42 protein-coding genes (2 of these 42 only partly in view) are annotated in these 57671 nt (G+C 69.2%); 21 read left to right on the top strand and 21 right to left on the bottom strand.

Annotation, left to right across the window (positions count from 1 at the left end; translation table 11 throughout):
* Positions 1-23 carry the beginning of a nuclear transport factor 2 family protein gene (locus ABZ345_RS06205; protein WP_359843517.1) on the bottom strand. It extends 418 nt beyond the left edge of the window, so 23 of the gene's 441 nt are visible here — the first part of the coding sequence; it begins with the start codon at positions 21-23; its stop codon lies off the left edge, out of view.
* A gap of 389 nt (positions 24-412) precedes the next feature.
* Between ABZ345_RS06205 and ABZ345_RS06200 the strand changes: the two genes are divergently transcribed.
* Positions 413-1669 carry an MFS transporter gene (locus ABZ345_RS06200; protein ID WP_359843515.1) on the top strand — a complete coding sequence of 419 codons (1257 nt, stop codon included), beginning with the start codon at positions 413-415 and terminating at the stop codon, positions 1667-1669.
* A 6-nt stretch (positions 1670-1675) separates the two neighbouring features.
* Here ABZ345_RS06200 and ABZ345_RS06195 read toward each other — a convergent pair whose 3' ends face one another.
* The gene (locus tag ABZ345_RS06195; protein ID WP_359843513.1) at positions 1676-2833 is read right to left on the bottom strand and encodes a mandelate racemase/muconate lactonizing enzyme family protein; all 1158 of its coding nucleotides are present in this window, start codon (positions 2831-2833) and stop codon (positions 1676-1678) included.
* A 74-nt stretch (positions 2834-2907) separates the two neighbouring features.
* On the opposite strand from ABZ345_RS06195, the gene ABZ345_RS06190 reads away from it, so the two are divergent.
* From ABZ345_RS06190 to ABZ345_RS06175, 4 genes are all read left to right on the top strand, one after another.
* Positions 2908-3651: an FCD domain-containing protein gene (locus ABZ345_RS06190; RefSeq protein ID WP_359843511.1), complete on the top strand. Its 744-nt coding sequence runs from the start codon at positions 2908-2910 to the stop codon at positions 3649-3651.
* Positions 3652-3827: 176 nt separating this feature from the next.
* The gene (locus ABZ345_RS06185; protein ID WP_359843509.1) at positions 3828-5210 is read left to right on the top strand and encodes an extracellular solute-binding protein; all 1383 of its coding nucleotides are present in this window, start codon (positions 3828-3830) and stop codon (positions 5208-5210) included.
* A complete protein-coding gene (locus ABZ345_RS06180; protein WP_359843507.1) occupies positions 5207-7216 on the top strand; it encodes an ABC transporter permease subunit in 2010 nt (669 codons plus the stop codon). The genes ABZ345_RS06185 and ABZ345_RS06180 overlap by 4 nt, the downstream gene beginning before the upstream one ends.
* Positions 7213-8484 (top strand): mandelate racemase/muconate lactonizing enzyme family protein, encoded by a 1272-nt coding sequence (locus tag ABZ345_RS06175; protein WP_359843506.1) that lies wholly within the window; start codon positions 7213-7215, stop codon positions 8482-8484. Before ABZ345_RS06180 ends, ABZ345_RS06175 begins: the two co-directional genes overlap by 4 nt.
* Here the strand turns inward: ABZ345_RS06175 and ABZ345_RS06170 are convergent, their stop codons facing one another.
* Positions 8485-9225: a ribonuclease activity regulator RraA gene (locus tag ABZ345_RS06170; protein ID WP_359843504.1), complete on the bottom strand. Its 741-nt coding sequence runs from the start codon at positions 9223-9225 to the stop codon at positions 8485-8487.
* A 175-nt stretch (positions 9226-9400) separates the two neighbouring features.
* Here ABZ345_RS06170 and ABZ345_RS06165 point away from each other — a divergent pair, with 175 nt between their 5' ends.
* A complete protein-coding gene (locus tag ABZ345_RS06165) occupies positions 9401-9652 on the top strand; it encodes a LuxR C-terminal-related transcriptional regulator (RefSeq protein WP_359843502.1) in 252 nt (83 codons plus the stop codon).
* A gap of 183 nt (positions 9653-9835) precedes the next feature.
* Positions 9836-10234, top strand: coding sequence for a hypothetical protein (locus ABZ345_RS06160; RefSeq protein ID WP_359843500.1), 399 nt, complete (start codon positions 9836-9838; stop codon positions 10232-10234).
* 73 nt (positions 10235-10307) lie between these two features.
* Here ABZ345_RS06160 and acpA read toward each other — a convergent pair whose 3' ends face one another.
* The 4 genes from acpA to ABZ345_RS06140 all read right to left on the bottom strand — a co-directional run bounded on the left by acpA (position 10308) and on the right by ABZ345_RS06140 (position 15703).
* Entirely contained in the window at positions 10308-11960 is a 1653-nt protein-coding gene (gene acpA / locus ABZ345_RS06155; RefSeq protein ID WP_359843498.1) for an acid phosphatase, read from the bottom strand.
* Positions 11961-12070: 110 nt separating this feature from the next.
* Positions 12071-14305, bottom strand: coding sequence for a tetratricopeptide repeat protein (locus ABZ345_RS06150; protein WP_359843496.1), 2235 nt, complete (start codon positions 14303-14305; stop codon positions 12071-12073).
* 187 nt (positions 14306-14492) lie between these two features.
* Positions 14493-15161 carry a response regulator transcription factor gene (locus tag ABZ345_RS06145; RefSeq protein ID WP_359843495.1) on the bottom strand — a complete coding sequence of 223 codons (669 nt, stop codon included), beginning with the start codon at positions 15159-15161 and terminating at the stop codon, positions 14493-14495.
* Positions 15158-15703, bottom strand: a complete 546-nt coding sequence (locus ABZ345_RS06140) for a hypothetical protein (RefSeq protein ID WP_359843493.1) — start codon at positions 15701-15703, stop codon at positions 15158-15160. The genes ABZ345_RS06145 and ABZ345_RS06140 overlap by 4 nt, the downstream gene beginning before the upstream one ends.
* A 2-nt stretch (positions 15704-15705) precedes the next feature.
* Between ABZ345_RS06140 and ABZ345_RS06135 the strand changes: the two genes are divergently transcribed.
* Positions 15706-16218, top strand: a complete 513-nt coding sequence (locus ABZ345_RS06135; protein ID WP_359843491.1) for a hypothetical protein — start codon at positions 15706-15708, stop codon at positions 16216-16218.
* A gap of 52 nt (positions 16219-16270) precedes the next feature.
* On the opposite strand, the gene ABZ345_RS06130 is transcribed toward ABZ345_RS06135, so the two are convergent.
* Genes ABZ345_RS06130 through ABZ345_RS06120 form a run of 3 tightly spaced genes read right to left on the bottom strand, consistent with a single transcriptional unit; the run spans position 16271 to position 20722 of the window.
* Positions 16271-17833, bottom strand: coding sequence for an alpha-L-arabinofuranosidase B (locus tag ABZ345_RS06130; RefSeq protein ID WP_359843489.1), 1563 nt, complete (start codon positions 17831-17833; stop codon positions 16271-16273).
* 22 nt (positions 17834-17855) lie between these two features.
* Positions 17856-19307, bottom strand: a complete 1452-nt coding sequence (locus ABZ345_RS06125; RefSeq protein ID WP_359843487.1) for a glycoside hydrolase family 43 protein — start codon at positions 19305-19307, stop codon at positions 17856-17858.
* A 17-nt stretch (positions 19308-19324) separates the two neighbouring features.
* Complete coding sequence (locus ABZ345_RS06120; RefSeq protein ID WP_359843485.1) at positions 19325-20722, bottom strand: family 43 glycosylhydrolase; 1398 nt, start codon at positions 20720-20722, stop codon at positions 19325-19327.
* Positions 20723-21599: 877 nt separating this feature from the next.
* Here ABZ345_RS06120 and ABZ345_RS06115 point away from each other — a divergent pair.
* The 9 genes from ABZ345_RS06115 (at position 21600) to ABZ345_RS06075 (ending at position 37846) form a co-directional block, all read left to right on the top strand.
* Entirely contained in the window at positions 21600-24332 is a 2733-nt protein-coding gene (locus tag ABZ345_RS06115) for a beta-L-arabinofuranosidase domain-containing protein (RefSeq protein ID WP_359843483.1), read from the top strand.
* Between the two features lie 376 nt (positions 24333-24708).
* A complete protein-coding gene (locus tag ABZ345_RS06110) occupies positions 24709-28065 on the top strand; it encodes a diguanylate cyclase (RefSeq protein ID WP_359843481.1) in 3357 nt (1118 codons plus the stop codon).
* Between the two features lie 247 nt (positions 28066-28312).
* Positions 28313-29857, top strand: coding sequence for an amino acid permease (locus tag ABZ345_RS06105; protein WP_359843479.1), 1545 nt, complete (start codon positions 28313-28315; stop codon positions 29855-29857).
* The gene (locus ABZ345_RS06100; RefSeq protein WP_359843477.1) at positions 29858-30676 is read left to right on the top strand and encodes an urea amidolyase associated protein UAAP1; all 819 of its coding nucleotides are present in this window, start codon (positions 29858-29860) and stop codon (positions 30674-30676) included.
* Positions 30673-31353 carry an urea amidolyase associated protein UAAP2 gene (locus ABZ345_RS06095; RefSeq protein ID WP_359843475.1) on the top strand — a complete coding sequence of 227 codons (681 nt, stop codon included), beginning with the start codon at positions 30673-30675 and terminating at the stop codon, positions 31351-31353. Before ABZ345_RS06100 ends, ABZ345_RS06095 begins: the two co-directional genes overlap by 4 nt.
* On the top strand, positions 31350-34949 hold the full coding sequence (uca, locus tag ABZ345_RS06090; RefSeq protein WP_359843473.1) for an urea carboxylase: 3600 nt from the start codon (positions 31350-31352) through the stop codon (positions 34947-34949). The genes ABZ345_RS06095 and uca overlap by 4 nt, the downstream gene beginning before the upstream one ends.
* The gene (gene atzF, locus ABZ345_RS06085) at positions 34946-36643 is read left to right on the top strand and encodes an allophanate hydrolase (protein ID WP_359843471.1); all 1698 of its coding nucleotides are present in this window, start codon (positions 34946-34948) and stop codon (positions 36641-36643) included. The genes uca and atzF overlap by 4 nt, the downstream gene beginning before the upstream one ends.
* Positions 36640-37314 carry a helix-turn-helix domain-containing protein gene (locus ABZ345_RS06080; RefSeq protein ID WP_359843469.1) on the top strand — a complete coding sequence of 225 codons (675 nt, stop codon included), beginning with the start codon at positions 36640-36642 and terminating at the stop codon, positions 37312-37314. The genes atzF and ABZ345_RS06080 overlap by 4 nt, the downstream gene beginning before the upstream one ends.
* A gap of 1 nt (position 37315) precedes the next feature.
* On the top strand, positions 37316-37846 hold the full coding sequence (locus ABZ345_RS06075; RefSeq protein ID WP_359843467.1) for a DinB family protein: 531 nt from the start codon (positions 37316-37318) through the stop codon (positions 37844-37846).
* 5 nt (positions 37847-37851) lie between these two features.
* Here the strand turns inward: ABZ345_RS06075 and ABZ345_RS06070 are convergent, their stop codons facing one another.
* From ABZ345_RS06070 to ABZ345_RS06060, 3 genes are read right to left on the bottom strand one after another with little or no spacing between them, the layout of a single operon-like run.
* Positions 37852-39234 (bottom strand): ferritin-like domain-containing protein, encoded by a 1383-nt coding sequence (locus tag ABZ345_RS06070; RefSeq protein ID WP_359843465.1) that lies wholly within the window; start codon positions 39232-39234, stop codon positions 37852-37854.
* Between the two features lie 41 nt (positions 39235-39275).
* Positions 39276-40688: an ATP-binding protein gene (locus tag ABZ345_RS06065; RefSeq protein WP_359843463.1), complete on the bottom strand. Its 1413-nt coding sequence runs from the start codon at positions 40686-40688 to the stop codon at positions 39276-39278.
* Positions 40688-42355: an FAD-dependent oxidoreductase gene (locus tag ABZ345_RS06060; RefSeq protein ID WP_359843461.1), complete on the bottom strand. Its 1668-nt coding sequence runs from the start codon at positions 42353-42355 to the stop codon at positions 40688-40690. Before ABZ345_RS06060 ends, ABZ345_RS06065 begins: the two co-directional genes overlap by 1 nt.
* 56 nt (positions 42356-42411) lie before the next feature.
* On the opposite strand from ABZ345_RS06060, the gene ABZ345_RS06055 reads away from it, so the two are divergent.
* Positions 42412-42675, top strand: a complete 264-nt coding sequence (locus ABZ345_RS06055; protein WP_359843459.1) for a UBP-type zinc finger domain-containing protein — start codon at positions 42412-42414, stop codon at positions 42673-42675.
* A 76-nt stretch (positions 42676-42751) separates the two neighbouring features.
* Here the strand turns inward: ABZ345_RS06055 and ABZ345_RS06050 are convergent, their stop codons facing one another.
* Positions 42752-43015, bottom strand: coding sequence for a hypothetical protein (locus tag ABZ345_RS06050; protein ID WP_359843457.1), 264 nt, complete (start codon positions 43013-43015; stop codon positions 42752-42754).
* 146 nt (positions 43016-43161) lie between these two features.
* On the opposite strand from ABZ345_RS06050, the gene ABZ345_RS06045 reads away from it, so the two are divergent.
* Positions 43162-44070, top strand: a complete 909-nt coding sequence (locus ABZ345_RS06045) for a helix-turn-helix domain-containing protein (protein WP_359843455.1) — start codon at positions 43162-43164, stop codon at positions 44068-44070.
* A 57-nt stretch (positions 44071-44127) separates the two neighbouring features.
* Positions 44128-44631, top strand: a complete 504-nt coding sequence (locus tag ABZ345_RS06040) for a hypothetical protein (RefSeq protein WP_359843453.1) — start codon at positions 44128-44130, stop codon at positions 44629-44631.
* A gap of 11 nt (positions 44632-44642) precedes the next feature.
* Here ABZ345_RS06040 and ABZ345_RS06035 read toward each other — a convergent pair whose 3' ends face one another.
* The 7 genes from ABZ345_RS06035 to ABZ345_RS06005 form a co-directional block, all read right to left on the bottom strand.
* The gene (locus ABZ345_RS06035; protein WP_359843451.1) at positions 44643-45488 is read right to left on the bottom strand and encodes a hypothetical protein; all 846 of its coding nucleotides are present in this window, start codon (positions 45486-45488) and stop codon (positions 44643-44645) included.
* A gap of 189 nt (positions 45489-45677) precedes the next feature.
* Positions 45678-48293, bottom strand: coding sequence for a SpoIIE family protein phosphatase (locus ABZ345_RS06030; RefSeq protein WP_359843449.1), 2616 nt, complete (start codon positions 48291-48293; stop codon positions 45678-45680).
* Between the two features lie 19 nt (positions 48294-48312).
* Positions 48313-50595: a SpoIIE family protein phosphatase gene (locus tag ABZ345_RS06025; protein ID WP_359843447.1), complete on the bottom strand. Its 2283-nt coding sequence runs from the start codon at positions 50593-50595 to the stop codon at positions 48313-48315.
* Positions 50592-55100 carry a HAMP domain-containing protein gene (locus ABZ345_RS06020; RefSeq protein ID WP_359843445.1) on the bottom strand — a complete coding sequence of 1503 codons (4509 nt, stop codon included), beginning with the start codon at positions 55098-55100 and terminating at the stop codon, positions 50592-50594. Before ABZ345_RS06020 ends, ABZ345_RS06025 begins: the two co-directional genes overlap by 4 nt.
* 105 nt (positions 55101-55205) lie before the next feature.
* Positions 55206-55985 (bottom strand): GAF and ANTAR domain-containing protein, encoded by a 780-nt coding sequence (locus ABZ345_RS06015; protein ID WP_359843443.1) that lies wholly within the window; start codon positions 55983-55985, stop codon positions 55206-55208.
* Between the two features lie 288 nt (positions 55986-56273).
* On the bottom strand, positions 56274-56561 hold the full coding sequence (locus tag ABZ345_RS06010) for a hypothetical protein (RefSeq protein ID WP_359843441.1): 288 nt from the start codon (positions 56559-56561) through the stop codon (positions 56274-56276).
* Between the two features lie 157 nt (positions 56562-56718).
* A complete protein-coding gene (locus ABZ345_RS06005; RefSeq protein WP_359843439.1) occupies positions 56719-57342 on the bottom strand; it encodes a TetR family transcriptional regulator C-terminal domain-containing protein in 624 nt (207 codons plus the stop codon).
* 101 nt (positions 57343-57443) lie between these two features.
* Here ABZ345_RS06005 and ABZ345_RS06000 point away from each other — a divergent pair, with 101 nt between their 5' ends.
* Positions 57444-57671 carry the start of an NADP-dependent oxidoreductase gene (locus ABZ345_RS06000; protein ID WP_359843437.1) on the top strand. Its footprint extends 690 nt past the window's final position, so 228 of the gene's 918 nt are visible here — the first part of the coding sequence; it begins with the start codon at positions 57444-57446; its stop codon lies off the right edge, out of view.

The following is a 57671-nucleotide window of genomic DNA, read 5'->3' as shown; positions in this document are numbered from 1 at the left end:
ACATCTGCCATGTTCGCCGTCATGCCGCTAACTTACAGGTCAGTAAGAAGTTTGCCAAACGAGTCGGCGGGACCCGGCCACGCGAATGTCGGAGGCCATCCGGCTGAAGTCCGCGGCGGGCGGCTAACCGAGTCGGGTACGGCGATGTGTGGGGGAGTGGTTGGAGCCTGCGGGCTCGTCGGGCTGGGGCGTCATCGTCGTCGGGCTGGTGCTCGTCGCCCAGGTGATCGGATGGATCTACGTCTTCGGGCCGCTGGCGTGAACGGAATCAGGTGATCAGTGGCTCCCGATGAGCACCCGGCTGGGCAGGCTCTCGATCGCGAACTGCAGGTCCTCGTGCGCGGGTACGGTTCGGCGGGGGATCCGTACTGGAGTCTTCTGTCGTGAAAGCCCTGCCGGAGGAATTCGCGAAGTGCCCACGAAGGCTGACGACGCCGAGGTGAGACTGGGCAGTCGCTTCCACAGGCTCTTCGGCGCCACGCTCGTGTCGTCCATCGGCACCGGCATGCACGCCGCCGCGTTGCCCCTGCTGGCCCTGCAGAGCACCAGCAGTCCGATGGCGTTGAGCTTCGTCGTCATGGCTGCCGAGATTCCCTGGGTGATGCTCTCGCTGCACGCCGGTGTCGTGGTGGACCGGCTGGACCGGCGGCAGGTGATGGTGTGCGCCGACCTGGCCCGGTTCGCCGTCCTGGTCGTTCTCGCGGTGCTGATCCTGACCCGGCGGACGAACCTGGTGTGGCTGGTGGTCGCGGCGTTCCTGCTGGGCATCGGCCAGGTCTTCTTCGACATCGCCGCCCAGTCGGCCATCCCGGACTTCGTGTCGCGGGATCCGCGGAAGCTGGCGACGGCGAACGGGCGGATCGTCGCGGCGGAGAGCAACGGTGAGGACTTCGTGGGGCCTCCGCTCGGCTCCGCCCTCTTCGGCGTGTGGAACTTCCTGCCGTTCGCCGGCAACGCTCTCTCGTTCGCCGCCAGCGGTCTGTTGATCTTCTCGACGCGGACGGACGCCAAGCTGAAGGAGACGTCCGACGCTCCGCGCCAGAGCGTGCGGAGCGACATCGTCGAAGGCGTTCGATGGTTGTTCGGGAACCGGACGCTACGGGCGCTGGCCGCGGTTTCCTGCCTCGGCAACGTCGCCGCCACCGCTCAATTCGCGATGCTCGCGCTGCTGGCCAAGGAGGTCCTCGACCTTCCGGACTTCGGGTTCGGCCTGCTGCTGACGGCCACCGCGGCCGGCGCGACGGCCGGGGGACTGGCCGCCGCGGCCGTCAGCAGGCGATTCGGCTCCGGCACGGTGATGCTCGTGGGCAAAGCCGGTGTGGGCGCCGCCATTCTGGTTCTGGGACTTGTCGCCGATCCCTGGGTCGCGGCCGCGATGATGATGGTGACCGGTGCGTTGATGACCGCGGAGAAGGTTGTTGTCAGCACGTTGCGTCAGCAGATCGTGCCCGACGAGCTCCTGGGACGGGTGCTCTCGTCGAGCCGGCTGGTGGTCATGGCCGGAGGACCGGTCGGAGCGGCGCTCGGCGGCATTCTCGCGAGCGTGTTCGCCGTCCGGGTTTCGTATGTCGTCGCTGGTGTCTTCCTCATCCTGGTGGCGTTGGTCTTCTCTCCCGTGCTGAACAACCGCGCCCTGGCGAGCGCCACGGACGAATCCCGCCCTTCCTGACCGCCACTACTCGAACACCCCGTATCCCGCGACCGCGTGTGCCCGGACCCCGTCCATGTCGAGCTCCACGCCGATGCCGGGAGTGTCGGGAAGCGTGATGTAGCCGTCCTTGACGATCGAACCGCTCCCGTCGGGGGCGTGGACGTAGCTGTCCCACACCGCGCGCTCCTCCAGGGCGTGCCATTCCTGCACGAAGAAGTTCGGGATCGCACCGCACTGATGCGACGTGGCCATCGTGCCCAGCGGCGTCGACACCAGGTGCGGCGCGAAGGGGATGTAGTGCATCTCCGCGAGGTTGGCGATCTTCTTGGCCTCGGCGAGACCACCGCACTTCGGCACGTCCGGCTCGATGACGTCCACGGCGCCGCGTTCGAGCAGCTCGCGGAATCCCCACCGCAGGTAGAGGTTCTCGCCCGCGCAGATCGGTGTGCGGGTCTGCTGGCGGACCCGCACCAGTGCGTCGATGTTCTCGGCCGGCAGCGGTTCCTCCAGCCACATCAGGTGGAACGGCTCGAGCTCCCACGAGATCCGGCACGCGCTCGGCACGTCGTAGCGGGCGTGCAGGTCGATGGCCAGGTCGACGTCGGGTCCGATCGCTTCGCGGACGGCGGCGACGCGCTCGACCATCGAGCGCAGCTCGGCGGCGTTGATCGTGTGGTTGAAGGCGTCGAACTTGGCGGGGTGGTGCAGGTTGTCGACGTCGAACTTGATGGCGGTGAAGCCCTCGGCGACCATGCGCTGGGCCCGGTCGACGCAGCCGGCGACCGAACCCGCCGGGTCGTCGCCGTCGCCGCAGTCGGCGTAGAGGCGGATCCGGTCGCGGAACTTCCCGCCGAGCAACCGGTACACGGGCTGGCCCGCGGCCTTGCCCGCGAGATCCCACAGTGCGAGCTCGATCCCGGACAGGGCGATCACGAACACCCCGCCCTGAGGGCCCGCGAAGACCTTGTTGCGCCGCAGCTTCTCCCAGCACCGCTCGACGTTGCGCGGGTCTTCGCCGATCAGGAGGGGGGTCAGGAATTCGATCATTCCGACGACGGCGCCCGCGCCGGCGTCGGGATTGGCCTCGCCGAACCCGCTGAGGCCCTCGTCGGTATCGATCCGGATCAGGGTGGCCTCACCGTGGTAGGCCACCACTGCCGTCGTGACGTTCACAATCCGCATTTGCTCTCCCGCCGATGGGACGTGCACACGAGACGGACTGTCGCTATCTCCAACTTGTCCTATAAGCTGATGACATGCAAAGGGGACAAGAGTCTCCGGACGCTGTCAAGGTCCGGACTCTTCCGGTTCAGGTGGCGGCACACCTGACGCGGCGCATCGTGAGTGGCGACATCGAGGACGGCCGGGCGCCGTCGGAGCTCGAGATCTCGCGCGAGTTCGGGGTGTCGCGCGTGGTGGCGCGGGAGACGCTCAAGATCCTCGCCTCGCTCGACATCGTCGACGTCGCGCAGGGCCGCCGCGTCACCGTGCGTCCCCGCGCCGAGTGGGACTACCTGAGTCCGTTGCTGATCGAGTGGCTGCCCGCGGAGATCGTCGGCGAGCTGCTGCAGGAGCTGCACCAGATGCGCGTGCTGCTCGAACCCGAACTCGCCGCGATGGCCGCGGCCAGCGTCACCGACGCGACGCTGGACCGGCTCCGGGACGAGGTCGGCCGCATGGCGGCGCTCGAGGCGGACCCCAACGCCTACCTCGAGGTCGACCACGAGTTCCACATGGAGATCTGCCGGGCGGCCGACAACCGCATCCTCGACCGGATCATGTACTCCGCCCGCTGGCTCGGCACGGCCAGCCGGCGGATCACCAACGAGGATTCGGACGCGTTGCGCAAGGCCACCGCCGACCACACGGAGATCTACGAAGCGCTCGTGGCGCGCGACCCGGACCGTGCTCGCGCGGCGATGCGCAAGCACCTGGCCAACAACTCCACTCTCCTCGCGGAGAAGGAGAAGCAGACCAAGCGGGCCACCCGGCGTCGCTAGTCGCACGGCACGACCGAGATCCGTTCTTCACCACTTGCACGACCCGGCAGCGCGGCCATCGCCTCGTTGTCCCGCCGGTTGCACCGTCGCCCCGTCGGTACGCGTCCGCTCTGCCGGACGCGAGAGGAGTGGTCATGGAAGAGAAATCGGACTTATCGAGGCGCACGTTCCTCGGGATGAGCGCCCTGGGCGTGCTGACTCTCGCCGGGTGCGGGGGCAGCAGTCCCACCGCTCCGCAGGTCGACGTCCAGGTACCCCAGGCACTCCTCGACCAGGCGGCCTCGCTCCGCGGCGGGTCGGTCGGGATGCTCTCGCAGAAGCTGTACTCGGAGACCGCCAACAAGGCGCTGGACAAATCGTTGCAGGCCTTCGCGCAGGCCACCGGCACCACCGTCCACAACGACCTGGTCTCCGGCGACGCGGGCGACATGGTCGCGAAGATGGACGCCGAGGTGAAGGCGGGCACCAGCCGCGACTTCGCCTTCGTGAGCGATCGGCGGTTCGTCGGCCAGCTGCACAACCTCGGCGCTCTCACCGACGTCACCGACGTGGTCGAGGAGATGCGCAAGCTCTACGGGGACCCCGCGACCGAGGCGAACAACTACTGCGTGTTCGACGGGCGCTGGTTCGCGATCCCGTACCACTTCATCGCGTCCGCGATGTACCTGCGCAAGGACTGGTACACGGAGAAGGGCCTCGCGCTCAAGCCCCACTACACGTGGGAAGAGTTGCGCGACAACGCGTTGGAGGTCTCCGACCCGGCGAAGAAGCGCTTCGGCTGGGGTCTCACGGTGAACCGCTCCGGCGACGCCAACGGCTTCATCACGAACGTCATCAACACCTACGGCGGGGCGATCGCGGACAACACCGGCACGAAGGTGGTGTTCAACTCGCCGGAGACCGTCGCCGCCGTCACGTTCATCGGTGACATCTACACGAACCCGAAGTACACGCCGATGCTGCCACCGGGGATCGGCAGCTGGACCGACTCGAGCAACAACGAGAACTGGCTGGCCCAGATCCTCGGGCTCACGCTCAACCAGTTCAGCGTCTACGCCGACTCGAAGACCAAGAACAACCCGGTCTACGCCAACACCCACCCGTTCAACGGTGCCACCGGACCGGCGATCGACAAGCCGCTCGCGTTCGGCGAGTCCAACTCGTTCGTCGTGTTCAAGGGAGCGAAGAACCCCGACCTCGCCAAGCTCGTCGCGAAGTTCATGGTCGGCGGGAGCGCACTGCTCGGTGTCGCGAAGGGAGCACCCTGCCTGGTCAACCCCTCGTGGGACAAGGTGTGGGACTCCGACCCGTACTACACCAGCGGTGACCCCGCGTTCCCCGCTCTGCGGGAGCAGACCCGCACGCCGCTCCCGGTCGCCACCAAGACCGGCTTCAAGTTCCCGCAGGCGCCGAGCCCCGGCGAGCAGGCCGCCACCGCCGCCTACGTGCTGACCGACATGATGCAGTCGGTCATCCAGGGCACCAAGCCCGCCGACGCCGTCGCCTCGACCCACGCCCGGATCGTCCAGGTCTTCGAGCAGCAGGGCTACAAGCAGTGACCGACCTGCGCACGCGGCCGGCGCCGGTCCGTCCGGCGCCGAGCAGGTCGCCCTCGCTCAGCACGTCCCAGCGGATGCTCGGGCGCGACTGGCGCCTCGCGGCGGTGTTCATCGGGCCGACCCTGGTGCTGGTCGCCGGCCTGATCCTGTTCCCGATCATCGACTCGGTCCTCACCAGTGCCACGGAACGCCACGGCGCGGAGACGGTCTTCGTCGGGCTGGACAACTACACCGCTCTCATCGGCGACGCCCTGTTCCACAAGGGTGTGCTCAACTCGTTCGTCTTCACCGCGTACGCCGAGATCTTCAAGGTGGTCCTCGGTCTCATCGCGGCGTTGATGCTGCACCACATGCGCCGCGGCCGGGCCATCATCGCCGGGGTGATCCTGCTGCCGTGGGTGGTGCCGACGGTCGTCACGGCCTTCACCTGGCGGTCGTTGTTCGACCCGATCTTCGGCAGTGTCAACGTCCTGCTCACCGACTCGGGGATCGGGCCTTTTCTCGCCGCGATCGGGCTCGTCGACCGGTGGCCCGCGGAGTGGCTGTCGGATCCCGCGCTCGCGATGCCCGCGGTCATCCTCGTCAACGTCTGGAAGGGCATCCCGTTCTTCACGGTGACGTTCCTCGCCGGGCTCAAGGCCATCGACGGCGGTCTCTACGAGGCGGCCATTGTGGACGGTGCGTCGCCGTGGCAGCGCTTCGTGCACATCACGTTGCCCGGCCTGCGCAACATCATGATCGTGACGGTGCTGCTGTCGTCGATCTGGACGTTCAACAACTTCGACCTGATCTGGCTGATGACCCAGGGCGGACCGGGGGACGCCACCGCCCCGTACGTGATGGTGGCCTACTCGAAGGCCATCCAGCAGCTGCAGCTGGGCGCGGGCGCCGCGGTCACGCTGGTCATGCTGCCGATCATCGGCGTTCTCGTCGTGATCCTCGTGCGGATGATGCGGCGCAGCGACCAGCCGGGCGCGAGCGACCTGGGGCGCAGGAGGCTGACTCCTGCCCAACGCGCGGCGCTGCCGTGGGTGATCGTCGCGGGCTCGGTCCTCGTGCTGGTCTGGTCGTCGCCGCACATCGTGTGGAAGGCCGCGCTCGTGCTGGGCGTGTTCGTGGTGCTCGCTGCGGCCGTCGGACGAGTCGTCTCCGTGCTCGCCGCGCGGGGCAACCGGCTGGCGGCTCGTCTGGTGGCCGGTACCGGCAGCGGGATCGCGCTGGTGGGGCTGCTGGGTTTCGTGCTCGCGCCGCTCTATTGGATGACGGTCACGGCGTTCAAGTCCGACGACCAGATCGTCGCGCGCACCGACGACCTCTGGCCGACCCCGTGGACCACCGAGCAGTTCACCAACCTGTTCACGGGCAGGGCGTTCGGCACCTGGTACGTCAACACGATCCTGGTGTCGGTGGCGTCCACCGCGATCGCCCTGGTCTGCGCGGCGCTGGCGGGCTATGCGCTGGCACGGCTGAAGTTCCGGGGTTCGGAGAGCTTCACGGTGACGATCCTGCTCACCTACGTGATGCCCGGCGCGCTGCTTTTCATCCCGCTGTACCAGATGATGAGCGGGATCGGGCTCAACGACTCGTTGTGGTCGCTCGTGCTCGCCTACCCGACGTTCACACTGCCGTTCGCGACGTGGCTGCTCGTCGGCTACTTCAAGTCGATCCCTGCCGATCTCGAGGAAGCCGCGCTGGTCGACGGCTGCACCCGGTTCGGAGCGTTCGTCCGGATCGTGCTGCCGCTGGCCAAACCGGGGCTGCTCGCGGTCGCGCTGTTCACGCTCACCAACGCGTGGAACGAGTTCCTGTTCGCCTTCGTGTTCATCACCAAGGACGACTACAAGACGCTGCCCGTCGGCATGCAGTCGATGATCTTCGGTGACGTCGTGCCGCAGGGACAGCTGGCCGCGGCCTCGCTGCTGATCAGCATCCCGGTCGTGATCATGTACGGGTTCGGGCAGCGGTTCCTGACCGAGGGCCTCACCGCGGGCGCCGTGAAGGGATGACCGGGCCGATCACCGAGGAGCACGTCGCGACGGCGTCCCGGCCGAGCAGCCTGCGCATCACCGACCTGCGGGTGGCCACTGTGGACGGTGTGCCGTTCCGCTCGTCGATCATCAGGATCGACACCAACCAGGGGCTGACCGGCTACGGGGAGGTGCGCGACCAGGCCAGCGCCACCTACGCGCTCATGCTCAAGAGCCGGCTCGTCGGTGAGAACCCCTGCAACGTCGACAAGATCTTCCGCAAGATCAAGCAGTTCGGGTTCCACGGACGTCAGGGCGGCGGGGTCTCCGGCGTCGAGATGGCGCTGATGGACCTGGCCGGCAAGGCGTACGGGGTGCCCGCGTACGCGCTGATCGGGGGCCGGTTCCGCGACGAGATCCGCTGCTACGCGGACACGCCGTCGCTGCCGGACCCGCACGCGATGGGCGCCCGTCTGCTGGAACGCAGACAGCGGGGATTCACGATGCTGAAGATGGACGTGGGCGTCGACCTGCTGTGGGACGTACCAGGGGCGCTGATCGCGCCGCCGGGTGCCCGCGCGGACCTGACGACCATGCATCCGTTCACCGGCATCCAGGTCACGGCAAAGGGTGCCGGCCATCTGGCGTCCTATGTGGACACCGTCCGCTCTGTCGTGGGCTACGACATCGCGCTCGCCGCGGACCACTTCGGTCACATCGCCCTCGACTCCTGCATCCGGATCGGCCGCGAGCTGGAGGAGTTCACCCTCGCGTGGATCGAGGACCTGATCCCGTGGCAGCTGACCGACCAGTGGCGCCAGCTCACCGAGGCCGTCGCCGTCCCGACGTGCACGGGCGAGGACATCTACCTGCTCGACGGCTTCCGGCCGCTGCTCGACGCCGGCGCCATCCGCGTCGTGCACCCCGACCCGGCGACGGCGGGCGGGATCGCGGAGACCAAACGACTTGGTGACTACGCGCAGGAGCGTGGGATCCCGATGGCGTTGCACCTGGCGGCGTCGCCGATCGCGACGATGGCGTGCGTGCACCTGGCCGCCGCCACCGAGAACTTCCTCGCACTCGAACACCACGCGGCCGAGGTGGAGTTCTGGAGCGACCTCGTCACCGGCCTGCCCCGCCCGTTGATCCGCGACGGCCACATCGCGGTGCCGGACACGCCAGGACTGGGGTTCGGCGACATCGACGAGGAGGTGCTGCGCAGCCACCTCGACCCGCGCGATCCGGTGTTCTTCGCCGAGACGACGCACTGGGACGCCGAGTCGAGCCACGACCGACTGTGGAGCTGATCAGGTCTTGTCCTGCTCAGCGCGCCACCGCTCGTACTCGGGCCGGGCCTCGTCCGACAACGGGTAGTACAGCCGCAGGTCGCCACCCTCGGCCAGCCGGATCCGGGAGAACTCCTCCCATTCCGCGTGTTCCTGAGCAGCCGCCAGCAGAGCGGGCGCGAGCTTGACCGGCACCACGACCGCCCCGTCGTCGTCGGCGACGACGATGTCACCCGGCTCGACGAGCGTGCCACCGCACGCCACCGGCACGTTGACGGCGGCGGGGACGATGCCGGTCTGGGCGTGGAAGTTCGGTGTGGCACCACGGATCCACAGCCCGAGGCCGAGCTTCTTGGCCTCGCCGATGTCACGTAGACACCCGTCGATCACCACGCCGGCGCCGCCGCGGCCCTTGAAGTAGGTCAGCATCATCTCGCCGAACACGCCGCTGCTCATGTCCCCGCGCGCGTCGACGACGATCATGTCGCCGGGCCGGGTGTGGTACATGACGTGCCGGTGCAGCTGCTTCTCCGGCTCGGCGTACTCGTCGACGGGGTAGAGGTCCTCCCGCTTCGGCAGGAACTGCAGCGTCAGCGCCGGGCCGGCCACCCGCACGCCGGGGGTCACCGAGACCGGACCGCTGATGAACGCGCTGCGGATGCCCATGCGGCTGAGCTCGGCGCTGGCCGTCGCGCTGCCGATGGCCGCGAGGGCCGCGCTGAGTTCCGCCGGCGGGCGAACGATGTCGTGCGTCTCGACCACGTCGGTAGCTCCCTCATGTCCGCGTTGACCGCAACTGCCGGAGTGTCGATGAGACTGCCTCTGAGCGTAGTCCGGCGAACAGGCGGTAGCCCGGCGTTTGGAAGTGGTAGACAGAGGTTGGACGCTGGCCCGGGTCGTACTGCCTGGGCCGCCGTGCAGACGGGGGGCTGCGGACATGCGTGCACAACTGGGAGAATCCATTGCGGCACTGAGCGAACGGGAAACCGAGGTGCTCGTGCTGATCGCGGGGGACAGGACGGACCGGGAAATCGCTCGAGAGCTCGGCATCGGTGAGCGGACGGTCCGGGCCCACGTCAGCCGCATCCTGCTCAAGCTGGGTGTCGCGTCGCGGGTCGGCGCGGCGGTCGTCGCCACCAGGGCGGATCTCACCCGCGGCGCCGACGGCCGGGATCGCCACGGGGGATGAGCACGGCCTTCTCACGCCACTGAGAAACTCCTGTCACCGAACATGTTCTGTGGCAACGGTTTCGGCCTGATGGTGGTCGGCGGAATCGCCACGGCGGCGACGCCAATGTCGCAAACTTCCTTGCACGGCAAGACTCTCTCCTACGGCCGGCGACTGGTCCGGCCGGACTGGGAGGTTTGCACAATGGCTGTCACTCGCGCGATTCGTTGCGCCGCCATCGGTTCCACCGTCGCGGCGGCGGGCGCCCTGCTCGTCGCCATGGCACCGGCCGCGTCGGCCGCACCCACGACGTCGAACGGCCCCATCACCACGATGGGCACCTGCGGACAGACGTTCTCCCCCAGCACCTCCGGGGCGAAGGCGTACTGGGAGGTGCAGTGCTCCGGTGGACGGGTGCGGATCAGCGGCTGGGTGGAGGACACGGACGCGGACGGGCAGTGCGCGAAGGTGAAAGCGATCTGGCCGAACGGCAACACCTACTTCAGCCCGGCGGCCTGCCCGAAGGGCAACCGGAAGTCGTTCACATCGCAGTACAACAGCGGCAACAGCGTGAGCGCCTACCTGTACGAGTACGACGTGTGACCGCAAGAGGCTGAAGACTTCGTCCGGCCCGACCGCTCTCGCGATCGGGCCGGATGACCGGATTCGCCTGAGTTCAGTGGAACGTGGTGAACAGGTCGCGGACCGCAGCGTCACGGGTGCCGAGCGGCGCGAGGTGGAAGCGGTGCTCGATCGTGGCCATGATCGACGTCGTGTCGTGCGGGGTGTGGTCCACGGAGAACCGTTGCGGCAACAGGGGAGAGATCACCAGCGCCGGGATGCGGGTGCCCGGCCCCCATCGGTCGCTGACGCCGCGGCGCGAGGGTGGCGGGACGTGGTCCCACTGGCCGCCGAACTCGTCGTAGGTCACCACGACGAGCGTGCGGTCCGCGTCCGGGCCTTCCTCGACGGCTTTGAGCAGGTCCACGAGGTGACGGCTGCCGGTGTCCTCGCTCGCGTAACCGGGGTGTTCGTTCTCCTCGCCGACCGGCTTGATCAGACTGACCGGCTTGAGGTGACCGGACTTGGCCGCGGCGATGAACTCGACCTCGTCACGCAGGTGCGCGGCGCGTGCGGCGGTGCCGGGGGCGTAGTTCGCGTAGTAGTTGAACGGCTGGTGGTGGTACTGGAACGTCGCATCAGGACAGTTCGGGTACACCGCGCCGGCTGCGGTGCGCGGGCTGGTGCAGGTGCCCGGTGTGGTGCCGTTCGTCCAGCCGGGACCGCCGACGTTGCCGTTCGCGTTGTCCCAGCCACCGGAGTACCAGGCCCAGTCGACCCGCGCCGACGACAGCCGATCGCCGATGGTCGGCGTCGTCTGCGGCGGCAGCTGCCGTGACGCCGCGGTGCCCGGAGCGAACGGCTGGTACGGCGGCTGGATCGTGTTGACCGCGTAGTCACCGCACGTCGTGCTCTTCGGCGGCGCGGTCACCCCGGCCGGGACGGCGCACGTGCCGTCGGAGTTCGCGGCCTGGGTGAGGGCACGGTCCGCGGTACCCGGTGTGGCGGGGTGCAGCGGTGAGGAGCCGGGGTAGCCGTCCGGCCCCACGACCGAGTGCAGGTCGTTCGCCGAACCGTCGCGTACGGCACCTGGCCAGGTCGGCGTGTTCGGCGTGATCAACCACTGGTGGTTGAGGAACGAGCCGCCGAACGCACCCTGGAAGAACCGGTCCGCGATCGCGTAGTTCGGGGCGTGCCTGCCGTGCAGGTACTCGTAGACCGGTAGGCCACGCGTGTCGTAGGTGCCCATGGTCAGGCCGACCGCGTCGCTGCCCGCCACGTAACGGTCCATCCTGCCGCCGTCGATCTGGTACTGCTCCTGGTAGTACCGGTGCACCAGGTCCCGGGTGCAGCCGCCGGGCAGACCCTGGCCCTTGGGCACGCCGTTGGGCAGGAACTGGCCGGGCGCGGGACAGGTCTTGTCCTCCGGCGCGATGTAGTCGTCGATCTGGAACGGCTTGTTCGCGAACGCCGAGCTGATCGTCGCCCCGGTGCAGGTCACGGGCAGCGGGGGCGAGGTGAGGTTGACGTCGTTCTGCGGCAGGCAGGGCAGTGGCGTGCCGTCCGGCGCGACCTGGCGCTTCGGATGGGCGGCGCGCAGCCCGTCCACCCGTTCCCAGCCGCCGAACAGGTTGTCGAAGCTGTGGTTCTCCTCGTAGATCACCACGATGTGGTCGATCCGATGGCTGTGGCTCGTCGCACTGGCGCCGAGCGTGCCGGCGAGCAGCACGGGCACCGCCATCCCGAGCACGACCGTTCGCGAGACCATGCCGCACCTCCTGCACCGTTGACCGGTGCAGCTTCACCCCGCTGTCTGACAGTGGCAACCCGACCTGTCCGAAATGGGAAGCCTTGGGTGCCGGGCGGGTTTGTCCGGACCTACTTCGCGGATTCGGCGGCTGGCGGTGGTTGGTCGCCGTCGTCACGCGGGTCGAGATCGTCGAGTTGCCGCTGCACCTGTGCGGCTTCGTCGTGGCGTCCCTGGTTCTGGTACAGGCGCAGGGCTTCCAGCCACACCGCGCGTGCCTGCTCGGTGTGGCCGAGGGCGAGGTGCGGATGGCCGAGGTTGTTGAGGGTGATGGCGACTTGGTAGTTGTTGCCGATGTCGCGGAACATGCCGAGGGCCTGCCGGTAGTGGTCGATGGCCTGGGCGTGATGGCCGGTGTGGTGCTCGATCCAGCCCAGGCTGTCCAGGGTGGCCGCCTCGAAGTCGGAGTTGTGGTGGCGCCTGTGGAAGATGAGCGCGGCCTGGCAGTGGGCGCGGGCGGTGCCGTAGTCGCCGAGGCGGGCGGCGTGCCAACTGGCCGCGCTGAGCGCCTCGGCTTCCCACACCGGGGCACCGAGGTCGCGGTAGAGGTGCATGGCGCGGGTGGCGTGGGCCAGGGCCCGCTGGTCGTCTCCCCTCCGCCCCCAGGCCAACGCGAGCACCTGGTGGATGTGGGCTTGTTGGAGGAGGTCGTGCTGGGAGTCGGCCAGGGCGAGCGACTGGTCCAGGTGCCCGGTCGCCTCCTCGTGGTGATCCAGGTCGGCGTGGGCGAGGCCGAGGAGTCGATGGGCGCAGATGTGCACGGTGGGGTCGGGCAGATGGACGGCGGCGTCCAGTGCGGCACGCCAAGCGGCGAGCCGGTCGTGGACATGTCCCCGCCGGGCACGGAAGCTGTCGAGCGTCCATGCCAGCTGCCACGTGGTGGAGTGCCAGGCCTGGGTGATGGCGCTGTGCTGGGCGGCGAGCAACGTGGGGTACTCGGTGTCGAACCAGGCCAGCGCCGTCGCTGCGTCCGATGGCAGCTGGGGGTGGGTGCCGGGGGCGGGCGGGTCGAGCCGGATGGAATCGCGGTGGGGACGCAGGAGGCGGTCGGCGGCATGCGCGGTGTGGGTGTAGAAGTCGAGCACCCGCCGCAGCGCCGCCTCCCGCACCTGCTTGTCCAGCTCGTGGGCGACGGCGGTGGCGTAAGCGCGGACCAGGTCGTGCATCCGCCAGCGGCCGTGGCCGTCGTGGTCGAGCAGGGACGCCTCCTCCAACCCGCCCAGCACCCGCCGGGCCCGTGCCAGGGGCAGAGCCGTGAGAGAGGCGGCGGCGGAGAGGCCGATGTCAGGGCCGGGGGCGATGCCGAGCAGCCCGAACACCTCCCGCTGTTCGGGCGTCAGCGCGCGCACCGACCAGGACAGGACTGCGGGCAGGCTCGCGGCCGGGTCGTCGTTGTCGAACACGTCCAGCCGGGTGGCCTCGTCGCGCAGTTCAGCCGCCAGGGCGGCCAGCGGCATGCGCGGTGCGCTGCAGGCGCGTCCAGCGACGATGGCCAGGGCCAGCGGGAACTTTCCGCAGTAGGCGAGCAGGTCGCTGACTGCGTCGGGTTCGGCGGCGACCCGGCCGTGGCCGATTCGGGTGGTGAGCAGGTCGCGGGCCTCGACGTCGGCGAGGACGTCGAGGCGCAGGCTGTGGGCGCCGTGGTTGGCGATCAGGCTGGTGAGGCGTCGGCGGCTGGTGACCAGCACCATGCAGGACGGGTCGCCGGGTAGCAGCGGGGTGATCTGGTCGGCGGCGGCGGCGTTGTCCAGCACGATCAGCATTCGCCTGCCCGCGACCAGACTGCGGTAGAGCGCGGCCTGGGCGTGCAGGTCGGTCGGGATGCGGGTGGGGTCGATGTCGAGGCCGTCGAGGAAGCCGCGCACCGCCGCGGGTGTCTCCATCGGCTGTCCCGCAGGGGAGAAACCGCGCAGGTCGACGAAGAGTTGCCCGTCGGGGAACCGGTCGAGATGGGCGTGAGCCCAGTGCAGGACCAGCCAGGTCTTGCCGATGCCCCCTGTCCCGGCCAGCGCCGAGATCACTACCGTCCCACTCGCGTCCGGTGAGCGGTTCAGGGCGGCGGTGAGCTCGGCCAACTCGGCCTCGCGGCCGACGAAGGCGGCGGGCGCGGCGGGCAACTGCCGCGGCACCGGCCGCTGTGGTGCGGCGGAGTGATGGTGGACGCCGCCGGTGATCGTGTGGGCCTGCACCGCCACACCCGACACCACTCCGGTCACGGTGTTCCGCACCGCGATGCCGTCGGCCTCGACCGGTCTGCCCGTCTCGTCCGCACTGCCCGTGCCGTCTCGCTGGTCATGGCCCGTCATCGCCGCCCCTGGCAACTCCTGCCCCGGAAGCCTTCAACGCTGACAGCCTGGCGCCGTCCTGCCTCGGGTGTCGACCCGCAACCACTCGCATGGACGAAGATCCGAGCGTGCCATCGGACTTCTCCCTTCACGTGTTCCGGGAAGGGACTCGCCGCAGTGCTCTGCGGTCGGACGGACCGCGCCGCGATCAGGGTGGTGTGTCGCCGGGGCGCACCAAGCCGTTCTGGTAGGCGAACACCACGAGTTGGGCGCGGTCGCGGGCACCCAGCTTGGTCATGGCCCGGTTGACGTGGGTCTTCGCGGTCAGTGGGGACAGGACGAGGCGCTCCGCGATGTCGTCGTTGGACAGGCCGAACGCGACGAGGACGACGACCTCGCGTCCCCTCTCGGTGAGCTGGCCGAGAGCGGTCGGTTGCGGCGCGGGTTGCGGTTGGCCGAGGACGTGCTGGACGAGTCCTCGGGTGGCTTTCGGGGACAGCAGGGCGTCCCCCGCGGCGATGACCCGGACCGCGTCGACGAGCTCGTCCGGCCCGGCGTTCTTGCCGAGGAACCCGCTGGCGCCCGCCCGCACCGCGTGCAGGACGTTCTCGTCGTTCTCGAACGTGGTCAGCACGAGGACGCGGACGCCTGCGAGGTCGTCGTCGGCGGCGATGCGCCGGGTGGCCTCGATGCCGTCGACCTCGGGCATGCGGATGTCCATGAGAACGACGTCGGCGCGGGTCGTGCGGGCGAGGAAGACGGCGTCGCGGCCGTTGACGGCTTCGCCGACGACCTCGAGGTCGGACTCGGCGTCGATGATCATCTTGTAGCCGGCGCGGATGAGGGCCTGGTCGTCGGCGAGCAGCACCCGGATCACGTCTGTTGTCCTGTCACGGTTTTCGGCGCTGGGGCGGGGAGTTCGGCGTGGACGGCGAACCACCCGTCCGGCCGGGGCTGTGCTTCGAGAGTGCCGCCCGCGGTGGCGGCTCGTTCCCTCATGCCGAGCATGCCGTACCCGGAGCGGGTGGGAACGCGTCCGGCGGCGATGGGGTTGACGACGTCGACGACGACGGCGTCCGCGGTGTAGGAGATGGTGAGGCGGGCGGTACCGGTGCCGTGCTTGTGGGCGTTGGTGAGCGACTCCTGCACGAGGCGGTAGGCGGCGAGGTCGACGACCGCGGGCAGTTCCCTGGCCTGGCCGAGCTGCGTGCGTTCGACGGTGAGGCCGGCGGCGGCGAGCGTGTCGACCATGTCGGTGACGCGGGCCAGCCCGCGGACGGGCTCGATCGCGTCACCGGACGGCCCCGGCCCGTTCGGCGGCGCCGGTCCGCTGTCGACGGTCCTGACCGGGTCGATGTTCGCCGTCCTCCTGATCGGGTGTGCTCGGCAGCCTGGCCGGCGCCCGCGAGTACAGCTCACGCATGATTACCGCCACGGTCGCGGCCGTGCCCCGCCGCTGGCAGGTCGTCGTGGCGAAGACCGCCGCGCTCGCCTTCGTGGTGGTCCCGACGGCGCTGGTCGCCGTCATGGGCTCGTACGCGGCGGGCACGGCCATCCTGTCAGCCAACGACGCCGCGACCGTGTCGCTGACCGACGACGGTGTCCTGACGTCGCTGCTCGGCATGGTCGGCTACATCACCGCGATCGCCCTGCTGGGCCTCGGGCTGGGCATCCTGCTGCGCAACGTCGCCGGCACGATCGGTGTCGTGGTGGGCGGCATCATGATCCTGCCGAACATCGCCGGCGCGCTGCTCCCCGACAGCTGGGACACCGTCCTGCGGTTCCTCCCCAGCTCCGCCGCGGCCGCGTTCACCGAGGTCGCCGCCGCGGGCAGCAGCACCCTCAGCGGAGGTGCCGGTACCGCGGTCCTCTCCGCGTGGGTCGTCGCCGCCCTTCTCGCCGCCATCGTCACGATGCACCGCCGCGACGTGTGAACCCCGGTGGGACGCTCACCAGCTCCGGCGCGCCGGAGCTGGTGAGCGTTCGTCAGCTCCAGGGAGAAGCGGTGAGCCAACTGGTGTCCTGGGCCCACGAAGTCGTGGAGTCCCAGGTGTTCGAGCCGCCGTTGCTGGCGATGTAGGCCGTGAAGTTGTAGTGGCGCAGGTACTTCGTCGGGAAGTTGACGGACTGGAAGGAGTTGCCGGCCCCGCTGTTGCCCGCCGTGCGGCAGAAGGTGGCGTCCTTCGCGAACGCGGCGCCGCCGTCGTCGGCGTTCAGGTTGAGCTGGTAGTTGAAGTGCCGCAGGAACTGACCGGGGCGGTCGGCGGACTCGAAGGACAGGCAGGAGGTGTTGGCCAGGCCCGCGCGCACGATCCAGGTGGCGTCGGCCTTGTCGGTGGCCGAACTGGAGGAGTTGACGGAGGAGATGACGACCTTGCTGTCGGCGTCGTTGTGGCGCAGGTAGTGCGAGGTGCAGCAGGGCGCCGTGGTGGCCTGCAAGGAGATCCGGGAACCCGGGGTCAGTGAGCCGGTGCTGGTGGAGCCGCTGGCGTACCCGGCGGCGGTGATGTTGGCCTGCACGGCGTTCTCGGTGGCGTCCGAGGGGTAGCCCGAGGTCATCACGCCTTCGTAGAAGGTGCCGCGACCGGAGACGCTGTTGTCGCCGCCGATGCCGAGGATGATCGCGCCCTGCTTTTTCATCGGGTTGTAGCCGGAGGCGTTGGGGCGCACGCCGTTGTAGAAGGTGGACAGGCTGCCCGACTGGGCGTTGCCGCCGCGGATGGCCCACTGGTTCGGGCCGCCCTTGACGATCGCGGTCAGGAACCGGTGGCCGATGCTCGGGTCGCCGGCGTTGAGCCCGCGGTTGACCCCGGAGAACAGGCCGTTCTCCAGGTCGGCCATGACCCACGGACCGTTGCCGCTGCCCCAGCCCCAGCCCTTGCTGTTGCCGAAGTAGATGGCCTCCATCGTGCCGTTGCCGTCGTCGTTGCCGGTCGTCTCGGCGTTGCCGTAGTCGAAGCAGCAGCCGCCGTTGAAGTGCGTGCCGTCGAAGATCGCGTACATGCCCTCCGGCTGGTCGCCGGTCGCGATGCCGTTGGTGTTGTTGTTCCGGTAGCCGGTGCCGGGAGCCACGTACACGCCGTACGCCTTGTGGCCGCCGACCGTGATGGGAGCCTCGAAGGCGTTGGCCATGTTGTCGTTGCCACCCTCGGCCGGCCCAGGGAAGTGGCCCCTGGGCGCCTGGTTGAGGTTGTTGCCCTTGGGGGACTGGTCGTAGATGACGGTGATGACGCAGCTCGTGTTGGCGCAGAAGGAATCCTGCACGGCGGCGTCGGCGACACCTCCGGCGCTCAACGGCCCGATGTTCCTGGTCGTGTTGTCGGAGGCGCGTTTCACTTGGTAGAGCGGGCCGTTGTACGCCCCGTACAGGGCACGGGTGGTGCTGTGCGCGGCCACGCAGGGGGTGTTGCCCGCGGCGTAGATGTCGCACGGACCTTGGGTGGCGGCCTGCGAGGTGGCGGCCGTGGAGGCGAGCAGTCCGGCGGCGAGTGCGGCGGTGGCACCCGCCGCGAGCAGCGCACGTTGGGTGCGGCGCGGCGGCTTGATCATGAACAACTCCTTCACTGTCGAGTCAGCTGGTCACGCGGAACGTGGCGTCGCCGCGGCCCGTGGCGGTGGTGATCGGGTCGAGCTTCAACTGGTAGGCGTAGTGCCGGATGTAGTGGTCGGGGTGGTTGTAGGACTGGAAAGAGCTCCACGACGACGACGCCAGGCCGGCGACTTGGCGGAACGTCGCGTCGGCCGCGAACTGCGCGGTGCCGTCATAGGGCGCGAGCACGAAGTCGTAGTTGATGTGCCGCAGGTAGTAGCCGGGGAAGTTCACGGACTGGATCGACACGGTCGTGGCGTCGGCCAGGCCGGGCACGATCCGGAACTGGGAGTCCTGCAGCGGGCTGACGTTCGGGTCGATGCGCACGTCGAAGCTGGCGTGGCGGACGAAGCGGTCCTGGAAGTTGAACGACTGCAGGCGGTTGACGGGCCTGCTGACGCCGTACTTGCCCAGCACGCGGCTCTCCTCGGCGGAGGTCAGGCTCATGATCCCGCCGTGGCGCTTGCGGTTGGTGCCGAGCGAGTAGTCCGTCACCGTGCGGAAGTTGTTGGTGCTGCCGAGGTTCGTCGACGTGATCGGCATGTACCCGCGGCCGGTGGCGAACTGGTCCAGCCACAGCATCCACTCGGTCTTGCCGTTGACCGGCATCCACATCGGACCCTCGACGACGTTGCCACCGGTGGCGCCGTTGGAGATGCCCATGTGGGACAGGTCGCCGATCCTGGTCCACGAGCCGAGGATCGAGTTGCTGCCCTCGACGGTGATCTGCCCGTCGGCGGAGGCGCGGTAGTAGCGGAACCCGCCGACGCTGGTGGGCGACTCGACGATCTGGGTGTCGATGACGCCCTGCCCGCCCGGCCGGTCGATGTAGACGGCTGGGGCGGTGACCGTGCGGAAGTCGCGGGTCCGCGTGTAGTAGACGCGGTGCTTCTTGACGCCGTTGAGGCTCGCGTTCGTCGCCCAGTAGATGACGTAGTCACCGGAGGCGGGGTCGAAGATCGCCTCAGGTGCCCACGCGTCGCCCGCGCCGGGGATGGCGCCCGCGACGTTGATCAGCCGCGGTGCGGACCAGTTCACCAGGTCCGCGGACTCCCAGACGACCAGCGACGTGCTGCCGTTGTTGGCCGCGTCGCTCCACGACGTGCCGCTCGCGATGCGCAGGTCGGTCGCGATGATCCAGTACCTGTCGCCGTTGGGGGAGCGGACGATCGCGGGGTCGCGCACACCCTTGGTGCCCACAGTGGACAGCAGGACCGGAGCGCCGTCGTTCAGGTCGTTCCAGTGCAGTCCGTCCGTGCTGTGCGCGAGGTAGATCTGCTCTCCGATCGCGGTCTCGCCCGTGAAGTGCGCCATCAGATAGCCGGTGAGCGGGTCGGCGGCCGAGGCCCGGTCCACCGCGACGAGGACCTGGGCGGTGAGCAGCAGCAGCGCCGCGACCAGGGCGGCACCCAGGCGTGACAGTGTTCGTTGCACGGCTTGTTCTCCTGCGGTCAGAGGGTGGGGACGATCGGGGCGATGGTGCCGTCGGCGTTGAACGTCATGCGGTCGACGGTGACCTCGCGGTTGGTGCCGTTGCCGCCGGGCACGGCGAAGCGGTGGTAGGCGATGTGCCAGGTGTCGGTGCCGGGCAACTGGACCACCGAGTGGTGGCCGGTGCCCTTGATGCCGCGGTCGAGGCGCTTCTGGAGCACGACACCGCGTGTGGTCCACGGGCCGAGCGGCGACGGGCCGGTCGCGTAGGCGACCTGGTAGTTCTCGTCACGGGTGTCGTTCTCGGACCACATGAAGTAGTAGGTGCCGTTGCGCTTGAACACGAACGACCCCTCGCGAAAGCCCGGTGTGGTGATCGTGCGCACCGCCGCCGGGTCGAACGAGACCATGTCGGCGTTCAGCGGCACGACCCGCGCGGCGCCGTTGCCCCAGTACAAATAGGACTGTCCGTTGTCGTCGGTGAACACCATCGGGTCGATGGCCTGACCGGAGTAGGTGCCCGCCCGGATCAGCGGCTTGCCCAGGGCGTCGCGGAACGGTCCGGTGGGGGAGTCGGACACGGCGACACCGAGGTGCTTGCCCGTGTCACCGGAAGCCGCGCCACCGCTGAAGTACAGGTAGTAGCGGCCGTTCTTGGCGACCACCGCCGGCGCCCACGCCGAGTTGTCCGCCCAGGACACGTCCGGCCCGTGGTCGAGGATCACGCCGTGGTCGGTCCAGTTGACCAGATCGGTCGACGAGAACGCCTTGTAGTAGGGGGCGGACCAGCCCGCGTAGCCGTCGGTCGTCGGGTACAGGTAGTACCGGCCGTTGAAGTAGGCGATGTGCGGATCGGCGAACAGACCGGGAATGACAGGCCCCTTGGTGCTCTTCGGCGTCCACGGGGCGGCCAGCCGGAAGGAGCTGTCGGCGCGGAACCGCTCGGTGTCCTGGAAGGGCTCGACCCACAGCTCGAAGTCGCGGTGCCGCAGCCGCCGGTCCGGGAAGTTGAACGACACCAACGACACCGAGCCCGCCACCGAGCCGTCGGCGGGACAGAACGTCGCGTCCCCGCGGAATTCCGGTGTGCCCGTGCTGGCCTCGAGGTGCACGCGCATGTCCCGGTGGCGCAGGAACATCCCGTTGGCGGCCTGGAACGAGTAGCACGAGGGTGATGCCAGGCCGTTGACGACGGTGAACGTGGCGTCGGACTTGGTCAGCGCCGAACTGCCGGAGGTCACGGGATCGAGCCGGCCCAGGTAGTCGGCGTGCCGCAGGAACCGGCCGGGATAGTTCACCGACTCCAGCGACCGCGCCCCGGTGGGCAGCGTGGCCGCGGACGCCGGCGCCGGGGGCAGGGTGAACGTCGAGGCGAGGACGAGGGACGACACCGCGAGCAGACGCGCCCGTCGGTCCATGAGGGAGCTCCGATCTTCGTTGAGCGGGGCGAAAGAGGTGGGCCGGCGCGTCAAAGCCCGGCCCCGCGGTCGCGTGCGGGCGACGGCGTGACTCGAGTGCGGGGGACCGCGGAATGGGGCCTAACGTCTGCTGGCGAGCCGAGGCCGATGCGGCTTCCGCGCGGTCTTGACGTGGAGAACTCGCTCGGTGCGGTCCACGGGCTCGGTTCCGGTGACAGTGCCACTCGCTGATGCCATGTCTGCGTACTCCCTGCGTCCTTGCAGTTGCAGCCTTGGTCGGTGGAGCGCCGCCGTGAATGTTAGCGCTAACATTCACTGCCTGAGCTAGATGAGAACATGACGGCAACTTTCACGTCAATGGTTCGTGCTCACGTGGACGGATTTGGTCGACCGTAGCGGGTAGACGTCTTCCGCGTGGGCGTGGATCGGAGCAGGCAAGATCGGGATGCCGGGCGGCGTGAGCTGTTAGCGCTAACAGCGTTCACGCTTTTTGGTGGGTTTGTTCCGGAATCGGATTGTTGACAGGGCGTCAACGCGGAGGTTACCTATACGCCACACCGCGATCGGCCGATGACCTGTCGAACAGGGCAGAATGTTAGCGCTAACATTTGTCCAACGGTGGCGTGAACTGGTGCGACTCGACGGAGAGGTTGTCGGCAATGCGATGCCCCCACCGCGCCGCACATCAATCCGGTTCTCGTGGCCATTGCCCTGGTGGAGCACAGGCGGTAGCCAGCCCAGTGTTGTGTCCGCACAGATGACCACCGCTTTGCCGCACTGATCGACACGGACGTCCGCGGTCGATCAGTTCATGTTGACGAGCCCAAAGGTGTGCCCGCGGCTGTTGGTGCAGCGCGGCAGTCGATCCAGGAGCAACATGTCATCCTCATCCCTGAACCGCCGCAGGCTGCTGCAGGCCGCGGGCGTCGCCGCCCTCGCGACCGCCGTGCCCGCCCTGGTCCCGTCGTTGACCCCGGTCGCCGGGGCGGCGTTGGTGCCGCCGGTGCGCGACGACATCGGCGCGTCGGCGTTCGCGTTCGACCTGGGCCAGGTCCGGCTGACGGCGAGCCGGTGGATGGACAACCAGGACCGCACGCTCTCGTACCTGCGGTTCATCGACGTGGATCGGTTGCTCTACAACTTCCGTGCCAACCACGGGCTGCCGACCAACGGCGCGGTGGCGTGCGGTGGCTGGGAGGCCCCGAACTTCGACTTCCGCACCCACAGCAACGGGCACTTCCTCAGCGCGTGGGCCAACGCCTGGGCGGTTCTGGGTGACACGACGTCGCGGGACAAGGCGAACCAGATGGTCGCGGAGTTGGCCAAGTGCCAGGCCAACAACGCCGCGGCCGGGTTCAACACCGGCTATCTGTCCGGGTTCCCGGAGTCGGACTTCGACCTGCTGGAGTCGGGCAGGCCCAAGGGTGTGCCGTACTACTGCCTGCACAAGACCTTGGCCGGTCTGCTGGACGTGTGGCGCTACATCGGCACCACCGAGGCGCGGGACGTGCTGCTGCGGTTCGCCGGCTGGGTGGACTGGCGCACCGCGCGGCTGACCACCGCTCAGATGCAGGCCGCGCTGCAGACGGAGTTCGGCGGCATGAACGCTGTTCTGACCGACCTCTACCAGCAGTCGGGCGACTCCCGGTGGCTGACGGTGGCACAACGGTTCGACCACGCCGCCGTGTTCGATCCCTTGGCCGCCAACCAGGACAAGCTCAACGGCCTGCACGCCAACACACAGGTGCCCAAGTGGGTGGGCGCGGCCCGTGAGTACAAGGCCACCGGCACCACCCGCTACCGGGACATCGCGCAAAACGCCTGGGACATCACAGTCGGCACGCACACCTACGTGATCGGCGGCAACAGCCAGGCCGAGCACTTCCGCGCCCCGAACGCCATCGCCGGCTACCTGGCCAAGGACGCCGCGGAGGCGTGCAACACCTACAACATGCTCAAGCTGACCAGGGAACTGTGGCTGCTGGACCCGAACCGGTCGTCGTACTTCGACTTCTACGAGCGGGCGTTGCTCAACCACCTGCTGGGCCAGCAGGATCCGGCCAGCGGCCACGGCCACGTCTGCTACTTCACGGCGCTCAACCCCGGAGGCCGCAGGGGAGTGCTGGGTCCCGCGGTGGGCGGCGGAAGCTTCAGCACCGACTACGGCACCTTCTGGTGCTGCCAGGGCACCGCGCTGGAGGTCAACACGCGCCTCGCCGACTCCATCTACTTCCACAACGGCACCACGCTGACCGTGAACCTCTACACGGCCTCGATGCTCGACTGGGCGGCGCGCGGGATCACCGTCACCCAGGCCACGAGCTTCCCGGTCAGCGACACCAGCACCCTGACCGTGACGGGCAACGCGAGCGGCTCGTGGACCATGCGCCTGCGCATCCCCGCGTGGACCAGCGGCGCGACCGTCAGCGTCAACGGCGTTGCCCAGAACATCGCCGCCACACCAGGCACTTACGTGAGCCTGACCCGTTCGTGGACGTCCGGTGACACCGTCACCGTGCGCCTGCCGATGCGGGTGGTCATGCAGCCCGCCAACGACAATCCCGAGGTAGCGGCGATCACCTACGGCCCCGTGGTGTTGTCCGGCAACTACGGCGACACGGCTTTCAGCACCCTGCCGTCCCTCAACCCCGCGTCCATCACCCGCACGAGCACGTCGGCGCTGACGTTCACCGCCACGGCCGACGGGGCGACGGTCGACCTCGGGCCGTTCTACAACGCCCACGGGTTCAACTACACCGTCTACTGGAACACGGGGAACAGCGCGGGCTACCGGCTGTTCAACGCCTCCAGCGGCATGGTGCTCGGCATCCGCACCATGTCCACCGCGGACGGCGCGGACGCCCTGCAATGGGGCGACAACGGCACCGCCGACCACATCTGGCAGCTGGTGCCCGACGGCACCGCGGTCCGGCTGCGCAACCTCAACAGCGGCAAGGTGCTCGGCGTGGACAAGATGTCCACAGCGGACAACGCACGGGTGCTGCAGTGGGCCGACAACGGCACCGCCGACCACCGCTGGACGATCATCGACAACGGCGACGGCACCCACGGGCTCCGCAACGTCAACAGCTCCAAGATGCTCGGCATCCTCGACGCTTCCACCGCACAGGGCGCGGTGGCCGTCCAGGATCCGGACAACGGCAGCGCGGACAACGGCTGGCGGTTCGTGCCCACCGGCGCCCGGCGCGTCCAGAACCTGGGCAGCGGCCTCCTGCTGGGCGTTCAGAACATGTCCACTTCGGATGGTGGCCTGGTGATCCAGTGGGACGACAACGGCACCGCCGACCACCTGTGGACTGCCGTGCTCGACCCCGACGGCTACTTCCGGCTGCGCAACAGCAACAGCGGCAAGGTCCTCGGCGTCGAAGGCGGCGCCACCGGCAACGGAGCCCGCGTCCAGCAGTGGGCCGACAACGGCGCTAGCGACCACAGGTGGCGCCTGCGCTACGGCTCCAACGGCTTTTTCCGCCTCCAGTGCGCCAACGGTGGCCGGGTCCTCGGTATCAGCGGTGCGTCCGCCGCACGGGGCGCGCAAGCGGTGATCTGGGATGACACCGGCACCAATGACCACCTCTGGCGCTTCATCTGATCCTTCGCGGGCCGGGCGCTCAGCGCGTTTCGCGCCGAACTCCGGCCCGCCACAGGGTTTCAGCGGCTCAGTGATCGCCCGCGCAGGTGGAGCTCGTCCCGCTGGGCCGTATGGGGCAACCCGAGGAGTGGCCGCGGTCGCCGGATTCCTCGCCACATCCGCGGCCGGGTATATCACCGCCGAAACCAGCGGAGTAGCGGTGATCGTCCGATCGTCCGCAGAGGATGATCCCACCTGTGCGGCCATAGCTGATCGGCATGACCGACTTGGGGAAAGCGACGGTTGGTTGTGGTACTCGTTGGGTACCGTCCAACAGCCGCTTCGGTTACGGTACGCGGCTTACGAAAGCGGTCGTCCAAACTTCCAACGGAGCGTCGTGACCGATCCTCCCGATCTCGATCGCGGTGTGCTGCGCACACTGCTCACCGACGTGGTCACCGGTGCGCTCGCGCGTGGGGGTCTGAACGGCTGCCTCGACGGGGCGATCGCCAGGGCCCGCCAGATCGGCGGTTGCTGCTCGGTCTTCGTGTTCGACGTCGACCACTTCAAGACCGTCAACGACGCGTACGGGCACGCGCGCGGTGACGTGGTGCTGAGGTCGATCGTCGAGCGGGCCCGGGGCGCGGTCCGCGACGCCGACGTGCTGGTGCGCTACGGCGGCGACGAGTTCGTGCTGGTGCTGCCGGAGACGGGCGCGGTGGAGGCGCTGCAGGTCGCGACGCGGCTGGTGGACGCCATCGGCACCAAGCCGTTTCCGGGGAATCCGCCGCTGTCGGTGTCGATCAGCCTCGGACTGGCCACCTTCCCGGACGATGCGGCGGACCGGCAGTCGCTGATCGAGCTCGCCGATCGCCGCAACTACCTGGCCAAACGCCGCGGACGGGGCCGTGCGGTCGGCGACGACCTGCAGGCGAGCGGGCGGCGGTCGTCCGAGAGGTTGCTGGAGCGCGACGCGGCGCTGGCGGTCGTGCGCGACTTCCTCGTCCGGCTGGACGCGTCCGGACGCGGCGCGCTGCGGGTGGCGGGCGAGCGCGGCGCCGGGCACAGCAGGTTCCTGGCCGAGGTCGGCAAACTGGCAGGGCTGCGCGGGTTCGAGGTGGTCGACGGGGTCACGGAACCGTCGGGGCACGACGAGCGGGTGCTGCTGCTCGTCGACACCGACGCCGACCTAGCGGACGTCGGGCGGCGGGTGCGGCGGCTGACCGGCTCCGACGGCGTGCGGGTCGTGGGGCTGATCCAGGCGATGCACGACCCCGCGGGGCCGGTACCGCAGGCGCTGCCGCTGCTGGACACCGTGGTGCTGGCGCCGTTGTCGGAGTCGGCGCTGCACGTGTGGCTGCGCACGACGCTGCACGGTGAGCCGACGCGCGAACTGGTGCATTGGCTCGCCCGGCGCAGTGGCGGTCTCATCGCCCAGGCCGAGCGCGGGCTGACGCAGCTCGCCGACCGCGGCGACCTGGAGCAGGGCGGCAACGGGGACTGGGGCGTGTCCGCGGAGGCGCTGGCCCGTGCCGACAACGCCCGGCGGCGGTTGCCCGCGGCGGTCAGCAGTCTGGTGGGCCGGGCGCGGGACGTCTCGCGGCTGGCCGACCTGCTCGCGGGGCGGCGGCTGGTCACGCTGACCGGCGCCGGTGGCATCGGCAAGACCCGGCTGGCGCTGGCCGTCGCGGGGGCCGTGGCCGACGAGTTCGCGGACGGGGCCGTGTTCGTGTCGCTCGCCGAGGCCACCACGACCGAGATGGTGGTCTCCGCGGTCGCCGCGGTGCTGGAGGTGCCGGAGGGCACGAACGAGCCGCTGACCGACGCGGTGATCCGGGCGCTGAGCGAGCTCGAGCTGTTGCTGGTGCTGGACAACTTCGAGCACGTGCTGAGCGCCGGCTCGTTCGTGGCCGCGCTGCTGGCGGCGGCGCCGGGAGTGCGGGTGCTGGCCACGAGCCGGCAGCGGCTGCGCCTGTCCGGCGAGCAGGTCTACCCCGTCCCGCCGCTGCCGGTGCCCGACCTGGACCGCCTGCCGTCGCGGCCGGAGGAGGCCGACGAGGCGCTGGCGTCCTGGCCCGCGCTGGCGTTGTTCGTGTCCAGGGCCACCGAGGCCGTGTACGGGCTGACATTCTCCGCGGACGACCTGCGTGCCGCGGCCGAGGTGTGCATCCGGCTGGACGGGCTGCCACTGGCCATCGAGCTCACCGCGGCGAACTGCGACGTCCTCTCGCCGACCCAGATCCTCGCCCAGTTGAACGAACGGTCCGAACTGCCCGCCGTCGGGCCCCAGGACCTGCCGGCGCGGCAACAGACCCTGCGCGCCACCATCGACTGGAGCTTCGCCCTGCTCGACGCCGACGACCAGGAGCTGCTGACCCGCCTGGCGGTGTTCGCCGGGGGCTGCACGGCGGACGCCGTCGCCGCGATCTGCCTGCCCGCGGCGATGAGCGACGAGACCATGGGCGGGCTCACGAAGCGGCTGGCCGGGCTGGTCGACCGCAACCTCCTCGGCGCGCGGCAGACCGAGGACGGGCTCAGGTACACGATGCTCGAGACCATCCGGGCCTACGCGGGCGAACGGCTGTCGGACGAGGACGTGACCGCGCGTCATACCGCCTACTTCGCCGATTTCGCCGAACGCGCGGACCGCGGACTGGGCGGCCACGACGGAGCGGCCTGGTACGCGCGGGTCAGCTCCGAGTACCTCAACCTGCGCGCGGCGCACACCCAGGCGATGGGCGTCGGCGATCCGCTCACCGCAGCCCGGATCGTCCTCGGCGTCAACCGGTTCTGGCAGAAGGGCTGGCACATCCGCGAGGGCCGGGAATGGCACCGCCGCCTGCTCACGGACGCGGCGGACCGGCTGCCGGAGGGCGTGCGCGGCAGGGTGATGGAGTCCGCGGCGTTCCTCGCGATCAAGCAGGACGACCAGGCGACCGCCCAGTCGCTGGGCGAGCAGAGCCTGCGGATCGGCCGCCGGCTGGGCGACCACGACCTGATGGCCCAGGCGCTCAACATCGTCGGCCTCGTCGCCCGGCAGAGCGGTGACATCGACCAGGCCCGCGCCTACTTCGGCGAGTGCGTCGAGATCGAGCAGGCGCACGGGAAACGCGGCAACGTCCTGGCCGCGGCCCGCGGCAACCTGTCGATCATCGCCCGCTTCGAGGGCGACCTGCACACCGCGCGCGACCTCATGCGGCACAACGTCGAGATGGACCGCACGGTGGGCAACCTCCGCACGCTGTCGCTGGACCTCGTCGGGCTCGGCGACGTCTGCGTGGACCTCGGCGATGCCGCCGCCGCGCGCCCGCTGCTCACCGAAGCCGTCAAGACCAGCAGGCAGATCGGCGACATGGGCGGCGAGGCGTACGCCTTCCACATCCTCGGCCGGCTCACCCGGCTGGAAGGCGATCCGGTCGAGGCGTACCGCCTCTACACCGCCGCCATCCGCATCCACCACGGGTTCGGCGACCGGTTCGCGGTCCTCTACACGCTCAGTTCGCTCATCGACCTGCTCAGCACCGTGGACGCCGCGTTGGCCGCGAGGATGCTCGGCGCCGTCGCGGTGATCCGCGAACAGGACGGCCTGCCGATGACCAAGCACCAGCTGACCGTCCGGGAGGGCACGCTGCGCCGCATCCGGGCCGTGCTGACCGACACCGAGGTGGACGCCGCGATGGCCGCGGGTGCCGCGATGGATCTCGACGCCCTGGTGGCCCACGCCTTCGAGGTGGAGCCGGCCGCGTTCGCCTAGGCCGCACTGGGCGTCCACTTTGGACCAGAGGATCGACCGCGATGACACCTGCCCGCTGATCACGGTCGCAGGTCGCGGTCCTCCATGTGGTCCAGAGCGGGTCGCGAGGCGTGGTTGGGCTGAACGTCCCAGCCGCGCCAGCGTGGTTTACGGGGAATTTACGCCGCGTCACCGGTCCGCGAAATACCGGAGCCAGACAGTCATACCTGTCGCTCGACAGATATTCCGTCCGGCTCCGGGAGGCCCCATGAGCACGTCCCTCAGTGACACCGGTTCCCCTGGATCCGGGTACACCCAGGAGCTGCGCAGGGGCGTGGGCTCGTTCTCGTCCTTCGCGGCGGGCTTCTCGTTCGTCTCGATCCTCACCACCGTCTTCCAGCTCTTCGGGCTGGGCTTCGGGCTCGGTGGCGCCTCGTTCTTCTGGGCGTGGCCGCTGGTCTTCGGCGGGCAGCTGCTCGTCGCGCTGTGCTTCGCGGAGCTCGCGGCGAGATGGCCGGTCTCGGGTGCGATCTTCCAGTGGTCCAGCCGTCTGGCGGGGACGACAGCAGGCTGGTTCGCCGGCTGGATCATGATCATCGGGCAGATCCTGACCGTCGCCGCGGCCGCCATCGCGATCCAGGTCGTCCTGCCGAGCATCTGGTCCGGTTTCCAGATCGTCGGAGGGTCCGGGGCGGACTCCTCGGTGGCCTCGGCGACCGGTGCGCAGAACGCGGTGCTGCTCGGCGTGATCCTCCTCGTGATCACGACCGCCGTGAACATCGCGGGCGTGCGCCACATGGCCTCGGCCACGAGCGTCGGTGTCACAGTCGAGATCGTCGCGGTGATCGTGCTCGTCCTGGCTCTGTTCGTCCTTCCCGAGCGTGGTCCTCAGGTCGTGTTGACCCACGAGGGCTGGACCGGGGAGGGGAGTTATCTCCCGGCGTTCCTCGCCTCGGCGCTGATGGCCGCGTACGTGATGGTGGGGTTCGACTCCGCGGGTGAACTGGCCGAGGAAACGCACGCGCCGAGACGCACGACGCCGCGGACCATCCTGCACGCGCTCATCGCGTCCGCGGTCGGCGGAGCGTTGCTCATCCTCGGCGCGCTGATGGCCGCACCGAGCCTCACCGACGGCAACCTGGCCACCGCGGGGCTCTCCTGGGTGCTCACCGAACGACTGGGCGGCGTGCTGGGCCGTCTGCTGCTGTGCTGCGTCGCCGTGGCCGTGTTCGCCTGCACGCTCGCCATCCAGACCGCGGGCGCGCGGATGATCTACTCGATGGCCAGGGACAAGGCCTTCCCGTTCCACCGGCAGCTCGCCAAGGTGTCCCCGCGCACCGGCACCCCGATCGGTGCCTCGATCGTCGTGGGCGTCGGCGCGGCCATCGCGCTGGTGGTCAACATCGGTCAGTCCGCACTTTTCACCGCGCTGTCGAGCCTGTGCATCGCGATGCTGTACCTGGCGTACCTCGGCGTGACGTTGCCGCTGCTGATCACCCGCATCCGGCACCGCAGGACCGACGGCTGGCCGACCGGCGTCGACGAGCACGGCAAGCCGCTGTTCAGCCTCGGCGCGTGGGGAATCCCGCTCAACGCGCTGGCGGTCGTCTACCAGATCGGCATGGCGGTCAACCTGTTGTGGCCGCGGCCGGAGATCTACGACCTCACCGGTGAGACCTGGTGGCTGCGCTGGAGCGCGCTGCTCGTGATCGCCCTCAGCCTCGCGACCGGCGCCGCGTACCTCTTCTTCAAACACCGGCTGCACGGCCGGATCGAGCTGCGCCACGTCCCGCACAGCGCACAGGAGGCCTAGGTGACCGACTCCGTTCTCAACGCCAGGGCGGACGCTCGCGCACGAGGTGGGCAGACGAGCGACTGGATGCCTTACCTTCCGGCCTCGTCGAGCCCGTACCGGCCGCCGGGGGTGGAAGCGCTCACCTGGGCGGAAACCGTTGCCCCTGGCGGATACACGCACAAGGTCCTCGCCAGGGGAACCCGGATCCGGTTCGACGACCCCACCGGTGACGCCTGTGCGCACGTGATCGTCTACAACGCGCTCGAACCGGTCGAGCGGCTCAACGTCGCCGACACCGTGAAGATCCCCTGGCAGGCCTACCTCGGTGCCGGGCACCCGTTGCTGTCGGGGGACGGCCGCGTGCTCGCGACGATCGTCGAAGACACGTCCGGGCACCACGACGCATTCTGCGGCACGACCACCGAGGCGTGGAACCAGCGCAAGCACGGTGACGCCAGGCCGGAAGGGCCGTTCCCCGCGGGCCGGTCGCTGTTCGTCAAGGCCGCGGCCAAACACGGACTCACGCCGCGCGACCTCCCGCCCAGTGTGTCCTTCTTCCAAGGAATCCGGGTCGACACCGACGGGGCCTTCGTGTGGCGGGGATCTGCGGGGGAGGGCACCTCGGTCGAACTGCTGGCCGAACTGCCGTTGCTGATCCTGGTGGCCAACGTGCCGCACCCGCTGGACCCCCGCGCCGAGTACGCGGCCGGACCTCTGCGCGTGCATGCCTGGCGCACCAAGGCGACAGGGCCGGGCGACGACCGCTTCGACGCCACGCCCGAGGCACACCGGGCCTACCTGAACACCATCGACTACGCGGAGGCGCGAGGCCTGTGACGAGTTCCGTCCCCGTCGGGGCCACGTTCGCCCCCGGCTCACCCCTCGACTGGTCGGAACCGCTGGTGCCGGGCGAGGTCGTGCTCGACGAACGGGTCGCCCCCAACGCCTCCTGGTCCGCCGTGGTGCGGGCGGGCGACGTTCTGACCATTGTGGACGTCGGCGGCAACCAGTCGGGCGACTGCCTGATCTACAACGCCGCGGACACCGAGGAGCGCTACAGCGTCCCGGACACGTTGGCGTGGCAGGGAAACGCCTACGTCCGCACGGGCACGGTGCTGCGCAGCAACCTCGGCAACCCGCTGATGACCGTCGTCGACAACGAGATCGACCGGCAGGACACCATCGGTGGCGCGTGCTCCAAGGAGTCCAACACATTGCGGTACGGCCACCACGTGATGTTCCACCACGGGTGCCGGGAGAACTTCCTTTCCGAGGGCCAGAAGCACGGGCTCGGCCTGCGTGATCTGGTGTCCAACCTCAACTGGTTCATGAACGTCCCGGTCGAGGCGGACGGCGCGCTCGGCATCGTCGACGGGATGTCCGCGCCGGGCAAGCGGGTCGCGGTGCGCGCCGACACCGACGTCCTCGTGCTCGTCTCGAACTGCCCCCAGATGAACAACCCCTGCAACGACTTCAACCCGACGCCCCTGCGCATGATCGTGGTGAGGCCATGACGTCCTTCGACGTCGTCCTGGTCGCGAACCGGGGTGAGATCGCGCGCCGGATCATCCGCAGCGCACACGCACTGGGCATGAAGACGGTCGCCGTCTACTCCGACGCCGACCGTGCCGCACCGCACGTCCGGGAGGCCTGCACCGCCGTCCGGCTCGGTCCCGCTCCCGCCCGCGACTCCTACCTGCGTGCCGACGCGATCATCGAGGCGGCACTCGACAGCGGCGCCGGGCTCATCCACCCCGGCTACGGGTTCCTGTCCGAGAGCGTCGCGTTCGCCCGTGCTGTCGAAGCAGCGGGCCTGCGGTTCGTCGGCCCGGACGCCGAGCAGATCGCTGCCTTCGGGGAGAAGCACACCGCCCGCGAGATCGCGCGCCGCGCGGGCGTGCCGATGCTCGCCGGGACCGGGCTGCTGTCGTCGGCCGCCGAGGCCGCCGCCGAGGCCGAACGGATCGGGTTGCCCGTGATGGTCAAGGCGACCGGTGGCGGAGGTGGCATCGGCATGCGGGCCTGTGCCACGACCGGCGAGGTGCACGAGGCGTTCGAACGCGTGGAGTCGTTGGCACGGCAGAACTTCGGCGCCGGGGGAGTGTTCCTCGAACGGCTGGTGCGTCCGGCCCGCCACGTGGAGGTGCAACTCTTCGGCGACGGCCGCGGCCGCGTTGCGGTGATCGGCGACCGCGACTGCTCGCTGCAGCGCCGCAACCAGAAGGTCGTCGAGGAGGCGCCCGCTCCCGCGCTGCCCACCCACGTTCGCGAGCTGCTGCACACCTCGGCGCGCGACCTGGCCGCGTCGGTGCGGTACCGCAGCGCTGGCACCGTCGAGTTCATTTACGACCCGGTGCGCCAGGAGGTCTCGTTTCTGGAGGTCAACACGCGCCTGCAGGTCGAGCATCCCGTGACGGAGATGGTCTTCGGCGCCGATCTGGTCGAGCTGATGCTGCGACTGGCCCGTGACGGTGCGGACGGCCTGCCCGATCGCGTCTTCGACTCCCCGTGGGTGCCGGACGGCCACGCGTTCGAAGCCCGCGTCTACGCCGAGGATCCCGCCAAGGAGTCGCTGCCGTCGTCGGGTCTGGTGACGCGGGCGGTGTTCCCGGCCGGCCTCGACGGTGTCCGGGTCGACGGCTGGATCGAGACCGGGCTGGAGGTCTCGCCGCATTACGACCCCATGCTGGTCAAGGTGATCGTCGCGGGACCCAACCGGGACGCCGCGCTCGACCTGCTCGGCGAGGCGCTCGACGGCTCCCGGGTGGACGGCATCGTCACGAACCTGGGGCTGTTGCGCGAGCTCACCGGCTCCGACGACGTGCGGGCCGCGGTGCACTCGACCTCCAGTCTCGACGTCACCGCCGATCCCGATCCCCGCGTCGACGTCCTCGTGCCGGGGACGATGACGACGGTGCAGGACCTGCCCGGCCGCATCGGGTACTGGCAGGTCGGTGTGCCGCCGAGTGGTCCGTTCGACCCGATCTCGCTGACCGAGGCGAACCTCGCCGTCGGCAACCCCGCCACCGCACCTGGACTGGAGATCACCGCGGCGGGTCCGGTCCTGCGGTTCTCGGTTCCGTCGGTCATCTGCCTCACCGGCGCGCCCGTGGAGTCCGATGTGGACGGTGAACCGGTGCCGCAGTGGGAGCCGGTCGACGTCCCCGCCGGCGGCACCCTGCGGATCGGCACCGCGGTGGGCCCCGGACTGCGCACCTACCTCGCCGTCCGGGGCGGCATCGACGTGCCCGCCTACCTCGGTAGCGCGGCGACGTTCACGCTGGGCGGGTTCGGCGGCCACGCCGGTCGTGCGCTGCTGGCCGGCGACGTGCTGCGCCTGTGCTCACCGGACGCGGCGGAGAACCCGGGACTGACCACGATCGGCGGCCCGACCCCGGCGCACCGCCGTCCCGCGATCACCGGCAGCTGGCAGATCGCGGTCACCGAAGGGCCGCACGGCGCACCCGAGTTCTTCACCCGCGCCGACCTGGATTCCTTTTACGCCAACGACTTCAAGGTCCACCACAATTCCGCGCGCACCGGTGTCCGGCTGATCGGTCCCAAACCGGAGTGGGCCCGTCCCGACGGTGGGGAAGCCGGACTGCACCCGTCGAACATCCACGACACGCCGTACGCCATCGGTGCCATCGACTTCACCGGTGACACTCCCGTCGTCCTCGGTCCCGACGGCCCGTCGCTGGGCGGGTTCGTCTGCCCGGCCGTGGTCGCCAGCGGTGATCTGTGGAAGCTCGGGCAGTTGCGTCCCGGCGACACCGTGCGGTTCGTGCGGGTGCGTGAGGCCGATGCCGCGGCCGACCGGCGGGCTGTTGTGCACGTGGCCACCTCAGGTGGCGACGATGACGACGGCATTCTGGGCAGGCTGGACGAGACCGATGACCGGCCGTCCGTCACCTATCGCCGTGACGGCGACAGCAACGTGCTCGTCGAGTACGGGCCCATGACCCTCGACCTCGCCCTGCGCATGCGGGTGCACGCACTCCAGGAAACCCTTGCGGCACATGGTCCGGACGGCATCCTCGACGTCACACCGGGCATTCGCTCGTTGCAGGTCCACACCGATCCCGACCGGTTGAAGGCCGCCGACGTCGCACGGCTGCTCCAGGAGCTCGAAGCCGAAGTGCCTGCCACGCAAGACCTCGTGGTGCCCTCCCGCACCGTGCGGTTGCCGCTCAGCTGGGACGACCCCGCCACGAGACTGGCGATCGAGCGGTACATGGCCGGAGTGCGCTCCGACGCGCCGTGGACACCCTGGAACATCGAGTTCATCCGCCGCATCAACGGTTTGGAGTCGGTGGACGACGTCTACCGGACGGTGTTCGACGCGTCCTACCTGGTGCTGGGCCTCGGCGACGTGTACCTCGGCGCCCCGGTGGCGACACCGCTCGACCCCCGGCACCGGCTCGTGACGACGAAGTACAACCCCGCGCGGACGTGGACCGCCGAGAACTCCGTGGGCATCGGAGGCGCGTATCTCTGCGTCTACGGCATGGAAGGGCCTGGCGGGTACCAGTTCGTCGGCCGGACCGTGCAGGTCTGGAACCGCTACCGCCGCGGCGGGCTGTTCGCCGAGCACCCGTGGGCGCTGCGCTTCTTCGACCGGATCGAGTGGTACCCGGTCTCGGCGGAGGAGTTGCTCGAGTTGCGTGCCGAGACCGACGCCGGACGCGGTGACTTCGAGACGGTCGACGGCACGTTCTCGATCGCCGAGCACCTCCGTTTCCTGCAGGACAACGCGGACGACATCGCGGCCTTCCGAACCCGCCAGACGGCGGCCTTCGAGGAAGAAAAGGCCCGCTGGCGGCTCGCCGGTGAGTTCGACCGGCACGACGAACCGGAAGTGATCACCGCACCCGAGGTGACGCTGCCCGCCGGCGCGGTCGCCGTGACCGCGCCGTTCACCGCGACCGTCTGGCGACTCGCATTACAACCAGGTTCTCAGGTGGCCGAAGGGGATGCGGTCCTCTCGGTCGAGGCGATGAAGATGGAGGCCGACGTGACCGCACCCGTCACGGGCAAACTGGTCGAGCTCTACGTGAGTCCCGGCGACCAGGTCGACCCCGGGCAGATCCTCGCGGCGGTGCTGCCATGACACCGGACCCCCTCGCCGCCGTCAACGCGGCCTACGACCGGATCGAGGCAGCCGGCCGCCACGAGATCTGGGTGACCCTGCGCTTCCGCGAGGACGCGCTGTCCGAGGCGAAGGTCGTCGCCGAACGGTTGGCCGCGGGCGAGGATCTCCCTCTCGCCGGCCGGGTGATCGCGGTCAAGGACAACATCGACGTGGCCGGGCTGCCGACCACCGCGGGCGCGCCGTCCTACCTCTACCGGCCGGACTCGGACGCCACGGCGGTCGCGCGGCTGCGGGCCGCGGGCGCCGTGGTGATCGGGAAGACCAACCTCGACCAGTTCGCGACCGGCCTGGTGGGGACCAGAAGCCCGTACGGCGCGGTCCGCAACGCCTGGGACCCGGCCAGGATCTCCGGGGGTTCGTCCGCGGGCTCCGCCGTCGCCGTCGCGCTGGGCATCGTCGACGCAGCACTAGGCACGGACACCGCGGGTTCCGGGCGTGTCCCCGCGGCGCTCAACGGTGTCGTGGGGGTGAAGCCGACGAAGGGGCTCGTCCCCGTCACCGGAGTCGTGCCCGCCTGCTACTCCCTGGACTGTGTCACGGTTTTCGCCCGCGACCTCACCTTCGCCCGGTTGGTCGCCGAGCTCATGTCCGGGCCCGACGCCGCGGATCCGTTGTCCCGCGAAGCTCGCCCGGACGTGGTCCTCCCGTCGCGGCCGCGGGTCGCCGTGCCCGTGGCCGAGCACCTGGCGGAGATGGCACCCGGCTGGCGCGAGGCCTTCGCCGCGGCGGTGGCGAGCCTGGCCGCCACCGGTGTGGAGATCGTCGAGGTCGACATCGCGCCGCTGCTGGAGGCCGCGAAGATGTTGTACGGCGGCGCTTTCGTCGCCGAACGCTACGCCGCCGTCGGCGCCCACATCGAAGCCCACCACGACCAGATCGGCGCCTGCCTCGACCCCACCGTGGCCGCGATCGTCCTCGCGGGAGCGTCGCCGACGGCCGCGCAGTGGGCCGCCGACACCGCCACGCTCGCCCGCCTCGGTGCACAAGGACGTGCCCTGCTCGACGGCTGTGACGCGCTGCTGACCCCGACCACCACCTGCCATCCCACCCTCGAGGAGGTAGCCGCTGACCCGGTCGGCGTGAACAGCAAGTTGGGCCGCTTCACCAACTTCGCCAACCTGCTCGACCTCGCCTCACTCGCGGTGCCGGCCGGGTCCGCCGGCGGTCTGCCGTTCGGCGTGATGTTCACCGGTCCGGCGTTCAGCGACCGCGCCCTGGCCGATCTCGCTCGCCGCCTGCTCGCGCCGTCGATCGACCTCTTCGTCGTCGGCGCGCACCTGCACGGTCAGCCGCTCAACAAGGAACTGGTGCAGGCGGGTGGCAGCTTGGTCCGGCCGGCGAAGACCGCTGCGGCCTACCGGTTGCGCGCACTGGCCACGACTCCGGCCAAGCCCGGCCTGATGCGGGTGCCGGAAGGCGGCGCGTGCGTCGAGGGCGAGGTCTGGCGGCTGCCGGCGGCGGGGTTCGGCACGTTCGTCGCCGCCGTGCCGCCACCGATGGTCATCGGCACGGTCGAGCTCTCCGACGGCGCCGCGGTCCCGGGCTTCCTCGCTGAACCGTGGGCTCTCGAGGGCGCCGACGACATCACCGAGTACGGCGGATGGCGCGGCTACCTCGCGGCGCACCGGCCACAGGGGACACTGACGCGGTGACTCGCCCCCGCCCCGGCCGCCCGCGTCATGCGCCCGACGAGGGCGGCACCCGGTCGCCACGGGAACAGATCCTGGAAGCGGCCGCCGCGCTGTTCGTCGACCAGGGGTTCTCCGCGACCTCGACCCGCGCCATCGCCGACCGGGTCGGGATCAGGCAGGCCTCCCTCTACTACCACTTCGCCGGCAAGGACGACATCCTGCTCGAACTGCTCCGCACCTCGGTGCGGCCCAGCCTGGAGACCGCCCGCGCACTGGAGGACGCCGCCCTGCGACCAGCACCGGAGGCGGCGCTCTACGCGCTCGCCATGGCCGACGCGCACACACTCGCGACGGCACCGCACAACATCGGCATGCTCTACCTGCTGCCCGAGGTGCAGCTGGAGCGGTACGACCTGTTCCGCGAGGACCGCGTGGAGCTCCAGGAGACCTACGCCCGTCTCGGAGCCCAGGTCGTCGGCGACGCCCCCACGTCGGCCGCGGGCGCGCGCCGAGGCGAAATGCTGATCCAGCTCGTCGAGGTCGTGATCCACCAAAGGCGGACCCGCGTGCCGGGCGAGTCCGACTGCCACGCCATCGCCGAGGCGTGCCTGCGGGTGTGCGGTGCCGACGAGCCGGCGATCGCCGCCGCCCGCGCCAGTTACTCGGCCTTGCGAGTTACCTGCGACAGCTGATGTGGTCCACACTGGGCATGTGGACACGCAGGCGGTTCACGACGACCTCGAGCGTGCGAGGACAACGTTTCGCACGGTGCTCTCCGCTGCCACGAGCGACGAGCTGCGACGCCCCTCGAACGGAACGCGGTGGACCAACCGGCAGCTGCTGTTCCACATGCTGCTCGGCTTCCTGATCATGCGAGCACTGGTGGCTCTGACGAAGCTCGTCTCCTTGCTGCCGGCGTGGTTCGGCCGCGGATGGGCGCGGCTGCTCAACGCCGCCACGATGCCTTTCGACGCGGTCAACTTCCTCGGCTCCTGGCTCGGCGGCAGCGTGATGCCCCGCCGCGCGATGGTCGTCCTGTGCGACCGCACCGTCGCGTCGCTGCACCGGCGCCTCGACCGGGAGAACTCCGCCACCCTGGCGAAAGGGATGCCGTACCCGACTCGGTGGGATCCGTTCTTCCGCGAGTTCATGACGGTGGCGGACCTCTACCGGTTCCCGGTGCGGCACTTCGACTTCCACCGTCGGCAACTGTCGCTGAGCTGACCCGGTCAGGCCCTTTGTGCGGGCGGCACGTACTCGAACGTCGGGCCCGCCGTCGACTTCCCGTCCTCCAGCGGCATCGTCATGAGCGCCTGGGCCTGAGCTTTCACCTGGTACATCGCGCCAACGGTGGCCCCGAGGCGCGCGGGATCGCCGTTGAACGCCTCCTCCAGTTGCTGCAGCAGCAGGCAGTACGTGGCGTTGAACCGCTCCTGAGCCACGCGGATGGGACTGCCCTCTGGGTGGTCGGTCGTGCGGGGATTCGGCCGCATGGGCATGACCGCGTCCCAGTCGACCTCGATCGGCTCACCCGTCGGACCGGACTGCGGCGTGTCCCCGGTCTGGTAGCGGCGCCCGTGCTTGAGCTCCTGGAACCGGTAGAAGTGCGCCACCTCGTCCCGTTCGGGGTGGAAGACGTCGCGGTCGCCGTCCCAGACGTCAGTGCGCGCGGCCCCCTCGCCCTGCTCGGTGATCTCGGTCAGCGTCGCCAAAGCCGACTTCAGGTCGTGCACCGGGATGACCGCGCCACCACCGCCGCGCAGGTGGAACTCGCCCACCTGCCTCGCCGGATCACCGCTGAAGACGGCGTCCTCGCCCAGTTCGTCGCACAGCCTGCGGATCCCCGCCTCGATGGCGGCGTAGAACTGCCCGATCGTCTCGTACGCGTCCGCTTCGGCCGGCGCCCCAGCCTCGGCCGGCTGCTCGATCCGCAGGAACAGCTCCAGCGCCTCCGGTCCGAACGGGACGAGCTGGACCTGAAGGGACCGATCGCCGTGCGGCAACGGGTGCGGGTACGGCGGCAGCAGTTCAGGGGTGTCGAGCCGGGGCTCGCCGCCGACCGCGTTGAGCAGGTTCGCCGCCAGCGCCAGGTGCAGCATCTCCTCCGCGAGCACGCTGCCCACCACCTGCACGGCCTCGGCGTTGCGACTCGGGTCCAGCGAGTACAGCGCACACAGGTAGGGAGGGATGGTCGCGTGCTCCAGCTCGATCGCCCACTGCAGGTGGCGGCGAAGGTCCTCAACGGTCTCGATCGCATTGCCCGAGGGCCTCAGTTCGACCACTACGCGGTAGGAGGCGGGCTCCGAGGTGATGTGCAGGCCGGGGTCGTCGAACATGCGTTGCAGGGAGGCCCGCCACTCCGGGTTGACGACGGCCTTGTCCAGATCAGTTCCCGAGCTCCACTCCGCGACGTGGACGAACCGCGCGTCCGGTCCGTCGGCGAGCGGCCGGTGCAGGCGGGAGCGCACGAAGCCGGGCTGAGCCGACATGATCCGCGCGTTCTCCCGGTACACGTCGACGAAGCGCTCGGCCTCGGCGGCCGGCACGGTGTAGTTCTTGATCACGACGACCGGCTCGGTGGTGCCGGTGCTCGATTCCAGGGATTGGCTCACGTTGAGGAAGACCGGACAGCCCCCGAACTTGTGACAGCCCCTCACTGCCCTGTGGCCTCCAAGGGCAGAACGACCTGGAACCGCGTGTCTCCCGGCACCGACTCCACCCGGATGTCGCCGTGGTGCTTGTTGACCACGATCCGCCACGAGATCTCCAGCCCGAGCCCGGTGCCCTCACCGACCGGCTTGGTGGTGAAGAACGGTTCGAAGATCCGCCGCTTCACCTCCGCCGGGATGCCGGGCCCGGTGTCGCTGATCTCCACGACGAGGTTCCTGTCCTGCCGGAACGTCCGCACGGTCAACGTGCCGGACCCGCCCATCGCACCCAGAGCATTGTCGATCATGTTCGTCCACACCTGGTTGAGCTCGCCCGCGTACGCCGCGATAGGGGGAAGTGCCCGGTCGTACTCCTTGACGACCTCAACGTCCCCGAGCTTCCCGCCGAACATGACCAAAGTGGAGTCGAGCAACTCGTGCACGTCGACCACCTGGAACGGCGCGCGGTCCATCTGGGAGTACTGCTTGGCGGCACCGACCAAAGTGGACACTCGGGTGGTGGCGTCCTCGATCTCGTTCATCAGCATCTCGGTCTCGACGGTGTACCTGAGCCAGTGCACGGCCGATCCGGTGACAGCGGTGGGGCACGGCACGAGTGAGCTCTCCAGCCACTCGACGTCCAGCCCGCCCGCGACCAGGACGGGCGCGAGGTCCCAGCCGTTGCTGATGCCGTGGTCGTCGAGCCAGTCGGAGACCTCGTCCTCGGCGTCGCTGGTCTCCAACGGGCTGAGCTTCGGTGCCTTGGCGACTCGTTCGACCGCCTTCTCCTGAAGTTTCACCAGCGCCGGCAGCACGGTCGGGTCGAGCGCGCCCTGTGCCAGCAGGGCGAGCTTGTGCCGCATTCCCGCGACCCGCTCGCGCAGCGCCGCGGTCGCCCGCACAGCGGCAGCGGCCGGGTTGTTGAGCTCGTGGGTGAGGCCCGCGGACAGGGCGCCGAGCGCGGTGAGCCGTTCGTGCTGGCCGACCGTCGCCTGGGTGTTCCGCATGCCCCAGAACAGGCCCTCCAGCAGGTGCATGGCCATCGGGAACCACGTGCGGATCATCGGCCCGAACTCGTCGGCGTCGAACTGCAGCATCGTCGTGGCGGTGATCGACTCGACGGTCATCTGGTAGGTCGGCTGGTCGAGCTCCAGGTAGGCCTGGGTGGCGCCGAAGTACGAGCCGCGCAAGCTGCTGCGGCTCACCTCGATGCGTTGGCCGCCGATGGTGCGGCACAGGGCGACTGTTCCTTCGAGCAGCACGAAGAAGCACGTCGCGAGCTCGCCTTCGGTGAGCACGGGCGTGCCCGCCTCGCGGGTCTCGATGTGGCCGTGTGCGGCGAGCCAGTTCAGCTGGTCGTCGTCGAGCTTCTCGAACAGGAACAGTTCGCGCAGCTCGTTTGCGGTGAGCCTGTCCATCACGACCTCTCCAGATAGCGGTGGACCAGGGTGACCGCCATGGCGCCCTCGCCGACCGCGGACGCGACTCGCTTCACCGAGTCCGCTCGGACGTCGCCCGCGACGAACACACCGGGCACGTTCGTCTCCAGGTGGTACGGCGCCCGCTCGAGGTCCCAGCCAGGGGGCGAGCCGCCGAGGTCGGGCCCGGCGAGCAGGAAGCCGCGCTCGTCCCTCTCCAGCGTGCCGTTCAGCCAGTCCGTGCGCGGGGCGGCGCCGATGAACGCGAACAACCAGCTCGCCTCGACGGTCGTCGTTTCGCCGGTCTTGTTGTGCAGCAACGTCAGCGTCTCGAGGTGATCTTCACCGGTGCCGCCGCAGATCTCGGTGTGCGTGCGCACCTCCACGTTCGGGATCGCCTCGAGCTGGTCGATCAGGTACCGCGACATCGACTGCTCCAGCGAGTCGCCCCTCACCAGGATCACCACCTTGCGCGCGTGCCCGGAGAAGTAGACGGCCGCCTGGCCCGCGGAGTTCGCGCCACCGACCAGGTAGACGTCCTGGCCGGCGCAGTTCGGGCCTTCGGTGGTCGAGGCGCCGTAGTACACGCCGCGCCCGGTCAGCTCGCCCAGTCCGGGCGCGTCGAGCAACCGGTAGGACACACCGGTGGCGAGGATGACGGTGTGGGCGGCGAGTTCGGTGCCGTCGCCGAACCTCACGATGCGCGCGGCTCCCCGGCGCTCGAGGGCGACGACGTCGCGGGTGGTGAGCAGCTCGACCCCGAACTTGATCGCCTGCCTGCGGGCCCGCTCGGTCAGCTGCCCGCCGGACACCCCGTCGGGGAAGCCGAGGTAGTTCTCGATGCGGCTGCTCGTGCCCGCCTGGCCACCTGTCGCGATCCGTTCGACCAGAACGGTTCTCAGCCCCTCGGACCCTCCGTACACCGCGGCACCGAGCCCCGCGGGCCCGCCACCCACGACGATCAGGTCGTAGAACTCGGCCGACGGCTGCGTGCTCAGACCCACCTCGGCGGCGAGCTCCGCGTCGGACGGGTCGACCAGCGCTCTGCCCGCGGCCGTGACCACGACAGGCAGAGTCGTCCCGTCCTGGTGCGCCGCGGTGAGCAGACAGCGCGCTTCCGGCTCGTCGAGCGCATGCCAGCGGAAGGGAACGTTGTTGCGTGCCAAGAAGTCACGTACCGCATAGGAACGCGGCGACCAGCGATGCCCGATCACCCGCACCCGCTGCGGTGGCTGCCGATCGCTCACGGCCCAGGCTCGCAGCTGCTCGTCGAGCACAGGGTAGAGGTTCTGCTCCGGCGGGTCCCACGGCTTGAGCAGGTAATGGTCGAGGTCCACGACGTTGATCGCCTGGATCGCGGCCTCGGTGTCCGCGTACGCGGTGAGCAGCACCCGGCGTGCCTGGGGGAACACGTCCATGGCCTGTTCGAGGAACTCGATGCCGCTCATCTGCGGCATCCGGTAGTCGGCGAGCAACGCCGCGACCTCCTCGCCGCGCAGCTTGATCTCGTGCAGGGCCTCGAGCGCCTGGGCGCCGGACTCCGCCCGCACGACGCGGTAGTGCTCGCCGTACATCCGCCGCAGGTCGCGCGCCACTGCCCGAGACACGGCCGGGTCGTCGTCCACCGTGAGAATCGAAGGCCGCGCGACGCGACCGGCAGTCGTCATGCGTTCAGTCAAACACCAGAACTTGTCGATGGCTGCGATCGAGGTACCTTCGTGCCGTGGCCACTACTTGCGAACACGTCGCCGAGCTGGGTCCAGAGCCCACTCCCACCACGCCGAACGGGTGCGAGGACTGCCTGGCCGTCGGCGGCAGGTGGGTCCATCTGCGCCTGTGCCTGAGCTGCGGCAAGGTCGCCTGCTGCGACTCGTCGCCCGCCAAGCACGCCTCGAAGCACTTCGCCGACGAGGGGCACCCGGTCATCCGCTCGTTCGAGCCGGGGGAGACCTGGCGCTGGTGCTTCGTGGACGACACGCTGGTGTGACCTTCGAGCTTTGAATCCCGTGTGACACCCCCTTGCGGTCCCGCGGCGTCCTCCCTCGCCGCGGGACCGGTTCCCGCTACGGCCGGGGCAGTTCCGCAGTGCTCGACCGCACGGTGTGACTCGTGTGCACATCGGCGTGCCAGGTGGCCAGCGCGAGGTTGACCGACGACTGCACGTTCTCCAACTGCAATTGCATGAGGGTCATCGTCGGGGCGATCCGGGCGGTCATTTCCTGTCGAACGTAACGGACGCAGGCCACCACTCCGATGAGCAGTCCGAGCAATGCGCCGACAAAAAAGATCAACACGAACATTGCGACCACCGTCCCGACTTCGGTCAAGCCGCCCAATTCTGAATGTCAGTATGAGGCAGCGCGCCCACCAGTCAAGATGTCCTTTCTGGGCGCCTTTTCGGGCGTTAAGCTGTACTTAACTCGTCCTGCACCCGGTCGGGGGAAGTGTGGCTGCGGCCGGAGGTGAGGGTGAAGTGACGGCTCGGGAAATCAAGCTGGGCGAGGTGCTCACGCACCTGATCGCGCGGAGCGAGTACAGCAGAAATCGACGCCCGATCCACGACGCCGTCGGCATCAGCGCGGCCGCGTTGTCGCAGTACACCCGCAACCAGACGAGGCCGACCCTGCAGAAGCTGGTGGCGCTCGCCGACTTCTTCGGCGTCAGCCTGGATTACCTCGTCCACGGTGAGCCTACCGGGGCCACGGTGGACCACGGTCCGCTCGCGAGATACGTCGACCACGCACTGAGCGAGGTCAGGGCCAAGGCCAGCAGGCAGTCCGCCCTGGTCGCCAGGCTGGGGAGGCTTCTCGCCGAGCGCATCGAAACCACCGCTCAGGAGCTCGGAACCGCGGTGGGAGAGGGGCTGATCCTCGACGACGAGGCGCTGCGGCTGGAGGGGTACTGCATCGCGGCGGACATCATGCCTCTCAACCTGGGCTTCAACGTGATCAGCATGGAAGGCGGTGTCGCCGCGCCAGGACAGTTCCTGCACACGGTGGCGCAGAACTTGCAAAAGGGTTGCAAATACCGATTTCTGCTCACGGGGAATCCTGATGCGCAGGACGACCTGGTATCCAGGTTCCGCGCGTTGCTCAGGAGCCACGCCGGTTCGGATCACGTGTACCAGAACTGCACGTTCCGGCGTACCGAGCAGCCGGTGATGGCATATGCCGTGTTCTATCAGCTGGACGTCGAATCGTTGATCCACGCTGAACCCCTGCTTTACGAGCAGTTCGCCGGGTACGTGGACGACGACGGGCAGCTCGGTTATGTCGTCCGTCCGAACAACGAGTCCAACCTGGACATGCTGATGGGTAGTGATCGCGTGGGGTCGGCCCGGCAAGCGTTTGAGGCCTTATGGGCGGGCGCCGCACACCTTTGAACCGGTCGTGGCGAGCCTCCGTTTCCCCCTCTGTGGTCTACGTTAGGCTCGCGCGCCGTGACTGACGGAGTCGTGGTGGCACAGGTCATTGAGGTGCGGTGCCATCCGAATGCTGACCGTGTTTGGGTGGCCTGGGTCGACTTCGGCCAGCGTGAACCGTCCAAGGTCGTCTTCGGCGGCCCTCCCATGCTGGTATCGGGGGACAAGGTGCCTTACGCACCACCCGGCGCGCGGCTGCCTGGGCGCAAGAAGATGCGAAGGCGCCGTTATCGCGGTGTCGACTCGTGGGGAATGTTCTGCAGTCTGGCAGAGCTCGGCTGGGATCCCTCGGGGCCGGACGAAGTCGCGCTCCTGCGGTCAGAACTCGAGCCCGGCAAGCCGCTCGACTGCGTGGACTGGCGAACGGTGGTGCGCGAACCCTGCGAACGCGCTCAAAACGTGCGGCTGCACCATGCGGTCCTGCAGGTTGGTGATCGTCGCCTGGTCCTCCCGTTGTCGGGCCGTCACCAGCCCTCGATGAGGCCCCGCCAGGACGAGTTCTCGCTGATCGCGCCTGCCTGACGGCACCAGGTTCAGTCCGTCGCCAACCGGTAGATGCCGCGGCCCACGCGTTCCAAGTCGTCGTAGGTGATTGAGGCATGGTCGGGGGCGTTGCGACAGAGGAGCGAGGTGACCATCGTGCGGATGGTGCTGTCGGCATAGCCCGTGTTCCGGCGAGACATCTCGGTGACGATCTCGGCCAGCGTGAACGTCGAGGCGCCAGACCTGGTCAGCACTGCTCGAACCGCATCGAGAATCTCACGTCGTGCACCCTCCCTGATGGCGCGCGTCGCAGGGGCGATGCCGCTGGCCGTCCCGGCCGCTTCCACCAACGGCGTCGGTCGCTTCGGCTCGGGACTGCCTTCGGTCCGCTCGTTGGTGTGCGGGGCGACCTCGTAGATGGTCAGGCGCAGGGTGTCGTCGATGGGGATGGCCGCGAGACGAGTCGCTGTGACGTGATGTCCGGCCAGATAGGTACCGATGCTTCCCAGGGCCGTTGGAGGTAGGGCCGCGACGACGGCGGGTATGAGTTCGACCGCGTCGGTGTCGAGGTCGACGCCGTAGCGTTGTGCTGCGCCGGCCATGTAACTGCGCAGGCGGTTGCTCTCGACGTAGACGAAAATCCGATCAACGTCGCCGGGATAGGTGGCCAGTCGGTAGAAGTCTTTCAGGACCTCACCCAGAGCCATCGTCCACGGCGCATTCATCTGGTGCGGTTCCCGAGGGAACTTGAACTCGATCAACGCCTTCGGTCGAGGCCGTCCCACCGCCAGATCGACGCGAAGGCCCTTCAACGCCGGGTGCGGAGCCTCGACCCACAACGTTGCTGCCTCGACACCGCCTGCTACCAAGGATCTGGCGGTGGCGAACCGCAGCACGTCCTCGGTGAGCAGCCCGCGAAACCCGCGCTGCAGATGACTGCGGAGTTCAGCGGCCACCGAAGCCCACACCGCATCGGACCGCCACGAGGATGCCTGTGCCACGCGGTCTATGTCGCGCGTATCGGACAGATCATTAGCCGGCTCCTCGATCGCCGGGGTCGTCGTTACGTTCGGTTTCGTCGACGATCACCTGGTGAGGTGGGCTATCCCGGACAGTTCCAGAATCCGGGCCGGGCCCCCACGCGAAGCAGCCACCACGGTCATCAGCCGTCCATGTCCCTTTGCGACCTCGGCGGCTTCCAACAACAACGCGATGCCTGAACTGGAGAGGTACTCGAGCCCAGACAGATCGACCTCCACCGGCCGACTGTCAGACGCGCCGATCCGAGCCAGCAGAGGATTCCGCACATCCTGCACCGTCGCGGAATCGAGGTCACCGGTCAGCAGGATCAGCTGAACCCGATCATCCACCCCATCCGCAAGCCCGCTCACCGCAGCGTGCTCCACAGGATGCACAAAGGTGCGCGTGTCCGGCACGGCAGGCACGTGGAAACGGATCGTCGTCCCACCCACGTCCGTAACCAGTTCGACGTGCTCACCGATCTTGCGGATGAGCGGCAGGCCTCGCCCCCGCGTTCCGGGATCCGCGGGTGCCGGACGCCAGCGCCCCCTGTCGGCCACGGTCACCCGGACGCCCCGCCCCGTGCACTCGAGCGAGACGTCGAACGTCCCGCCGCCGTCCGGATAGGCGTGGTCGACCACGTTGGCCGCGGCCTCTCCCAGGGTCAGTTCCAGGTCGTACGTCGAGTCTTCGGACAGGCCGGCCACCTGGGCCCAGGCCGTGGCGGCGCGACGAAGGCCGGTCAGTTCGTGAGACGACGCCGGCACGTGGCGGAGCAGCGGTGCGGGTAGGTGCCGTGCCACCACCAGCGCCACGTCGTCGGACTGGCCGTCCGTCAGCATCGTGGTGACGATTCGCGATACCAGCGCCTCGGGGGCGAGGTCTGCCGCGTCGTCCACGAGTTCCACCAGCCTGCGCAGGCCCTGGTCCAGGACCTCGCCGCGGCGTTCGACCAGGCCGTCGGTGTACAGCACGACCGAGGCGCCTTGGGGGAGCGCGGTTTGCTGGTGGTGTACCAGTGCCGGGCCGCCCGCGCCGAGCACCGGGCCGGGCGACGACGCGAGCAGGCGCGCGCCGGACGGCTCCAGCACCAGGGGTGGTGGGTGTCCGGCTGCTGCCCAGCACAGTTCGCCGGTGCTCCAGTCGAAGATCAGGCAGCTGCACGTGCTGCCGGCCGCGCCGTTCACGCGGGCGGCGAACGCGTCGAGGCGCCGTAGGGACTCGGCGGGGGAGTGGCCGTCTAGCAGGTAGCCGGTGAGAGCGCTGCGCAGCTGGCCCATGACGGCCGCGGCCGCGGGGCCCTTGCCGACCACGTCGCCGACGGTCAGGCCTACGCGGGTGGCTCCGATCGGGACCACCTCGTACCAGTCGCCGCCGATCTGGGAGTGCTGGGCGGCCGGTAGGTAGCGGGCGGCGGCCGCTAGGCGGGGTAGCGCGGGAAGTTCGCGTGGCAGCAGGCTTTCCTGCAGTGCGGCCGCGATCTCGTGTTCACGTTGCAGCAGCAGTTCGCGCTCTGCCTCGGCGCGTTGCCGCTCGGTCACGTCCCGGCCGATCGCCTGCAGACCGGTCGGGGTGCGCTGGACGCTGAGTTCCAGCGCGATCGACGTGCCGTCCGCGCAGCGCGTGGTCACGACGTGTGGGGTGGACTCCTCAGCGGGAAGGCCGCCCTCCACGACGTCCGCGACCGGGGTGCCGAGCAGCTGTTCGGGCGCGTAGCCGAGCAGGTCGGTCGTCGCCGGGTTCACGGCGACGAACCGCGTGTCGTGGTCGAGCAGCCAGATCGCGTCGGTGGCTCGCTCGACGAGCTGCCGGTGGCGCAGTTCGCTGTCGCGCAACGCGTTGTCCGCGTGGGCGCGTTGCATGGACTCCCAGCACCGGTTCACCACGACCGAGACCAGATCGATCTCGTCCGGTGTCCAGTGGCGCACCGTTGCCTGGTGCACGGCCATCGCGGCCGCGAACCGCCCACGGCGCAGCAACGGCAGGCAGATCACCGCGCGGATGCCCGTCAGCCGGTACGCCGCCAGGTCTTCCGCGTCCAGCCGCGGATCGCTGAGCGAGTCGGCGACCACCCACGGTTCGCCCGCGCGCATCGCGGCCAGGCAGCCGTTGCCGAACTCGCGCATCGCGAACCGTCCGGGCAGCGGCGGCAGGCCGGTCGCGTGATCACCGCTCATGACGAAGTGGTTCTCGTCGGCCTCGGCACGGGCGTACGCACACCGGTCCACGCCCATGTGCTCGCCGAGCAGCCTCGTCGCGAGCGCCATCAGCTCTTCGGCGTCGTCCAGCCGCTGCGACTCGCGGTCGAGCAGGTCGAGGAACCGCTCCCGCTGGGCGGCGGCCTGCCGTGCGGTCACGTCGATCAGCACGCCACTGCGGCGTGAGCCGTGCACGCGTGCCTTTTCCAGCAACCACACCAGATCTCCCGACCCGGTGGTGACGCGGTAGACCAGCTCGTAGTCGGCGTCCCCGAGCCAGCGCAGGCGTTCGCACTCCTCCCGGTCGTCGGGATGCGTGACGGAGGCCCAGAAACCGGGAGTGCCGAGCCAGTGCGCGGGGGGATGGCCGAGCAGGTGCTCGACGGAACCGGAGACGAAGGTGAGCAGGCGGGTGCCCGAGTCGGCCTCCCACACGACGACCGGCAGGTCGTCGACCAGTGAGGAGAGTTGTGGATCACTCATCCCGGTGCCTCCGCCACGGTCAAGGTAGCTGCACCCCCACGATGCAGGTGTCGTCATCGGTGTTCGACTCGCTGGTGTCGAGCAGGTGGTCGAGCAGGTCCTCCAGCGCCGGCGGGGGACCGGTGACCGCGGCGCACAGCCGTTCGAGGCACTCGTCCAGCGGCACGTCCCGGCGCTCGATCAGGCCGTCGGTGTAGAGCAGGAGCGTGTCTCCCGGTTCCAGGAGCACCTCACCCTCCACATAGGACGCCTCCGCGACCGCTCCGAGCAGCAGGCCCGGCAGCATCGGCAGCAGCTCGCCGCGGCCGTCGCGGATCAGGACCGGAGGCAGGTGGCCGGCGCGAGCCCAGCGCAGCACGCGGGTGTGCGGGTCGTACAGGCCGCAGATCGCGGTGGCGATGATGTTGTCGGTCAGGTGGTGTGCGACCAGGTTCAGCCAGGTGAGCACCTGCGCGGGTCCGGCGCCGGTCGCGGCGAGCCCGCGCAATGCGTTGCGCAGCACCACCATTCCGGTCGCGCCCTTGATGCCGTGGCCGGTGATGTCGCCGACCGCTACCAGCACCTGCTTGGTCGGCAGCACGACCGCGTCGTACCAGTCGCCACCGACCAGCTCCTCCTGCGCGGCAGGCCGGTAGCGCACGGCGATCTGCAGCCCGAACGCGTCGATCGTCGGGTGGGTCGGCGGCATGATCACCTGTTGCAGCTGCAGCGTGAGCTTGTTGCGCTCAGCGGCTTCCTGCGCGGTGATGGCCAGCTGGTCCTGGGTCGCCGACAGCGCCACCTCGGTCCAGTGCTGGGCCGACACGTCCTGGTACGCGCCGTGGATCGCGACGAGCGTGCCCTGCGAGTCGAGGACGGGTTCGGCGACCACGCGGACGTGCCGGGTCATGCCGTCGGTGCGCTGCAACCTGAACGCCGCCGACGCGGGCCTGTGGTCGTGCAGGACGCTGCGGAGGAACCCGTTGAGCGCGGGCACGTCGTCGCTGTGCGCATGGGCCGTGATGGCCGACAGCGGGACGGGATCCGTGCCGGGCTGCAGGCCGTAGAGGGCGTACAGCTGGCTGTTCCAGATCACGGTGCCGGTGCGGGGTTCCTCCTCGAACCCTCCGATGCGGCCGAGACGCTGGGCGTGCTGCAGGAGGTTCGCCAGGCGTGCCGCCTCGTTCTGCACTCGCCACACGACCAGCACCAGCGCGCCGTGGCGGGTGATGCTCACGCTCGCGGTGACCGTCAGCGGCACTTCGTCGACGAGCGCGGCCAGCCGGATGCGTTCCGCGCGGAACGGTTCGCCGGTCGCGTGGACGTGCTCGATCTTGTCGAACAGGTCGCCTTCGGCCGCGGCCAGCGGATAAGCCTCGAGCAGTAACTTGCCGGCCACGGCGACACGCGGCCTGCCCGCGATGTCCACGAACCGGTCGTTCACGTGGTGCACGCGGAAGTCGGCGAGCGTGCCGTCGGGGGAGATCTCCGGACCGAGCACTAGTGCCGGGTCGAGCAGCCCGTCGGCGAGGTCCGCGAGTTCGGACGGCGCTGACGCGAGGGGTTCGGGCACCGTCACGTCGAGCGTGCTGGCGCACAGCTCGGCCATCGCCTCCACCTGCTTGTGCACGCTCAGCGGTTGTGGCTCGAGCGCGGCGGGCCAGCAGATCTCCAGAACGCCGGTGATCCGGCCGCCGGTGCCCGCGGGGACGGCGACGCGGCCGGGCAGGTCGCTCCCGACGGACGGCAGTCCTGACCGGGTGAGGTCGTCGATCCACACAGTCTCGCGTTCGGCCAGCGCCCGGCGGGCCGGCGTCGGGACACCGGGCGGGACGTAGCGCCAGCGTTGCGCTTCGCCCGTGCTGAACCCGGCGTGTCCGACGAGGGTGAGCGAGGAGTCCGCTCCCGCCGACCAGATCGCCACCGCCACGGCACCCAGCGGGCTGAGCGCGTGCGTGAACAGCGACTGCGCCACGGACTGCGTGTCGCCCGCGTGCAGTGCGCCGCTCTGTGCGGTGCGCAGGCGGACCGCGGCACTGGCGTCGTGCTCGCCGGCCGCCACCGGCGCGACGAGCCCGTCGCCGGACACCTCGTTGATGATCTCGACGGCGAGCTCGAGCTGCGTGATGCCGGCGCGGGTGGCGAGCCGGGCCAGCTGTTCCGCGGCGTCGGCGGGCCCGCAGCGCAGCCGCTCCACGAGCACGCCCTTCGCGAGCTCGACCAGCGCCCTGCCGTCCGCGGCGGCCTGGCTCTCGTCCAGTTCCCGCCGCAGGCGATCGACTGTGGTGGCGAGCCGGTCGACGCCGGCGTGGTCTGTGATCACCGGGAGTGCATCCACCTTCGCACGCACGAGACCAGGTCGTCGGCGTCGACGGGCTTGGTGACGTAATCGTTGGCACCGGAGGCGATGCTCTTCTCCCGGTCACCCGGCATGGCCTTCGCGGTCACGGCGATGATCGGCAGCTGCGCGTGGTCCGGCATGGCGCGGATGGCCGTCGTGGCGGCGTACCCGTCCATCTCCGGCATCATCACGTCCATCAGGATCAGGTCGATCTCCGGATGCCCGACCAGCGTGTCGATGCCCTCCCTGCCGTTCTCCGCGTGCAGGACGCGCACACCGTGCAACTCCAGGATGCTGCTGAGCGCGAACAGGTTGCGGGTGTCGTCGTCGACGATCAGCACGGTCTTGTCCGCGAGCGTGCCGTTGCCCCGGTGGGCCGGCTCCTGGTGCCGCTGCTGCTCCGGACGCACCAGGGGCAGCACGTCGCCCGGTCCCTCGGCGTTGAGGTGCAAGGCGATCCGCTCCCGCAGTTCGTCCAAACTGGACAGCAACTCCAGCGGCCTGGTGCCGCTGCGCGCCTGCAGCTGCCGCTCGTGCTCGGGGGACAGCCGCCGGTTGTTGTGCGCCAGCACGGGAATGGACCGCGCCGCGGTGTCGCCGTCGAGCGCTTCCAGGAAACGCAGTGCCGCGCCATCCGGCATGTCGAGCTCCAGCACGACGCAGTGGCACGGTTCGGTGGCCAGTGCCACCGCAGCCTCTTCCCGGCCGACCGCGGTGATCACCTCGACCGGGCCGCGCGGGTCGTTGCTCGTGGACAGGTCGGTCACGGCGCTCTGGGCGACCAGCGAGAGCAGGCCCTGCGGCCGTTCCTCGATCACGAGCAGCCTGCGCTTGTGCCCGTTGACGTTCGGGGGAGCGGATTCGGCAGGCGCGGCGAGCACCTTCTGCTCGTCCTGCTCCCGCGCGATTTCCGGGAAGTCCGTGCGGTGCACCGGCAGGTACAGGGTGAACGTGCTGCCCTTGCCGAGGGTGCTCTCCGCGGTGATCGAGCCGCCGAGCAGGTAGGCGATCTCACGGCTGATCGACAGGCCGAGTCCGGTGCCACCGTACTTGCGGCTGGTGGTGCCGTCGGCCTGCTGGAACGCTCCGAAGATCGACTCCAGCTGGTGCTCGGCGATGCCGATGCCGGTGTCGCTGACCCGGAACATGATCGCCGGGCCGTGCTCGCGCACCGCGGTCGGCAGCTGATCCGCTTCGGCGAGTTCGATGCACAGCTCCACGCCGCCGGTCTCGGTGAACTTCACCGCGTTGGAGACCAGGTTGCGCAGCACCTGCTGCAGGCGGGTGTCGTCGGTGACGAGTTCCGCCGGCGTGCCGGGTGCGGTGGCGAGCTCCAGGCTCAGTCCCTTCTGGGAGGTGAGCGGGCGGAACGTGACCTCGACGTAGTCCAGCAACTGCCGCACCGAGACGCGCTCGGGCGTGATGTCCATCTTGCCCGCCTCGATCTTGGACAGGTCGAGGATGTCGTTGATCAGCTGCAGCAGGTCCGAACCGGCGGAGTGGATGATGCCCGCGTACTCCACCTGCTTGGGCGTGAGGTTGCGGCTGGGGTTCTGGGCGAGGAGCTGGGCGAGGATCAGCAGGCTGTTGAGCGGGGTGCGCAGCTCGTGGCTCATGTTCGCCAGGAACTCGGACTTGTACTTCGACGCGAGCGCGAGTTCCCGCGCGCGGGTCTCCAGCTCCTGGCGTGCCTGTTCGATCTGCAGGTTCTTCGCCTCGATGTCGCGGTTCTGGGTGGCGAGCAGTGCCGCCTTCTCCTCCAGTTCCGCGTTCGAACGCTGCAGTTCCTCCTGCCGCACCTGGAGTTCACCCGACCGCGACTGGAGCTCGCTGGCCAGTCGCTGCGACTCGGCGAGCAGCTCGTCGGTGCGGGCGTTGGCGATGATGGTGTTGACGTTGACGCCGATGGTCTCCATCAGCTGCTCGAGGAAGTCTCGGTGGATGTCGGTGAACCGGTGCACCGACGCCAGCTCGATCACGCCGAGCACCTGGTCCTCCACCACGATCGGCAGCACGACGAGGTTCACCGGCGCCGTGCGGCCGAGCCCCGAGGTGATGGCCACGTAGTCGGCGGGCATCTCGTCCACCGCGATCGTGCGGCGGCTGCGAGCAGCCTGCCCCACCAGCGACTGACCGAACCGGAACCGCGTCACCCGCGGCCCGTCGGCGGGATGACCGTAGGAGCTGATCAGCCGCAGCTCCTGGTGGTCGTCCGCGTCGTCGGCCAGGTAGAACGCGCCGAACTGGGCCGACACCAGCGGCGTCAGCTCGTCCATGATCAGCTCGGCGACCACGGCCAGGTCCCGGCGGCCCTGCATGAGCCCGGAGATGCGCGCCAGGTTCGACTTCAGCCAGTCCTGGTCCTCGTTGGCCTTCGTGGAGTCGCGCAACGACTCCACCATCGAGTTGATGTTGTCCTTCAGCTCGGCCACCTCACCGGAGGCCTCGACCTTGATCGACCGGGTCAGGTCGCCCTCGGCGACCGCGCTGGTCACCTCGGCGATCGCGCGCACCTGCCTGGTCAGGTTCCCGGCGAGCTCGTTGACGTTCTCGGTCAGCCGCTTCCACGTGCCCGAGACGCCCTCGACCTCCGCCTGGCCGCCCAGGCGGCCCTCGCTGCCGACCTCGCGGGCCACGCGGGTCACCTCGGCGGCGAAGCTGGAGAGCTGGTCGACCATCGTGTTGATCGTCGTCTTGAGCTCGAGGATCTCGCCGCGGGCGTCGACGTCGATCTTCTTCGTCAGGTCGCCCTGCGCGACGGCGGTGGTGACCTGGGCGATGTTGCGGACCTGGTTGGTCAAGTTGTTCGCCATGAAGTTGACGTTGTCTGTGAGGTCCTTCCACGTGCCGGCCACGTTCGGCACCCTGGCCTGGCCGCCGAGCATTCCCTCGGTGCCGACCTCGCGCGCCACGCGGGTGACCTCGTCGGCGAAGGCGGACAGCGTGTCGACCATCGTGTTGATCACGCCGGCCAGCGCGGCGACCTCGCCCTTGGCCTCCACGGTGATCTTCTGGGACAGGTCGCCGCGCGCGACCGCCGTGGCGACCTGCGCGATCGACCGCACCTGGTTGGTCAGGTTGGAGGCCATGACGTTCACGTTGTCCGTCAGGTGCTTCCACGTGCCGGAGACACCGCGCACGGTCGCCTGGCCGCCCAGGTTGCCCTCGGTGCCGACCTCGCGGGAGACGCGGGTGACCTCGTCGGCGAAGCCGGACAGCTGGTCGACCATCGTGTTGATGGTCTCCTTGAGCTCCAGGATCTCGCCGCGTGCGTCGACCCGGATCTTCTGGGACAGATCGCCTCGCGCCACCGCCGTGGTGACCTGGGCGATGGACCGCACCTGCGCGGTCAGGTTGTCCGCCATGACGTTGACGGACTCGGTGAGGTCCTTCCAGGTGCCCGAGACACCCTTCACGTCCGCCTGACCGCCGAGACGGCCGTCGGTGCCGACCTCGCGCGAGACGCGCGTGACCTCGTCGGCGAACGACGACAGCTGGTCGACCATCGTGTTGATGGTGTTCTTGAGCTCCAGGATCTCGCCGCGTGCGGTGACGGTGATCTTCTGACTCAGGTCACCTCGCGCGACCGCGGTGGCCACCTGAGCGATGGACCGCACCTGCGCGGTGAGGTTGCCCGCCATGAAGTTCACCGAGTCGGTGAGGTCGCGCCACGTGCCGGACACGCCCTTCACGTCCGCCTGGCCGCCCAGCGCGCCCTCGGTGCCGACCTCGCGGGAGACGCGGGTGACCTCGTCGGCGAAGGAGGAGAGCTGGTCGACCATCGTGTTGATGGTGTTCGCGAGCTCCAGGATCTCGCCGCGCGCGGTGACGGTGATCTTCTGGCTGAGATCACCGCGCGCGACCGCCGTGGTCACCTGAGCGATGTTGCGGACCTGGTCGGTGAGGTTGCCCGCCATGAAGTTCACGGAGTTCGTGAGGTCGAGCCACACCCCGCCGACGCCGGGCACCTCCGCCTGCCCGCCCAGCCGGCCTTCGCTGCCCACCTCGCGCGCCACGCGGGTGACCTCGTCCGCGAAGCTGGACAGCTGGTCCACCATCGTGTTCACGGTGTTCTTGAGCTCGAGGATCTCGCCGCGGGCGTCGACGTCGATCTTCTGGCTCAGGTCGCCCCTGGCGACCGCGGTGGCGACCTGGGCGATGTCGCGGACCTGGCTGGTCAGGTTGCCCGCCATCGCGTTCACCGAGTCGGTGAGGTCCTTCCAGGTGCCGGAGACGCCTTTGACGTCCGCCTGGCCGCCCAGGTTGCCCTCGGTGCCGACCTCCCGGGAGACGCGGGTGACTTCGGACGTGAACTGCGACAGCTGATCGACCATGCCGTTGAACACGGTGGCGATCTCGCCGAGCAGACCGTCGGAGTCGTCCGGCAGCCGGATGCCGAAGTCCCCGTCGCGGACCGCGGTGAGGCCGGCGAGCAACTGCCGGAGCTCCGGGAGGTCGACGGCTCTCGGCGTGGTGGTGACGGTCATTTCCTGGTGCCTCCACGGCATGGCGGGAAACCACGGGGTGAGGTGACCTGTTCGTTCAAGCGCGCCTCAGGAACCCGGCTGACATTACTGGACCAAACGAGATGTTCAGGAGTGCCGAACCGACTCGAGCAGGTTCTGGGCCACGTCGCGAAGCTTGACGTTCTGGTGCTGCGACTGTTCGACGAGCCTGGCGAACGCTTCGTCGGCGGTGCAGGCGTGCACGGCCATCAGCACACCCTTCGCCTGCTCGATCGACGCACGTGACTCGAGGGCGCGCTCCAGGTGCTGGACCCTGTCCTGAGCGTCCTGCCACCGCTGGGCGTTGGCGATGGTCGCCGACGCGGCCGTCGTGAACAGCAGCATGAGGCTTTCGTCGAACGGGTCGAACGCAGCCGCCGTGCGGCTGTACATGTTGAGCGTTCCCACGAGACGCGCTTCCGAGGTGTCCGAAGCCGGCAGGACGACGGGAACTGAGAGGTACGCGCAGATTCCCAGCTCGAAGGCGACCGCCTCGAACTCAGGCCACGTGTCACGGTGCTGACCCACTACCGCGCGCACGGGTCTCAACGTCCGCGCGGACTCGAGACAGGGCCCGCGATTGGCGCTGTACTGCTTCTCGTCGACGCTGACCAGCCGCGAGTCGGTGGCGCCCGCGGTGCGCGGCCGATCCGGCGCCATGACGGACACGGTCACGGCGTCCGCGTCGGCGATCGCCCTGGCCGCGGTTTCCGCAAGCCTCTGCAACGCGTTGTCGAGCGGTTCCTCGCCGGTGAACGCGTCCCGCAGAACCGCCAGCGCCTCAGTGGTCTCGTCCAGACGTGCGAGCAGATCAGGCCGATCGTCCGCTGGGGAGCGGACGGGTTCCGGCATCAAGTAGTCGTCCATGCCGCGGTGCTCCTTCGTCAACCAAGGTGGAGTCCACGGCGCCAGCTGCTTGACGCACGCTCGACGCATCGTACGGCTACCGATGATTCGCAGCCGGATCGCAATCGGGTGCCATGTCGCGAAACCGGATCGGCACGGGGCGCTGGAGTGTTCAACGCCCCGTGCCGGTCCAGGCCGGACCACCCGGAGGTGGGCCTTCCGTGACGAACGCGCGCGCACGGCGTCTTCTCAATACCCAATCGATTCCGAGCCCAAGCTCGTTCGCCTCAGCGGTAGCCGGCACACGCGTCAGCTACCCATCACCGCCCGGATGGCCTTCGTCTTCTCCTCGGTGAACACGCCGGTGCCCAGCAGGGACAGGATCGACAGGACGTCCCCGCTCGAGCCCCAGCTGCCCTCGTCGATGACGCGGAAGTTGACCCACCAGGAAGGGGAGGGCTTCTGGAGCCCACAGGAATCGGCCATCGCGGCGAGAACGCGCCGGATGACCTCGGCGCGAACTTCCTCGCGCCAGTTCGCGTCCATGACCGCCACGTCGATCAGCACGCGGTCGGCGTCGGTCGGGTCCTTGAACATTCAGTCGTGCAGGCAGCCAGCGCCGTCCCCGAACGGGTTCTGGCGGCTGGCGTTCGGGCCGGTGACGTAGCCATGGAGCGAGATCGACATGTCGCAGATGACCAGTCCCATGGTTCGTGTCCCTTCCAGATCCAACGTGCTACCACGGCGGGACTCGTCAGATGGCGAACGTCTGAACGTGGTCGATGGCTGCCCCCAAGGCGTCTTTCAGAGGGGCGATGTCTCGCGTGACCTGGGCGAGGAGCATGCCGCCCTGAAATGCGGAGAGCAGGAGATGAGCCAGCCGGGTGGGGTCCGCCTCGGCGCTGATTCGGCCGAGGCGGTGCATCCGCTCGAGTCCGTCCCGGAAGATGTCTCGCCACTGCTCGAACGCGTTCGCGAGTTTCGCGCGCATGTCGAGGTCTGTCTTGATGATCTCGCTGGCGAGTGAGCCGAGGCTGCACCCTTCCTGGTAGGAGCGCTCGTAGGCGATGTAGTAGCCGGCCCAGTCCCGAAGCGACTCGAGGTTGTCGAAGTGGGTGAACCGCTCACTTCGGTGGAACGTGAGGACGCGTTCTGCCTGCCACTCGATGACCGCGAGGACGAGGCTTTCCTTGGTCGGGAAGTAATGGTTGAGCTGTGACCCGCTGATGCCTGCCGCGCGACGGAGCTGCTCGTTGTTCGTCGCGTGCACTCCGTGGGTGTAGATGAGCTCCGCGGCGTGCTCGAGGATGCGGGCTCGAGTCGCCTGCCCCTTGCTCGTGAGCTTCTGCGGCACCCGAGCTTCCGTCGTGGCGTCCATGACGCTCACGATAGCTCAGATTGGGCTTGACAGCCCATAAGCAAAGCGTGTCTACTGTCGATAGTGGGCTGGCTAGCCCAAAAAATTAGGCGGAGGTACTGATGAAGGCAATCGTTGCGACAGATCAGGCCGCGCAAGCAGCCGGGATCACGCTCGTGGAGCGTCCTGAGCCGACGCCGGCGATCAACGACGTCGTCGTCGAAGTTCGTGCGTCAGGCTTCGTCCCAGCGGAATGGGAGTGGCCCTCGACGTGGACCGATCGCTCTGGTGGCGCTCGCACGCAGGCGATCATCGGCCACGAGTTCGCCGGGGTGGTCTCCTCTCTCGGC

This window comes from Lentzea sp. NPDC005914 (assembly GCF_040629405.1).
GTDB lineage: Bacteria > Actinomycetota > Actinomycetes > Mycobacteriales > Pseudonocardiaceae > Lentzea.
This window is presented reverse-complemented; position numbering and strand designations above follow the sequence as displayed.

What these genes read in the sequence shown, in the direction of transcription:
- ABZ345_RS06195 (WP_359843513.1), bottom strand. Translation starts at nt 2,833, where the DNA reads ATGCGGATTGTGAACGTCACGACGGCAGTGGTGGCCTACCACGGTGAG.
- ABZ345_RS06190 (WP_359843511.1), top strand. Translation starts at nt 2,908, where the DNA reads ATGCAAAGGGGACAAGAGTCTCCGGACGCTGTCAAGGTCCGGACTCTT.
- ABZ345_RS06185 (WP_359843509.1), top strand. Translation starts at nt 3,828, where the DNA reads ATGAGCGCCCTGGGCGTGCTGACTCTCGCCGGGTGCGGGGGCAGCAGT.
- ABZ345_RS06175 (WP_359843506.1), top strand. Translation starts at nt 7,213, where the DNA reads ATGACCGGGCCGATCACCGAGGAGCACGTCGCGACGGCGTCCCGGCCG.
- ABZ345_RS06165 (WP_359843502.1), top strand. Translation starts at nt 9,401, where the DNA reads ATGCGTGCACAACTGGGAGAATCCATTGCGGCACTGAGCGAACGGGAA.
- ABZ345_RS06160 (WP_359843500.1), top strand. Translation starts at nt 9,836, where the DNA reads ATGGCTGTCACTCGCGCGATTCGTTGCGCCGCCATCGGTTCCACCGTC.
- acpA (WP_359843498.1), bottom strand. Translation starts at nt 11,960, where the DNA reads ATGGTCTCGCGAACGGTCGTGCTCGGGATGGCGGTGCCCGTGCTGCTC.
- ABZ345_RS06150 (WP_359843496.1), bottom strand. Translation starts at nt 14,305, where the DNA reads ATGACGGGCCATGACCAGCGAGACGGCACGGGCAGTGCGGACGAGACG.
- ABZ345_RS06135 (WP_359843491.1), top strand. Translation starts at nt 15,706, where the DNA reads ATGATTACCGCCACGGTCGCGGCCGTGCCCCGCCGCTGGCAGGTCGTC.
- ABZ345_RS06130 (WP_359843489.1), bottom strand. Translation starts at nt 17,833, where the DNA reads ATGATCAAGCCGCCGCGCCGCACCCAACGTGCGCTGCTCGCGGCGGGT.
- ABZ345_RS06120 (WP_359843485.1), bottom strand. Translation starts at nt 20,722, where the DNA reads ATGGACCGACGGGCGCGTCTGCTCGCGGTGTCGTCCCTCGTCCTCGCC.
- ABZ345_RS06115 (WP_359843483.1), top strand. Translation starts at nt 21,600, where the DNA reads ATGTCATCCTCATCCCTGAACCGCCGCAGGCTGCTGCAGGCCGCGGGC.
- ABZ345_RS06105 (WP_359843479.1), top strand. Translation starts at nt 28,313, where the DNA reads ATGAGCACGTCCCTCAGTGACACCGGTTCCCCTGGATCCGGGTACACC.
- uca (WP_359843473.1), top strand. Translation starts at nt 31,350, where the DNA reads ATGACGTCCTTCGACGTCGTCCTGGTCGCGAACCGGGGTGAGATCGCG.
- atzF (WP_359843471.1), top strand. Translation starts at nt 34,946, where the DNA reads ATGACACCGGACCCCCTCGCCGCCGTCAACGCGGCCTACGACCGGATC.
- ABZ345_RS06065 (WP_359843463.1), bottom strand. Translation starts at nt 40,688, where the DNA reads ATGGACAGGCTCACCGCAAACGAGCTGCGCGAACTGTTCCTGTTCGAG.
- ABZ345_RS06060 (WP_359843461.1), bottom strand. Translation starts at nt 42,355, where the DNA reads ATGACGACTGCCGGTCGCGTCGCGCGGCCTTCGATTCTCACGGTGGAC.
- ABZ345_RS06030 (WP_359843449.1), bottom strand. Translation starts at nt 48,293, where the DNA reads ATGAGTGATCCACAACTCTCCTCACTGGTCGACGACCTGCCGGTCGTC.
- ABZ345_RS06020 (WP_359843445.1), bottom strand. Translation starts at nt 55,100, where the DNA reads ATGACCGTCACCACCACGCCGAGAGCCGTCGACCTCCCGGAGCTCCGG.
- ABZ345_RS06015 (WP_359843443.1), bottom strand. Translation starts at nt 55,985, where the DNA reads ATGGACGACTACTTGATGCCGGAACCCGTCCGCTCCCCAGCGGACGAT.
- ABZ345_RS06010 (WP_359843441.1), bottom strand. Translation starts at nt 56,561, where the DNA reads ATGTTCAAGGACCCGACCGACGCCGACCGCGTGCTGATCGACGTGGCG.
- ABZ345_RS06005 (WP_359843439.1), bottom strand. Translation starts at nt 57,342, where the DNA reads ATGGACGCCACGACGGAAGCTCGGGTGCCGCAGAAGCTCACGAGCAAG.